The organism is Laspinema palackyanum D2c (assembly GCF_025370875.1).
GTDB classification, from domain to species: Bacteria; Cyanobacteriota; Cyanobacteriia; order Cyanobacteriales; family Laspinemataceae; genus Laspinema; species Laspinema palackyanum.
In genome coordinates this window covers 1-57,671 of the sequence record NZ_JAMXFD010000008.1, presented here as the reverse complement: position 1 = coordinate 57,671, position 57,671 = coordinate 1, and the positions used below count along the sequence as shown (strand labels likewise).

Annotated in this window: 48 protein-coding genes, 1 tRNA gene, 1 pseudogene and 1 riboswitch (1 of these 51 running past the window's edge); of the genes and pseudogenes, 37 read left to right on the top strand and 13 right to left on the bottom strand. The window is 47.6% G+C overall.

Annotation, left to right across the window (positions count from 1 at the left end):
- Window positions 1-83, top strand: the 3' portion of a protein-coding gene (locus tag NG795_RS12050; protein WP_367288911.1) for a Photosystem I reaction center subunit IX. The gene continues 43 nt to the left of window position 1, outside the view; the window shows 83 of its 126 coding nt (coding positions 44-126); its start codon lies off the left edge, out of view; the stop codon is at window positions 81-83.
- A 139-nt stretch (window positions 84-222) separates the two neighbouring features.
- On the opposite strand, the gene gmk is transcribed toward NG795_RS12050, so the two are convergent.
- Complete coding sequence (gene gmk, locus NG795_RS12045) at window positions 223-783, bottom strand: guanylate kinase (protein WP_367288910.1); 561 nt, start codon at window positions 781-783, stop codon at window positions 223-225.
- 122 nt (window positions 784-905) lie between these two features.
- Window positions 906-1,157 (bottom strand): extracellular matrix/biofilm regulator RemA, encoded by a 252-nt coding sequence (gene remA / locus NG795_RS12040; RefSeq protein WP_367288909.1) that lies wholly within the window; start codon window positions 1,155-1,157, stop codon window positions 906-908.
- A gap of 505 nt (window positions 1,158-1,662) precedes the next feature.
- On the opposite strand from remA, the gene NG795_RS12035 reads away from it, so the two are divergent.
- Window positions 1,663-3,414 (top strand): Rqc2 family fibronectin-binding protein, encoded by a 1,752-nt coding sequence (locus tag NG795_RS12035; protein WP_367288908.1) that lies wholly within the window; start codon window positions 1,663-1,665, stop codon window positions 3,412-3,414.
- Window positions 3,415-3,677: 263 nt separating this feature from the next.
- Here the strand turns inward: NG795_RS12035 and NG795_RS12030 are convergent, their stop codons facing one another.
- The gene (locus NG795_RS12030; protein ID WP_367288907.1) at window positions 3,678-3,863 is read right to left on the bottom strand and encodes a hypothetical protein; all 186 of its coding nucleotides are present in this window, start codon (window positions 3,861-3,863) and stop codon (window positions 3,678-3,680) included.
- A 79-nt stretch (window positions 3,864-3,942) separates the two neighbouring features.
- Here NG795_RS12030 and NG795_RS12025 point away from each other — a divergent pair, with 79 nt between their 5' ends.
- Window positions 3,943-5,694: an SUMF1/EgtB/PvdO family nonheme iron enzyme gene (locus tag NG795_RS12025; RefSeq protein WP_367288906.1), complete on the top strand. Its 1,752-nt coding sequence runs from the start codon at window positions 3,943-3,945 to the stop codon at window positions 5,692-5,694.
- 347 nt (window positions 5,695-6,041) lie between these two features.
- On the top strand, window positions 6,042-6,329 hold the full coding sequence (locus NG795_RS12020) for a hypothetical protein (protein ID WP_367288905.1): 288 nt from the start codon (window positions 6,042-6,044) through the stop codon (window positions 6,327-6,329).
- Window positions 6,330-6,455: 126 nt separating this feature from the next.
- Here NG795_RS12020 and NG795_RS12015 read toward each other — a convergent pair whose 3' ends face one another.
- Window positions 6,456-7,736, bottom strand: coding sequence for a glycosyltransferase family 4 protein (locus tag NG795_RS12015; RefSeq protein WP_367288904.1), 1,281 nt, complete (start codon window positions 7,734-7,736; stop codon window positions 6,456-6,458).
- Between the two features lie 141 nt (window positions 7,737-7,877).
- Window positions 7,878-8,012, bottom strand: a riboswitch (cyclic di-AMP (ydaO/yuaA leader).
- 481 nt (window positions 8,013-8,493) lie between these two features.
- Here NG795_RS12015 and NG795_RS12010 point away from each other — a divergent pair.
- The 9 genes from NG795_RS12010 to NG795_RS11970 all read left to right on the top strand — a co-directional run bounded on the left by NG795_RS12010 (window position 8,494) and on the right by NG795_RS11970 (window position 16,957).
- Window positions 8,494-9,090, top strand: a complete 597-nt coding sequence (locus NG795_RS12010) for a DedA family protein (protein ID WP_367288903.1) — start codon at window positions 8,494-8,496, stop codon at window positions 9,088-9,090.
- A gap of 307 nt (window positions 9,091-9,397) precedes the next feature.
- Entirely contained in the window at window positions 9,398-9,595 is a 198-nt protein-coding gene (rpmI, locus tag NG795_RS12005; protein ID WP_261198439.1) for a 50S ribosomal protein L35, read from the top strand.
- Window positions 9,596-9,758: 163 nt separating this feature from the next.
- Window positions 9,759-10,115, top strand: a complete 357-nt coding sequence (rplT, locus tag NG795_RS12000) for a 50S ribosomal protein L20 (RefSeq protein ID WP_261205022.1) — start codon at window positions 9,759-9,761, stop codon at window positions 10,113-10,115.
- A gap of 39 nt (window positions 10,116-10,154) precedes the next feature.
- The gene (locus tag NG795_RS11995; protein WP_367288902.1) at window positions 10,155-10,970 is read left to right on the top strand and encodes a transporter substrate-binding domain-containing protein; all 816 of its coding nucleotides are present in this window, start codon (window positions 10,155-10,157) and stop codon (window positions 10,968-10,970) included.
- Window positions 10,971-11,111: 141 nt separating this feature from the next.
- The gene (locus tag NG795_RS11990) at window positions 11,112-12,311 is read left to right on the top strand and encodes an RNA-guided endonuclease InsQ/TnpB family protein (RefSeq protein WP_367288901.1); all 1,200 of its coding nucleotides are present in this window, start codon (window positions 11,112-11,114) and stop codon (window positions 12,309-12,311) included.
- A 42-nt stretch (window positions 12,312-12,353) separates the two neighbouring features.
- Window positions 12,354-12,887, top strand: a complete 534-nt coding sequence (locus NG795_RS11985; protein ID WP_367288900.1) for a tetratricopeptide repeat protein — start codon at window positions 12,354-12,356, stop codon at window positions 12,885-12,887.
- A gap of 299 nt (window positions 12,888-13,186) precedes the next feature.
- Window positions 13,187-13,588, top strand: coding sequence for a late competence development ComFB family protein (locus NG795_RS11980; RefSeq protein WP_367288899.1), 402 nt, complete (start codon window positions 13,187-13,189; stop codon window positions 13,586-13,588).
- A 232-nt stretch (window positions 13,589-13,820) separates the two neighbouring features.
- Window positions 13,821-13,958: a hypothetical protein gene (locus NG795_RS11975; protein WP_367288898.1), complete on the top strand. Its 138-nt coding sequence runs from the start codon at window positions 13,821-13,823 to the stop codon at window positions 13,956-13,958.
- A 395-nt stretch (window positions 13,959-14,353) separates the two neighbouring features.
- Window positions 14,354-16,957 (top strand): CHASE domain-containing sensor histidine kinase, encoded by a 2,604-nt coding sequence (locus NG795_RS11970; protein ID WP_367288897.1) that lies wholly within the window; start codon window positions 14,354-14,356, stop codon window positions 16,955-16,957.
- On the opposite strand, the gene NG795_RS11965 is transcribed toward NG795_RS11970, so the two are convergent.
- The 3 genes from NG795_RS11965 to NG795_RS11955 form a co-directional block, all read right to left on the bottom strand.
- Window positions 16,954-18,183 carry a DUF445 domain-containing protein gene (locus NG795_RS11965; protein ID WP_367288896.1) on the bottom strand — a complete coding sequence of 410 codons (1,230 nt, stop codon included), beginning with the start codon at window positions 18,181-18,183 and terminating at the stop codon, window positions 16,954-16,956. The genes NG795_RS11970 and NG795_RS11965 overlap by 4 nt on opposite strands.
- Before the next feature lie 77 nt (window positions 18,184-18,260).
- Window positions 18,261-18,989 (bottom strand): bifunctional demethylmenaquinone methyltransferase/2-methoxy-6-polyprenyl-1,4-benzoquinol methylase UbiE, encoded by a 729-nt coding sequence (ubiE, locus tag NG795_RS11960; RefSeq protein ID WP_367288895.1) that lies wholly within the window; start codon window positions 18,987-18,989, stop codon window positions 18,261-18,263.
- Window positions 18,986-19,933, bottom strand: coding sequence for a response regulator (locus NG795_RS11955; protein WP_367288894.1), 948 nt, complete (start codon window positions 19,931-19,933; stop codon window positions 18,986-18,988). The genes ubiE and NG795_RS11955 overlap by 4 nt, the downstream gene beginning before the upstream one ends.
- Window positions 19,934-20,266: 333 nt before the next feature.
- Here NG795_RS11955 and NG795_RS11950 point away from each other — a divergent pair, with 333 nt between their 5' ends.
- The 13 genes and pseudogenes from NG795_RS11950 to NG795_RS11890 all read left to right on the top strand — a co-directional run bounded on the left by NG795_RS11950 (window position 20,267) and on the right by NG795_RS11890 (window position 34,359).
- A complete protein-coding gene (locus NG795_RS11950) occupies window positions 20,267-20,434 on the top strand; it encodes a single-stranded DNA-binding protein (RefSeq protein WP_436836049.1) in 168 nt (55 codons plus the stop codon).
- A 654-nt stretch (window positions 20,435-21,088) separates the two neighbouring features.
- A complete protein-coding gene (locus NG795_RS11945; protein ID WP_367288893.1) occupies window positions 21,089-21,697 on the top strand; it encodes a reverse transcriptase N-terminal domain-containing protein in 609 nt (202 codons plus the stop codon).
- A gap of 151 nt (window positions 21,698-21,848) precedes the next feature.
- Window positions 21,849-22,064: pseudogene (locus NG795_RS11940) on the top strand (single-stranded DNA-binding protein); the annotation flags it as partial.
- A 76-nt stretch (window positions 22,065-22,140) separates the two neighbouring features.
- Window positions 22,141-22,713 (top strand): Uma2 family endonuclease, encoded by a 573-nt coding sequence (locus NG795_RS11935; RefSeq protein WP_367288892.1) that lies wholly within the window; start codon window positions 22,141-22,143, stop codon window positions 22,711-22,713.
- Window positions 22,714-22,758: 45 nt separating this feature from the next.
- Window positions 22,759-23,331, top strand: coding sequence for a Uma2 family endonuclease (locus NG795_RS11930; protein ID WP_367288891.1), 573 nt, complete (start codon window positions 22,759-22,761; stop codon window positions 23,329-23,331).
- 51 nt (window positions 23,332-23,382) lie between these two features.
- On the top strand, window positions 23,383-23,988 hold the full coding sequence (locus tag NG795_RS11925; protein ID WP_367288890.1) for a Uma2 family endonuclease: 606 nt from the start codon (window positions 23,383-23,385) through the stop codon (window positions 23,986-23,988).
- Window positions 23,989-24,136: 148 nt separating this feature from the next.
- Window positions 24,137-25,714, top strand: a complete 1,578-nt coding sequence (locus tag NG795_RS11920) for a bifunctional metallophosphatase/5'-nucleotidase (RefSeq protein WP_367288889.1) — start codon at window positions 24,137-24,139, stop codon at window positions 25,712-25,714.
- Window positions 25,715-25,799: 85 nt separating this feature from the next.
- Window positions 25,800-28,472 carry a type I restriction endonuclease subunit R gene (locus NG795_RS11915; protein WP_367288888.1) on the top strand — a complete coding sequence of 891 codons (2,673 nt, stop codon included), beginning with the start codon at window positions 25,800-25,802 and terminating at the stop codon, window positions 28,470-28,472.
- Between the two features lie 40 nt (window positions 28,473-28,512).
- A complete protein-coding gene (locus NG795_RS11910) occupies window positions 28,513-29,925 on the top strand; it encodes a class I SAM-dependent DNA methyltransferase (protein WP_367288887.1) in 1,413 nt (470 codons plus the stop codon).
- A 91-nt stretch (window positions 29,926-30,016) separates the two neighbouring features.
- Window positions 30,017-30,271 (top strand): hypothetical protein, encoded by a 255-nt coding sequence (locus tag NG795_RS11905; RefSeq protein ID WP_367288886.1) that lies wholly within the window; start codon window positions 30,017-30,019, stop codon window positions 30,269-30,271.
- 98 nt (window positions 30,272-30,369) lie between these two features.
- A complete protein-coding gene (locus NG795_RS11900) occupies window positions 30,370-30,669 on the top strand; it encodes a PIN domain-containing protein (RefSeq protein WP_367288885.1) in 300 nt (99 codons plus the stop codon).
- Window positions 30,670-30,894: 225 nt separating this feature from the next.
- Complete coding sequence (locus NG795_RS11895; RefSeq protein WP_367288884.1) at window positions 30,895-32,562, top strand: restriction endonuclease subunit S; 1,668 nt, start codon at window positions 30,895-30,897, stop codon at window positions 32,560-32,562.
- Between the two features lie 1,161 nt (window positions 32,563-33,723).
- On the top strand, window positions 33,724-34,359 hold the full coding sequence (locus tag NG795_RS11890; RefSeq protein WP_367288883.1) for a class I SAM-dependent methyltransferase: 636 nt from the start codon (window positions 33,724-33,726) through the stop codon (window positions 34,357-34,359).
- 49 nt (window positions 34,360-34,408) lie between these two features.
- Here the strand turns inward: NG795_RS11890 and NG795_RS11885 are convergent, their stop codons facing one another.
- Both NG795_RS11885 and NG795_RS11880 read right to left on the bottom strand, forming a co-directional pair.
- Window positions 34,409-35,506: an iron-containing redox enzyme family protein gene (locus NG795_RS11885; RefSeq protein WP_367288882.1), complete on the bottom strand. Its 1,098-nt coding sequence runs from the start codon at window positions 35,504-35,506 to the stop codon at window positions 34,409-34,411.
- Window positions 35,507-36,049: 543 nt separating this feature from the next.
- Window positions 36,050-36,120, bottom strand: a tRNA-Gly gene (locus NG795_RS11880).
- 221 nt (window positions 36,121-36,341) lie between these two features.
- On the opposite strand from NG795_RS11880, the gene NG795_RS11875 reads away from it, so the two are divergent.
- From NG795_RS11875 to NG795_RS11845, 7 genes are all read left to right on the top strand, one after another.
- Window positions 36,342-37,013, top strand: a complete 672-nt coding sequence (locus NG795_RS11875) for an RDD family protein (protein WP_367288881.1) — start codon at window positions 36,342-36,344, stop codon at window positions 37,011-37,013.
- A 164-nt stretch (window positions 37,014-37,177) separates the two neighbouring features.
- Window positions 37,178-37,366, top strand: coding sequence for a 50S ribosomal protein L33 (rpmG, locus tag NG795_RS11870; protein WP_015147530.1), 189 nt, complete (start codon window positions 37,178-37,180; stop codon window positions 37,364-37,366).
- A gap of 110 nt (window positions 37,367-37,476) precedes the next feature.
- Window positions 37,477-37,692, top strand: coding sequence for a 30S ribosomal protein S18 (rpsR, locus tag NG795_RS11865; RefSeq protein ID WP_015147529.1), 216 nt, complete (start codon window positions 37,477-37,479; stop codon window positions 37,690-37,692).
- Window positions 37,693-37,773: 81 nt separating this feature from the next.
- Entirely contained in the window at window positions 37,774-39,789 is a 2,016-nt protein-coding gene (locus NG795_RS11860) for a ribonuclease catalytic domain-containing protein (protein ID WP_367288880.1), read from the top strand.
- A 335-nt stretch (window positions 39,790-40,124) separates the two neighbouring features.
- Complete coding sequence (locus tag NG795_RS11855; protein WP_367288879.1) at window positions 40,125-40,538, top strand: excisionase family DNA-binding protein; 414 nt, start codon at window positions 40,125-40,127, stop codon at window positions 40,536-40,538.
- A gap of 268 nt (window positions 40,539-40,806) precedes the next feature.
- Window positions 40,807-44,886 (top strand): hypothetical protein, encoded by a 4,080-nt coding sequence (locus tag NG795_RS11850; protein WP_367288878.1) that lies wholly within the window; start codon window positions 40,807-40,809, stop codon window positions 44,884-44,886.
- Window positions 44,887-45,109: 223 nt separating this feature from the next.
- On the top strand, window positions 45,110-46,492 hold the full coding sequence (locus NG795_RS11845; protein WP_367288877.1) for a 1-acyl-sn-glycerol-3-phosphate acyltransferase: 1,383 nt from the start codon (window positions 45,110-45,112) through the stop codon (window positions 46,490-46,492).
- A 290-nt stretch (window positions 46,493-46,782) separates the two neighbouring features.
- Here NG795_RS11845 and NG795_RS11840 read toward each other — a convergent pair whose 3' ends face one another.
- On the bottom strand, window positions 46,783-47,016 hold the full coding sequence (locus NG795_RS11840) for a Nif11-like leader peptide family natural product precursor (protein ID WP_367288876.1): 234 nt from the start codon (window positions 47,014-47,016) through the stop codon (window positions 46,783-46,785).
- Window positions 47,017-47,447: 431 nt separating this feature from the next.
- On the opposite strand from NG795_RS11840, the gene dxr reads away from it, so the two are divergent.
- The 4 genes from dxr to NG795_RS11820 all read left to right on the top strand — a co-directional run bounded on the left by dxr (window position 47,448) and on the right by NG795_RS11820 (window position 51,524).
- Window positions 47,448-48,683, top strand: coding sequence for a 1-deoxy-D-xylulose-5-phosphate reductoisomerase (dxr, locus tag NG795_RS11835; RefSeq protein WP_367288875.1), 1,236 nt, complete (start codon window positions 47,448-47,450; stop codon window positions 48,681-48,683).
- 129 nt (window positions 48,684-48,812) lie between these two features.
- On the top strand, window positions 48,813-49,499 hold the full coding sequence (locus tag NG795_RS11830) for a tetratricopeptide repeat protein (RefSeq protein WP_367288874.1): 687 nt from the start codon (window positions 48,813-48,815) through the stop codon (window positions 49,497-49,499).
- Window positions 49,500-49,519: 20 nt separating this feature from the next.
- The gene (locus NG795_RS11825; protein WP_367288873.1) at window positions 49,520-49,759 is read left to right on the top strand and encodes a hypothetical protein; all 240 of its coding nucleotides are present in this window, start codon (window positions 49,520-49,522) and stop codon (window positions 49,757-49,759) included.
- A 364-nt stretch (window positions 49,760-50,123) separates the two neighbouring features.
- On the top strand, window positions 50,124-51,524 hold the full coding sequence (locus NG795_RS11820) for a hypothetical protein (RefSeq protein WP_367288872.1): 1,401 nt from the start codon (window positions 50,124-50,126) through the stop codon (window positions 51,522-51,524).
- 34 nt (window positions 51,525-51,558) lie between these two features.
- Here the strand turns inward: NG795_RS11820 and NG795_RS11815 are convergent, their stop codons facing one another.
- The 3 genes from NG795_RS11815 to NG795_RS11805 all read right to left on the bottom strand — a co-directional run bounded on the left by NG795_RS11815 (window position 51,559) and on the right by NG795_RS11805 (window position 57,168).
- Window positions 51,559-53,268, bottom strand: coding sequence for a YcjF family protein (locus NG795_RS11815; protein ID WP_367288871.1), 1,710 nt, complete (start codon window positions 53,266-53,268; stop codon window positions 51,559-51,561).
- Window positions 53,269-53,485: 217 nt separating this feature from the next.
- Complete coding sequence (locus tag NG795_RS11810) at window positions 53,486-56,071, bottom strand: CHASE2 domain-containing protein (RefSeq protein WP_436836048.1); 2,586 nt, start codon at window positions 56,069-56,071, stop codon at window positions 53,486-53,488.
- Window positions 56,072-56,415: 344 nt separating this feature from the next.
- Window positions 56,416-57,168, bottom strand: coding sequence for a DUF928 domain-containing protein (locus NG795_RS11805; protein ID WP_367288869.1), 753 nt, complete (start codon window positions 57,166-57,168; stop codon window positions 56,416-56,418).
- Window positions 57,169-57,671: the final 503 nt, after the last annotated feature.

Below are 57,671 nucleotides of genomic sequence, written 5' to 3'. Positions count from 1 at the left end.
TAATCGTATGGCTGTCCTTAACCGCCACTGTCTTGATTGTCGCTAACAAAATCTATCCTGATGCCTTAGTTCCTCCGTTCTAAGGTTTGCTAAAGACGAATCAAGTCCGACTGGTTTGGATTGATGTTAAACAAAAAGCGATCGCCTCTATTTGATGAGATAGAAGCGATCGCTTTTTGTTTAAGGCAGATTGAGTGTAACGGATGTCGAAGTTAATCAGACTTAGGAAACTGGGGCAAATAAGGCCATCTCGATCGCCTCTAATGCCCGGTCAAAATCATCATTGACAATCACAATATCAAACTCATCTGCCGCAGCAATTTCCACTTGAGCCCGGTGCAGACGACGGGCGATCGCCTCCTCAGAATCCTGACCCCTCACCCGAATCCGCCGTTCCAACTCCTCCGGTGAGGGCGGTAAAATAAACAATTGCAACGCCCCGGGAAAGGTTTCGCGCACTTGCCTCGCCCCTTCTAACTCAATTTCCAAAACCACTAATTTCCCCTGGACGATCATCTCTTCCACCGGGGTTCGGGGAGTCCCATAACAATTTCCCGCAAATTCTGCCCATTCCAAGAGTTGACCCGTCGCAATTAACCCTTGAAATTGCTCCCGGTTTACAAAATAATAATGCCGCCCCTCAATTTCTCCCTCGCGAGGTGCACGAGTTGTTACCGAAATTGACAACTCCAGTTCTGGGTGACGTGCCAACAGCGATCGCAGCAACGTTCCCTTCCCTACCCCACTCGGACCCGTAAACACAATTAATTGACCCATCTGCATCACTTAGATAATCCCTTCCTAGACCCAAAATTGCCCCGTCTTCCCAAAAGAGGCCACCGGAACGCTAGATAACTTTAACGCCGACCCCTAGGAAAACCCAGTCAAGCTTTTCCTAGATTGGCTTAACTATCTTTACTGGAAACGAACCGATTCGCAACCGTCTCCGGCTGAATTGAGGAAAGAATCACATGACTCGAATCCATAATAATCACCGCCCTTGTCCGCCTGCCGTAAGTCGCATCAATCAGCCGATTTCCCTCCCGCGCCTCCGTGACAATGCGCTTGATAGGGGCAGATTCTGGACTGACAATGGCAATCACTCGATGAGCACAAATGATATTCCCAAACCCGATATTAATCAGTTGAATATCCATAACTAGGACCATCCTCGGGATGTAAAACTTGTTTTCTTCTCAAAGCTGTTTGAACCCTAAAAATGAGATCTCAGGAAAGTTCGGGTCCGGGAACCTCCTCCGGTCCCCCTGTTGTGGGGAGGATTTTTACTAAAAATGCTGGAAACCTCAGCAGGCAGGTTTTGCAGCTTCTGGGATAGAAGAGTTCTCCCCAAGAGGCAACAGAGGGGGCAGGAATTTAGGTGCAGGGAATGATACCCTGAATAGGGGCAGAATGAGTATTCCCTGCCGCCCTCCCTGGAAGTAGCCGAATTGCGATCGCCCCTTAGAATCGTGACCGATTTCAGACTCCTCCTGGATTGACCGCGATCGCGCTCTAATTTCCATAGTATCTACAAAATTTGGGTAAACTCGACAATCCGCTGCACTCCGCAAGGCAATTCAGGGAGTTTTGAGAGTTTTGGGGTACTTTTTAAGAATTTGATGACTGGGATTGTAAATTTACGGGTATTTTGGACCATTAGCGATGCAACCTGTTGACTTGACTACCCTGATCGCCTCCTATTGCGAGTTGCGAACCACCTGGTTACCGGCGCGACTCGAACAGGTTTATCAGCGCGATCGCCATACCATTTTTTTAGCCCTGCGAACCCTCACCGGGCGCGGATGGTTGGCGGTTTCTTGGCATCCCACCGCTGCAAGGTTGCATCTGAGTGACCCTCCCCCGCGTAAACCGGATACCTTTACTTTTAGTGACCAATTGCGCCATCAACTGGGGGGTTTGGCATTTGTGGCGATCGCCCCCGTCTCCCCCTGGGAACGCGCCCTGGACCTCCAATTTGCCAAACGTCCGGGGGACCCGGTGCTCTGGCATTTATATATCGAAATCATGGGCAAACGCAGTAACGCTATTCTCGCCAATGCGGACAATCAAATCGTGACTGCCGCCCACCAAGTCAGCGAAAAGCAGTCGAGTATCCGCCCCATCCTCACCGGCGCACCCTACGCCCTGCCTCCTTCCCTAACGGACCCGATCCCCAATCTGACGGAACCGCAATCTCGCTGGCAAGAACGAATTGCCCTGATTCCCGATGCCTTGGGACGGCAAATGCTCAAAAGTTATCAGGGTCTGAGTTCCCATCTGGTCAAAGCGGAGATCGCCTCTGCCAAACTCGATTTTGAACAATCCACCCACAGTCTGACTCCAGACGATTGGAACCGCCTATTTGCTTCCTGGCAACAGTGGCTAAACTTTATTCAAACCTGCCAAACCGGCGATTTATCCGCAATCTATCCCCATTGGACAGAAACCGGATATCAAGTCATCAACTGGAACCACAATCCAGAACCCCCGGATTTCAAGTCAGTCCAAGACTTATTAAATCGGTACTATACCGATGAACTGAATCGGTTTGACTTTAAGCAACTGCGCCATCAACTGAGTCAAAAACTCTCCAATCTCCTGAATAAATTGCGAGTCAAGGGACAGGGATTTGAAAACCGCTTGCAAGAATCTTCCGAAGCGGATGAATATCGAGCAAAAGCGGATTTATTGATGGCGAACCTCCATGAGTGGCAACCGGGGATGAAGGCGATCGCGCTTCCCGACTTTGAAACCGGCAAACCCGTCACCATTCCCCTGGATTTAGAAAAAAATGCCGTCCAAAATGCCCAATCCCTCTACAAACGCCACCAAAAACTCAAACGGGCAAGGGGTGCAGTCGAACCCTTACTCGCGGCAGTTCGCCAAGAAATCGACTACTTAGAACAGATCGAAGTCGCCATTTCCCAAATCGACGACTACCGCGAACCCGCAGATTTACAAGCATTGGCAGAAATTCGCGAAGAGTTCATCCAGCAGGGATATCTCAGCGACCCCGACTACAAGCGGCAAACCCAAGAATCTACCCCAGAGTTTTATCGCTTTGTCTCTCCCAGTGGGTTTGAACTGCTAATCGGGCGGAACAATCGCCAGAATGATGTGTTGAGTTTTCGGGTAGCGACGGATTATGACTTGTGGTTCCACACCCAGGAGATTGCTGGAAGTCATGGGTTGTTGCGCGTACCCCCGGGGGCCGTTGCTGATGAACCGGATTTACAATTTGCAGCGGATTTAACCGCTTACTATAGCCGCGCCCGTCAGAGTGAGCAAGTCCCGGTGGTGTACACGGAACCGAAAAATGTTTATAAACCCAAGGGGGCAAAACCCGGAATGGTCATCTATAAGCATGAGCGCATTCTCTGGGGCTGTCCTCAGCATTTTACCCCTCCGACTTAATGTTTGATTATTGAAGTCAGAAGCTTCAATAAAATTTACTGACTTATAGGGAAAAATACGGAAGGATGCGATCGTGTCTTCTGTTACAATACGCCTTGAGGAACAGATTTAACAATCAATCGCCTTCTGCAAGGTTGGGAACGCGCAGTTAGGATTTCCTCGAAAAGAAACGACAACGCAAAGGGTATTTTTTATGCCGACCAGCTAGAATTCTAGCTGGTCTTTTTTTCTTTCGAGGCACCAACCCAGTTTTTAGCTCCCTACTACAGTTCAGAAACCCGGTTTTTAGCCGCAATCCCTTCGCCAATTGAATAGTCACTGGCCCCAGAGGAATGTTGGTGAATACAACCCAGACTGGATAATCGTTTGAAAATCTGACTCCATAAAACAGGGTCTTCTTTGGGGTAATGTAGATGCCATTTGTAGTTGTGGTAAACAACAAGTGACATCTACATTAGCCCTCCCTTTTTGGCGAAGGTATTGGAATCAAGAAACCCGGTTTCTAATCTCTCTATGTTACTCTAGGCTATGTGGCAAAGCTTATCTAAAGAAGCCCGGTTTCTGACTCCCATGACCGAATACTGGCAACCCGTCATCTGGCAACCGAACCAGCAACTAGACAAAGGTAAATACACCATCACCGGCATCCTCGGTGGGGGTGGCTTCGGCAGCACCTACACTGCTAAAAAGAAAAGCGGCGAAATCGTCGCCATCAAAACCCTGAATACGCGACAGCAAACCAACAAAACCACCGCCGAATTTACTAGCCTCCAAGTTAAATTTGTTAACGAAGCATTGCGGCTGGCAAGTTGTCATCATCCTCATGTTGTCCAAGTTTACGAGGTTGTGGAATCTCTAGGACTCATGGGCATGGTCATGGAATATATCCAAGGGCAGAACTTAGCGGAACTCGTAGAAGACAATGGCCCCATGTCATGTGACCAAGCCATGAAAATTATGGAGCAAATTGGTTCCGCCCTGAGTTATGTGCATAGCCAGAATTTATTACACCGGGATATCAAACCCCACAATATAATGTTGCGCCGTAGTGATGGCAAGGCTGTGTTAATTGATTTTGGGTTAGCCAGACAGTTCGCATACGGTGAAACCGGCAGCATGACCAACTCCAGAACCGAGTGTTATGCTCCCATTGAGCAATATAAACGTCAAGGAGAATTCGGCCCCTATACTGATGTGTATGCTTTGGCAGCTACTCTATATAATTTGCGGACGGAAAAAAGCCCGATACCGGCTAATTTTCGGGATGAGTTGAAAATCCCCTTACCGGAACCGAAACAGCATAATCCGCAAATCGCTGACTGGGAAAATGCCGCCCTTCTCAAAGGGTTGGAATTAGAAGCGGCAAAACGCCCCCAGTCCGTCGCTGAGTGGTTAAAGTTATTAGGCATTGGCAAAACCCCACCCCAACCGGGCGTTACCTTTACCTTTGATATCGTCAAAGTCAACGCCGAGGGCAAAGAAATCAGCCGCATTCAAGGGCAAGCCCAACAAATCATCGAAGACCTGGGCAATGGCATCACCCTGGAAATGGTACTCATCCCAGGGGGCAGATTTACAATGACTTCGCATTTCTTTAAAGGAGACAATGATGAAAATCCGCAGCATCAATTCACCATTAAACCTTTCCTGATGGGCAAATATCCTGTGACCCAAGCCCAATGGCGACAGGTGGCCAGTTTTCCAAAGCTACAAAGGGACCTCCACCCCAATCCGTCATATTTTAAAGGAGAAAATCTTCCCGTTGAACAAGTTTCATGGTATGACTTGATCGAGTGGTGTGCCCGCCTCTCTAAAAGAATAAGCAAACCCTACCGATTGCCCAGTGAATCTGAATGGGAATATGCGGCACGCGCCGGAACTACCACAGCCTTTCACATCGGCGAAACCCTGACAACTGACCTGGCTAATTATGGCAGTAATAACGGACAAACTACCCCAGTGGGATATTTTAAACAGGCCAATGCTTTTGGCTTGTATGACATTCACGGGAATGTTTGGGAGTGGTGCGCTGACCCTTTGCATGATACCTATAACGGAGTGCCGACTGATGGCCGAGGTTGGGATATTAATGATATATCCAAACATATTGAACAATTAGTCACCTTATTAGACGCCAAAAAACGACATATCCTGCGGGGTGGTTGTTGGGATAAACACCGTGATTACCATCATTGCGGTAGTCTCAAATGGGTCGGCGCGAACCACCGGTCCTCCAGCAGCGGTTTTCGAGTCTCCTGCTTCCTCCCGGGGACTCCGTAGCTCTTTACTCTTTGCCCTCTTGCCCTGTTTTTTTTACCCTTTACCTATTTGCAGCGACTCAAGAAACCGCCCCAGGGACAAGAAACCGGGTTTCTGCGATAACTCCTGCCACCTAGCCAAAACTTAAATTAAGAAACCCGGTTTCTAACCTCTCCAAACAAGAAACCGGTCCAGAGCCAAGAAGCCGGGTTTCTGCGATAATTTATGTATCCTAAACGAGATTTTCGTCAATTACCCGGTTTCTCAATTCTCCAAGAGGCGATGATATGCAGTTGAGGTTTGAATGGCATGAAGAAAAAGCCGAAAAATAACCTCAAAAAACACGGAATTAGTTTTTAGGAAAATCTATGCACAATCCTAATTTTGACCAGCCAGATACCACGGATGATGAAATGCTTCCGGAATATGATTTTACCGGGGGCGATCGCGGCAAGCATTACGAGGCATATCGCCGAGGACATACGGTCACCATTCATCAAACCGATCGCCAGGATATTGTTCAATATTTTACCCTGGAAGATGGAGCAATTATGCTCGATCCAGATGTGCGGGAATATTTCCCTGATGCTGAAACGGTGAACAGGGCTTTACGCACTTTGATTAGTTTGTTTCCGAAAAATCATCAGGTCATTTGAAGTCAGCAGGAAAGAAAGCCAGTTTCTGGCCCCCCACGTAAAGTCAGAAACCGGGTTTCTATCCCAAATCTGTGGCAACCAAGCCAAAATCTAGGCAGAAACCCGGTTTCTTGTTCCTTGAGTTTTCTAAGCGGCGAGAACTGGGGAAGTCATCGGAACAACAGGTTCCGACAGGAGTTGGTTATAAACCAGCGCGAGTCGGTTGGCGACACTCTCCCAGCTAAAGGCTAATTCTACTCGCAGGCAACCGGAACCTCCGAGTTCATCGCGCCATTCGGGATTGCTGAGGATCCGGTCGATCGCCACTGCAAAGGCCCGTTCATCTTTGGGAGGGGCCAAGAGTCCGGTGATTTCCGGGACGACGGTGAATTTTAATCCACCCACATCGCTGGCAACCACGGGGGTCCGACTTGCCATTGCTTCGATCGCCACTAATCCAAAAGGTTCATAATGACTGGGGACGACGCAGACATCGGCGGCAGCATAGTACAGATGCAGATTCGTTTTGCCTAACTGTCCGGGGAAGGTGGTAATGTCATCAATTCCCAGGTCTTTGACGATGCCGTGAATGCGATCGCGTTCGATACCATCACTTTGTCCGGGACGATAACCGCCTCCGATAATCAGTTGCAATTTGTCACGATCGCTCTCTAATAAGCTAGACTGTCCCACGGCACGCACCAGAGTCTCGATTCCTTTACGGCGATCAAACCGACCCACATAAAGCACCACTTTCGCATCGGGTTTAATCCCTAATTCTGCTCTTGCTTCCGTCCGAGAGACACTGCCAAATCGGTTGATATCCGTCCCACAGGGAATCACTTCGATTTCACCCTTGGTTGAGACCAGTTTCCTCATGTGCTGTTGTTCTTGAGGACTGGTGGCAATGATGCGATCGGCTGTTTCCAAACAGGCTTTTTCCGTTGCCAGTCGGGTAGAGGCGATCGCCGGTTTATCCGTGACAGATTGATACTTAACCGCACCCAGGGAATGATAGGTATGCACCAGTCGCAGGGGTTGATGCTTGGATAGTTCCATTCCCACCCAGGAGGATAACCAGTAATGGCTATGAATCAGGGAATATTGAATACCTTCTCTGTCTTGAAATTCCTGGAACGCTTTCACAAACTCAGGCAGGTATCCAAATATTTTATCTCGACCAATAAACCTAGCGGGTCCTGCACTTAGGCGGATAGTTCGACAATCGGGATGGTGATTCACAATTGCCGCTTGTTCGGGATGGTTTCGGCGGGTAAACATATCCACCTTCCATCCGAGTTTGGCAAGGGCCAAGCCGACTTGGAGAACGTAAACGTTTTGGCCTCCGGCCTCTTCCTTACCGATTTCTGCGGCGGGGTCGCCAGTAACAGAAATTAAAGCAATCCGATTTTGGTTTAGGTTTAGCATAACTTTGATCTTCACCTCATGCCTTGTTAGCTTGCTGAATGGCTCGATGGGGTTAATCCCATGAGGTTCAGGCAAACCGAACAAATTACTCGTCTAAGGACACTAATGAGATCGCGCAAATGAATAAAGTTTACCGATCTTTCAGTCTCGTCTCAAGGCCGACGGGGTTAGCTGATGGGCAAGGATTGAGAGATATCCCTTTTCTCCCTTGAGAAAATAAGCCCCTGAGTGGGTTCCCCCGCTTCAGTTGTTGGATAGGATTAGCACAATTTATCCCACACATTACACGGGGTTATGCAAACCCCCAACTGAATTAGGCTGACTTATTGAACTACTCGTAATATAACCTACTCCTGCTGAAATGTTCCATACGTCGCAGGTTAGATTTGAGGTGGGTCATCAAACTGGCGGCTACATCTATCTACAGACATAATTTTGGGTATTTCTTTAGACATAAATAAGCAGTTAAAGGGGGAAATGGGTTGAAATCCGACTTGGGCTACTCTAAATGAGATCCTTGGAAAAACAAACCCCGTTTTTAGCCTATATTGGGTGTTCCACTCGGGCCAGGGCAAAACTTGAACCAGACCAGCGAGGCGATCGCTATAAACAGCCGCTACAATTAAATAAATCATGCCCTACCCCTGGCCTATAGTACCTCAAGGATTCCTTTGATTTGAGGTACAACATTAAGCATTGATGCTCTCTGGGGCAGAAATTTCGGGGGTACTGTTTTAAGTTTATTATTTTTTTGATTATGCTGGATTGGATTACGAACACAATTACCGCTTTTAACTATTGGGGCATCGCTTTGTTGATGTTCCTAGAGAATATTATTCCGCCAATTCCTTCGGAACTTATTATGCCCTTGGCTGGATTTACTGTTACCCAAGGTAAACTCGTCTTTTGGGGGGTAGTAGTTGCGGGAACGGTCGGCTCTCTTCTCGGGGCCTTACCTTGGTATTATGTGAGCAGAAAGCTGGGGGAGAATCGATTAAAACAATGGATAGACCAATATGGAAAATGGCTAAAATTGAACAGTGAAGATATTAATAAATCTCAAGAGTGGTTTAGAAAATATGGGTCATTAGTTGTTTTGTTTGGACGACTAATTCCGGGAATTCGTACCTTTATTTCGGTTCCAGCGGGTTTGCAAAAGATGCCTTTTATTGAATTTTTAGGGTACTCGTTAATTGGGTCACTCTGCTGGAATCTTTTGCTCACTTATGCGGGCTTTGTATTGGGGCAGAATTATGGGCTGGTTGAGAAGTTTTTAGGTCCAGTTGCGGCAGTTGTGCTGGTTGGATTGGCACTTTTCTTTATTATCTGGGTAGTCCAGCGGAAAAGGCAGTAGCCGGATAGGGGTTCCCACAGGTAGGAGCAGGACTTACGCAGATTTGGAGAATCTACAAATGTAAGGGCGAGCAAGCGAATCGCCTTTACATTTGGGCGGATTCTCAAAATGGGACGGGTGTTTGAGTTGATTAGGCTCAATCCAACGGACCAAGCATCTGGGTGAGGCAGAAATACGGTAGCAACAAGCCAAGGGTGAGCAGGGACCCTAGGGAAGTTTAACGGCCGATCGCCAGTTCCTGGTATTTCCTTGTCTAGAAGTCAGGGGTGTGATATATTAATTGATTGTGCCGAATTAATGGAAGTCCATGCCTAAACTGAAAACCAGAAAGGCTGCTGCCAAGCGCTTTAAAGCCACAGGCAGTGGTAAGATCAAGCGTCGGAAAGCCTACAAAAGCCACCTCCTCGAACACAAATCGGCTGCTCGCAGAAATCGTTTGTCCAAGAGCGCCCTTGTCAGTGAGCAGGATGAAAAAAACGTGCATTTAATGATGCCGTATTTGTAAAAAGCTAGAAGCTCGATTTGTGGCGACAGAAGTCAGATAGCTTCACACCCCTCGAAAGGTCGGATCATCTCTGGCTTCCTAGTCCGGTAGCGGGGGTAAAACCCCTCTCCAATCGAGGGAATGGATTGATTGTTCAGATTTGTACAAATAAAGGAAAGTAACCATGACACGGGTAAAACGCGGGAATGTTGCTCGCAACCGCCGCAAAAAGATACTGAAAATGGCCAAGGGATTTCGGGGTTCGCACTCGAAACTGTTCCGGACAGCCAATCAGCAGGTGATGAAAGCCCTGCGGAATTCCTATCGCGATCGCCGCAATCGCAAGCGTGATTTTCGCCGTCTGTGGATCGCCCGGATTAACGCCGCCTCTCGGATGCATGGCATGAGCTACAGTCAATTGATTGGCAATCTCAAGAAAGCCAATATTCAGCTCAACCGCAAGATGCTCTCTCAAATGGCAATTTTAGACCCCGCTAGTTTTGCCAAAGTTGTAGAACTGGCCGCTCAAGCCAAATCATAAATGATGATGCAGCCAGAGGGCAAAAGGATCAAGGGTTTTTTGCTTGTTGTTGCCTTTTGCCTTTGGCCCTGGGGCCAAGTTGGGAATGCGGCGGAATTCGCCGAAATTCAGCAACGGGGTCAACTGATTGTGGCGGTGAAGGATAATGTCCGCCCAATGGGATTTAAAGAGGGTAGCGGCAGTCTGCAAGGCTTTGAAATTGATATTGCGCGACGATTAGCCGAGGAGTTGCTGGGGAGTCCCGAGGCGGTGGAACTGGTCCCGGTGGAAAATCGCGATCGCCTTGCGGTGGTGATGTCCGGTGAAGTAGATCTGGCGATCGCCCGAGTGACGGCAACGCCATCGCGATCGCGGGTGGTTTATTTCAGCCCAGCCTACTACCTAGATGGGGCCCAAATTATCACCCGAGACCCCTCAATCCGTCAACTTTCGGACCTAGCGGGTCAAGCAGTCGCCGTCCTCAATGCCTCCAGTACCATTCCCCTGTTGGAATTTCGACTTCCCCAATCCCAGTTAGTCCCCGTAGACTCTTACCAAGAGGCACAACGGCTACTCGAATCGGGTTCCGCCCGTGCCTTCGCTGCGGATGCCAGTATTTTGACCGGATGGGTGCAGCAATATCCCCAATACAGACTGCTGCCATTCCAGTTGTCTACTCAACCCCTGGCGGTGGTGATGCCGAAAGGATTGCAATATGCCCAACTGCACTCCCGAGTCAATCAGGCGATCGCCCAGTGGCATCAAGAAGGCTGGTTACAAGAACGGGCAGAATACTGGGGTTTACCCGTGGTAGAAGTCACCCCTGCTCTCCCCTGGAGTGAGGGTCAATACCTCCTCCCTGAGCACTCAAGATAATCAACTAAACCAGCAGGAGTCCCGCGCTCTAATCTTTGATTGAGCGTCGGGAGGAATGCTGGGCAAATTGTGGGGTTCGATACCCCACAATCTGCAAATAGTATATAGTTATATACATTGATAAAGTTCACCCATTGAAAAATGAGTCAGGTACTTACGGTCTCTTGTAAATTGACGGTTACACCACAGCAGGTAGAAAAACTTGATGCGGTACTTGCTGCTTTTGCCAGTTGCTGTAAGTTCGTGAATGATAACACCCCTGAGAAACTGACCAATCAGAAGGCTGTCCAGTCTTTAATTTACAAGGAAGCTAGAGCGCATTCTGGTTTGTCTGCCCAGATGACCATTCACGCTATCCGGCGCGTTTGTGCGAATCGGAAGGTTGCAAAACAAAAAGGTAGACCCGTTAAAGGCTTTGCTCCAACTTCTGCTACCTACGACGTTCGCACCTTCACTTTTAAGGAAACGGATTGGATGGCTAGCTTGACCATGCTCAAAGGTCGGGAGAAATTCAATCTCCACATCGGTAATTACCAGAAGCGCTTACTAGAAGGGCAAACACCCAAATCGGCAACCCTGGTAAAGCGCAATGATGGCAGATTTTATCTAAACATTCAGCTAGAGTCTGAACCACCAGCTATCCCCGATACGGATGATGTGTTGGGAATCGATCTTGGCCGCACAGATCTGGTCTGCACATCCAAGGGAGAAAAATTCAGTGGCCAACAAATCACGCAGACTAGAGACAGATACAGCCGTGTAAGGGCTTCGTTGCAACACAAAGCGTCTAAAGGCACAAGGTCAACGCGGCGTCGATGCCGCCCGGTCTTGCAACGGTTAAGTGGACGTGAACGAAGATTCCAAACATGGCTGAACCATACCATCAGCTATCGACTCACCCGTACCGCTAAAGCCTCAAACCAGGCGATTGCACTTGAAGACTTGACGGGCATCAGAGAACGCACGAATGAATTGCCACGCTCTAAGACGGAGCGACGACGGTCTAATAGTTGGGCATTCTATCAGTTGCGTCAATTCTTGACCTACAAAGGGGTGAAATTTGGCGTAGATGTCCGGATAGTAGACCCTCGCTACACCTCGAAAACTTGTCATTGCTGCAAAGTAATTGGCAACCGACAAGGTAAGAAATTTGAGTGCCTAAACCTAAAGTGTGGATGGGTCGGCGATGCTGATGAGAATGGAGCGAATAATATCGCTACTTTGGGGGTTATTGTAAACAATCCCAGAGGCTCCGAGGTCATGTCTTGTTCTTTACAAGATGTTGTCTTGAGGGCTACCAAAAGCCCGCATCGTACCGCTATAGCGGTCGGTGTCGGGTAGTTTACAATTCTAGGGCAGTTGAATCAGTCAATTTAAAACGGCATGGATACCTCTCTTCCCCTTCTTTACCTCTCGATTTTGCTGGGATTACTCGGAGTTGCAGCTTGGGCAGTGGTGCGCCAAGTCCTCAGAACTCGCCAGATCGAACTGAACCTTTCTCGGTTGCAACAGACCCTTTCCAAAGACAAAGGAACCGCAGAACAATATTATGAACTCGGCAGTATTTACTTGGATAAGCAACTCTATACCCAAGCCCTTGTTCAGTTCCAAAAGGCTTTAAAATCTAAAGCCCCGATTGATGAGGAAAGTAAAGCGCTCATCTATAATGCGTTAGGCTATAGCTATGCGGCATTGGAGCAGTACGACTTAGGGATTCGGCAATATAAAGATGCCTTAAAGTTGAATCCTGAATATGTCACCGCCTGGAATAATCTCGCATTTGCTTTGGATCGCAAAGGATTAACCGCTCAGGCATTAGAAGCCTACGAAAAAGCCCAAGAACTCGACCCGAACAATAAAACCGCCAATAAACGAGTGGCTTCCCTTCGCAAGCGACTACCCACGGCGACCTCATAAACGCGGCTCAGTCTAAGGTTAGAAGGGAGAGGGTCAAAGATGCCTCTCTCCCCTGGGAGGGTGATTTTCGCAACCTCCTCTCCAGTTCTCCAGTGGTTCGGCGGATCACTGGGGGATGAGCCAGAGATCGGAGGGTTCACCGAGTCCAGGGCGGAAATATTTTTTTTTATTAAAAGAAACCATACTTTGGAAGGTCTCCTATAGAAAAAGGGTACGTTATGATCTCCACAAGTGCCGTGTAAATCAGTCCCCGTTAAGGGAAAAGATTATTTAACCTTGCTCGGTTTGGAGAATCATTCATGACCAACGTACCATCGAATCATAGCCCCCTGTACCGGAATGCCCTTGAACCCCTTGTGGTTGAAGAATCACAACGGCAGTTGCGACAACTCCCGCCGAAAATGCTAGGGTCTCTCAAGCCTGAGCGAGTTTTAGCTCAGGTTGTGGCTTATGCTCTGAATCGACTCCCGGCTTTGTATGCGACAAGCGATCGCGGCTGGCAATTTCAACAACATCAGGCCCAAAAATTAAGGCCCCAAATTGTCATGGCTGTCCGTCAAGGATTTGCTGCGGTTCAGCGGGATCCGCTGACCCCGGTTTGGAATGATGCTCCTGAACCGGAACCGGAAGCCTCTGATACTAATGAAAAGCGTGCACAAGCTAGACGCCGGATTGCCTCATACCGCTCTTTTAATGTTTAAAAACCCGAGCAATCGAAGGGAATAAGCGCGAGATTTTAACATCATAAATTCCTCCGGGAATTGGTAAAAAGGAAGAGTGTATTCAGCAAAAAATTAAAAAATTGGGGAAGTGGATTGAGTGGCGATCAGCCTACGGCATAGCTAAGCGCTTACCGCGCCTGGGGTCATCTATTAGGGGTAGATAAATAATTCACGATGATGACGAATTGAAGTGAGTTTTTATTCAGGTGAAATGACTATCTGCAACTCCGGATCAATTTTTGGTGCATCTGAATCCGGCGATCGCGCAGTTTCTCCCGCTCTACAACTGGCCCTACAACTGGCCCTACAACGCTTTCGGGATTATCCCCCCTTCATCTCAAACTCTTGATACTCTGGGCTGAAAACCCCAGTGGAGAGCCAACAGAATTTCTATCCAGGGATAGAGGAAAGCCTTAGCATCCTAACAATAGTTTTGTAGTATTATAACAGAAAAGGGGATCGGAACTTTCGCCAGAGATATGGACTAGATAAAAGTCTCTCAATTCTCAACCGGGGATAGGAGCGATCAAGCAGTAGATAAAAATCTAAAGTAGCTTTTAAAACTCCAGATTCGCAAAGAGTTTGCCTAAGCATAGCCTGAATCATCCCCTTACCCATCGAAACGGACCTCAAAAGTCAGTCAAAAAATGTCAGGCCAACCCATCATAAACAGATAAACTACTCATGAGATCGGACCTATCCTGGAAATCGGCAGGCTCGCGCCGGACATGGATCCCGTATTTCGTGTTAGTCGTAACATTGCTGCTGACTGCTCTGGCCTCTTATACGGTTGACCGAACGTCCCAATCTAAAGAGCGGTTGCGATTCCAGAATGCCATCGAGCGGACGACGGACAGCATAGAGAAGCGGCTTGACACTTACCTGGCCTTACTGCGTGCGGGGAGGGGATTATTTGCAGCGAATCAAACGGTTAGTCGCGAGCAATTCCATCAGTTTATTTATAATCTGGAACTGCCAGAACGGTATCCGGGAATCCAGGGGATTGGTTTTTCCCTGCGCGTCAATCCGGAAGAAACCGAGAGGATCCTAGCAGAAATTCAAACTTACAATCCAGGACGTTTGGCGATTACCCCAGAGTATGAGCGATCGGAATATCATGCGATTTTATATCTGGAACCGTTAGATGCCAGGAACCGAGGGGCGATCGGATACGATATGTTCACTGAACCCGTGCGTCGGGCGGCAATGGAACGGGCCCGGGATACCGGGGTGGCGGCAGCATCTGGGCCGGTGACGTTGGTCCAGGAGGTTGAGGACGAATACAAACAAGCCGGTTTTCTGATATATCTGCCGATTTATCGCACTGGCGGCATCCCTGAGAGTGTTGACGATCGCCGAGCGCAATTGTTGGGTTTTATCTACAGTCCCTTTCGCGTTGATAATCTCCTCATGGGAATTTTCGCCAAAGAAAAATATCCCACGGTGGATTTTGAAATTTATGACGGAACTGAGCTCAACCCCGAGTTTCTACTGCACTCCTCCCAGCAATATCAAGGGAGAAATAGCCACTCTCATCGCCCCCGATTTCGGGGAATGCGAACCTTGGATGTGGCGGGACGAACCTGGACGATCGCCTTTGTCTCCACCCCAGAATTCGACCAACTCTCCGGTAGAAACCTGGTTCCCTATATCTTTGTCAGTGGACTCATTATCGCCTCAATCTTATTTTTCCTAACGCGATCGCAAACCCAAGCTCGTTATGCAGCAGAACGAGTCGCCATGCAACTGCGCGCCTCCCAAACTGCTCTGAAGGAAAGCGAATTTCGACTACGCCGCCTCGTGGATGCCAATATTATCGGCATCATTATTCACGATACCCAAGGCAACATCGTCGAAGCTAATGATGCCTTTCTCAACCTTTTGAGATACTCCAATACCTCCGTCTCCGAAGTGAATTGGTGGGACATTACCCCCTTGGAATATCGCCAGGGCGATGAAGAAGCGATCGCTGAAATGAAAGCCACCGGGTCTCATCCTCCCTTCGAGAAAGAATATATCCGCCAAGATGGCACAAGAGTTCCCGTCCTCCAAGGCACCGCATATTTGGGCGGGACCGAGGAATTGGCGGTTAGTTTTGTCCTCGACTTGAGCGAAAATAAACAAGCCCAGCTTTCTCTAAAAAATTCTGAAACCCGTTTCCGGACCTTAATTGAGCAGTCTCCCTTAAGCACCCAAATTCTCTCCCCCGAGGGTCAGACACTCCAGGTAAACCGCGCCTGGGAACAACTCTGGGGAATCACCTTAGCAGAACTGGGAGATTACAATATTCTCCAGGATCAGCAACTCGTGGAAAAAGGCATCATGCCTTATATCAAAAAAGCTTTCGAGGGAGAAGGCGTCGCGATTCCAGCAGTCCGGTATGAACTCCATAAAACCTTACCCGAGACTGTTCCAGATCCCACGAAAGAGTTTTGGGTTCAAGCTTATATGTATCCCGTCAAGGATCGCGACGGCAATATTCGCCAACTGGTGATCGTTCATGAAGACATCACAGAACGCCAGAATTTAGAGGCACAATTGGCGGCGCGTGCCGAACAACTCGCCCAAGCCAATCGCATGAAAGACGAGTTCCTAGCTACCTTATCTCATGAATTGCGAACCCCTCTGAATTCTATGCTGGGGTGGAGTCAGTTGTTGCAAATGCGGAAATTAGATCTGACTACCACCGGACGAGCTTTAGAAAGCATCGAGCGCAATACTAAGGCGCTGACTCAATTAATTGAGGATTTATTGGATGTTTCGCGGATGATGACGGGTCAGTTTCGGATTCAAGTGCGTCCGGTGGACTTGACTGCACCGATTGAAAATGCGATCGCCTCGGTGCAACCGGCAGCGGATGCTAAAAAAATTTCCATTTGCGCGGCTTTTGCACCTGAAGTCACCCTAGTTTCAGGAGATCCAGCTCGCTTACAGCAGTTGGTGTGGAATCTGTTGTCCAATGCGATTAAGTTTACTCCCACGGGGGGACGGGTGGATGTGGTCTTACAAGGCGATCGCACCCAGGCGCAAATTATCATTCGGGACACGGGTTCAGGGATTGCGCCGGAGTTTTTACCCTATATATTTGAGCGATTTCGCCAAGCTGATAGCGCGATTACCCGATCGCATGGGGGTCTAGGCATGGGATTGGCGATCGTCCGTCATTTAGTCGAACTCCACGGGGGCACGATCGCCGCTGAAAGTCCCGGACTCGGACAGGGTGCAACCTTTATTGTCACCCTTCCCAAAGAGGCGATTCTCGTTCCGAGACGCTTGGCGAACGAGCTTTCCCCCGGTCAAGGAGAGGACCTGTCTGGGGAAAATTTTAGGACCTCGGAGGGTTTTTAACGCAACAGCAGAATCACCGTTTGCAACAACCCGATCGCCACCCCGAGGATGCCGCCTAAATTGACGATCGCCTGCAATTCACTTTTGACAATGCCTTGAATCGCGCCTTCGAGTTCTTCTGCTGAAGTATTCCGCACCCGTTCCACAATCACGCGATCGATATTCATAATCGGAATCGCTTTAGCAACCAGGGTTTCTAAATCTCGTTCCAAATACCGTTCTAAAATTAACGCTAATTCTTTACTGACCAATCCTAACGAGGCATTCACCACAGAAGAGGCTTGGAGACGCTTGAGAATTAAGTTTGCCACATTTTCCCAATTCACCGAATGAGTTAACCCCTGAATCAAGTCTCCCCCGCGTGTTTGGACATAAGTGCGGATACTTTCTTTGAGGGTTTTTCTCAGTTGGCGAACCGTAGAGACGGGTAAATTTTGCAGGGAAACATTATGCAACCATTCCTGCAAACGAGCGCGTATCCCCAAAGTCTTGATTAATTCCGCAATCCGAGCATTAGCATCTTCTTTCTCGTCTAGGCAAAAGGTCCGCAGACGGGTGAGGGTATTCCGCAACCCCAGTAAATTGGCAACCACCCAGTAGGTCCCGCTACTTTTCTCGCGAAACCCCTCATCAATGGCGGTAATATTGCGATCGGTCAGAAAATCAACCAAGGTTTGCCGCACCACATCCGGAGGCAGAACCGCCGTGAGTAACCAGTCAGAGAGTTGTTGGGCTTGATTTTCAGTCAGTTGAAACTCCAGCAGCACCAGGTCGAAAATTTGGTTAATCTGGGGTTCTAGGAAATCTTCAGATCGGGCTAGGACTCGAATCATCCGAGGGAAGGATTCTCCCAACAAATCCCGCAGGATACCGGAGAGGATTTTAGCGGTTTTCTGCTCCGTATCCAATTTGAGTTGAGTCAGGGCCAATTCCAGTAACCAGAGAATCGCTGCCTGGATTCGTTCGGTTTCCAGCAGTCGTTTCGCCAACTTTTGCAACTCGCTGGGGGTGAGCAGAGACCCCATAATTGTAGCAGCAATCCGTTCGGCTAATCGTTCCTGGTTGCGGGGAATCAAACCTGGGGTAAACGGAACGCGCCGTCCCTTGAAAGAATAGGCACGGTAGGGACGGAATAGCATTTTAATGGCTAAATCGTTGGTGAAATAACCAATAATTCCCCCGGCGATCGGGGGTAAAATGTAAGGCCAAAGAGACAAGAGATCCATTCGCAATTCAGCGTTTCCTCGTTAAGCATCGCGGGTTAACGGGTAACGGTGAATGGTTGACCCCTCCTCCTCAATACTCAACTGAGACGTTTAGTGACGACTAATACTCCCATGATGCCACCTGAAATGGGGTAATGTGTGGCTTGGGCGAATCCGGCTTGTTTTGCCAGACGGATTTGTTCGGGTCCTTGGGGGAATTTTTCTAGACTGGGGAGGATGTAGGCATATTCATCCTGGAGTCCATTGGCGGTGGCAACGGGGACAACGATGGTTTGAAGAATCCACTGCTGAACGGCGTTGAGGGTGGGATTGTTGGGGCGATGGAAGTCCAAAATGGCTGCGGTTGCACCGGGTTTGAGAACGCGATGGAGTTCCCGCAGACTGCGTGGGATATCGGTGACGTTCCGCAATCCATATCCCATTGTTGCCGCATCAAAAAAGTTGTCGGCAAAGGGGAGATGGAGGGCGTCTGCTTCTATCCATTGGATAGTTCGCGGGGGGTAGAGGCGAGCGCATCGCTGACGGGCGATTTCCAGTTGAGCACAGGAGAAATCCACGCCGAATACCTGTCCGGTTTTGCCGACTCGTTCCCCCAGCAATTGGGCGAGGTCCCCACTGCCACAGCACAAATCTAAGCAAGTATCACCGGCACTGGCTTGACTCCATTTGACGGTCATCAATTTCCAGATCCGGTGTTGTCCCAGACTTAACCAATCGTTGAGGCGATCGTAAACGGGGGCGATGCGGTTAAAGAGGGTTTGAATGCGATCGGCGTCTGTGGTTGTTTCAACAGCAGGAGGGGTCATGGATGATATCGAGTACAAGTTAGGGCTAGGGCCACCTGTTGGGCGGATAGATGCAACAATTCCAGTTCATCCTCGCGCAGGATAGAGGGTTCTTTCCATTGCAGGGATAAGACGGCGATTTGCTCGTTGCGGTAATCAATCGGGATGGCGAGATGGGCTTGGATCCCACAACTTTGGTAGTGGGGGACTGCGGCAAGATCGGGGTCTTTGGCAATATCCACGGCGATCTGAACATTCCCCGAGGCGATCGCCTGGGCAATCAACGGGTCATCCTGCAACCAGTTCTCTATGGTGCCATCTTTACTGTAGGAGCTTTGGGCCTCAGTTAAAGCATTTTTCTCCACCAACTGTAAAATACAGTAATCCGGAGAAAAGTTTTCCCCAAATGCTTGAGCCAAGGGAGGTAGACAAGCCTCTAAACTGTTAGCAGAGCGAGCAACGCCGACAATGGTCATCAGGAGATTGGTTTGCGCTTGAGCGCGTCGCAGTTCCTCTGTCCGTTGTTTGAGGAGTTCGTAGGTTTCTGCCGCCCGTTGAACCACGGTTTTGAGTTCATTGGGGTCCCACGGTTTAGTAATGTATTTATAGACTTGTCCGGAGTTGATGGCTTCAACGAGATCTTCAATATCGGTGAATCCAGTCAAGATAATCCGCACGGTATTGGGAAACTGGGGGACCGTTTTACTGAGAAACTCGGTTCCCTTCATTTCCGGCATCCGCTGATCAGAGATGATCACCGCCACTTCCCCTTCTTGAGAGAGGATTTCTAAAGCACTGGCCCCACTATCGGCTTTAAGGACCTGAAACTCTCGCCGGAAGGTGCGATAGAGCAAATCCAGGTTATCGGGTTCATCATCGACAACCAGCATTTTCGGTTTTTTTCTGCGCTCTCGACTTTTCAATTGACTCTTGATGTTATCTAGTTCAGGGATTGCGTTATCCATAACACTACAATAAACTCCTTTCGCCCCACCGTCTGAGTAACCACCCTCAATCAATAGTACCCAATCTGGGTAGGGGGGTTAGAACATTCCCGGGAAAAGTTGCGATCGCCCAGGGATGCAAGCCCCTTTTCCGGATGTCAACCCGGGATTTTGCCTGGGGTTACCCGTTTTACCTCGGGTTGCTTACGCCTGTGCCCACCCCTGATCGGGATCCCTGGACTGGATTCTCCTGGGAGGCAAGCAGAGGCAACGAGAGGCGATCGGCTAAAATCTTGAATCCTCACTTTCTCCACAGAACCGAATGCTAAACTAATAAATTGACCCTTACTCGTCATGCTTATGAGTTTAAATGTAGTCACCTTAGTTGGTCGAGCAGGCCAAGATCCAAATGTCAAATATTTCGAGTCGGGCGATGTTGTTTGTAATGTTACCCTAGCCGTCAATCGTCCTACTCGGAACAGTGACACCCCCGACTGGTTTAATTTAGGTGTGACCCGTTAGTTAGAAACCTTATTTTCCAAAAATAAGGGGGATTAACTACAAGGAAATTGGGGAAATTCCCAAACCCTTGATAACTGAATGTTCATGTTGGTGAGAGCAAATTATAATATCCCGTTGAAGAGAAAACAACATCCTTCAACCCCTCAAGTCCAACCCTCTCGGATGCAAGAGTGAAAGCATCCTCCTCACCCTTGAAACTAGCAGATTCAACGGTGGCAGCAAAGGAGGAAACGGAGGTCATTCGGACCCTTACCGAAAATCCCTTCTAGCAAGAGGTTATGGGTAGCTGAATGCAAAGGTATGCAACCGTCGTTAACCAGTCCCAGCGAAAGAGGTTGATACGCTGGCGTCAAAATGACCTAGGGTTAAATTGTCATCTTCAACCGAAGTTTGACAGATTGGAATTGCTCATCTAAATGGAGCAATTTGCATCCCCCACACCCTCGGCGGATAGTACCACCCTAACGCCTCAAATCAATGAACATTCGGAACGGGGAGTCGATGACATTTCTTAAAATCGGTCGATATTTTAAGTAGGTGCTAACCGGATAATGTCATCCGACGAGGATTGAGACCGAAGCCAAAGCCTAACTGTAATGGTTATGGATATGCTGATAGTCTCACGGTGATTTGGAGAAAAATTCATCAATTGCAATGCAAATGTCTAATACCAGTCAATCGACTCCGGTGGAATGGAACAACCTCAACTGGCGTAAGCTAGAACGAGCCGTGTTTAAGTTGCAAAACAGAATTTTAAGAGCCGCTCAACGTGGAGATGAAAAAGCCGTTTGCAAGCTGCAAAAAACCCTGGCACGCTCTTGGTCCGCAAAATGTCTGGCAATTAGAGAAAACCTGAAAAAAGTTCATCCCTACCCGGATAGAAATAGAGCCGGTTGTCAGGGGAACTGTAGGAAATCTCAACTCCAAGGGGTGGATAAAAAATTGGGGGAGAAAAAAGGCGATCGCTCGGTTCGGGCTGCCAAAAAAATTCGCAATTGTACCCAACAAATATCACGGCTATTCAAAGCCAATAAAACCGCTAAACTGGAAGATTTAATCCCCAAAATCCACACCATTATTCAAGATTGGCGCAACCAAAATCCGCATCCAGGCAGCACGAAACTCCTGAAGAGACTCCATCATGATTTGCACCAAATCGTCATGCATTGGGGACGCAGAAGGACCGGGAGTTATCACCGAGCATATCATCTCTACTGGGAGCAACTAAATGGCAGAGTCAAACGGGGAAAACAACCCAGTTAAGGGCATTCTTTAACCGGAAATTGACCCCAAAAAGAGGCTTTTTATATCAGCGCACCAAATCACTGAGGAGCCGTATGAGGGGAAACTCTCATGTGCGGTTTTGAATCAGAGGTTAGCGAGGTGACTGGCTAATCGACTGTAACAATTCAGGGGTAAAACAGCAGACGTTGCCGCTCAATATGTCCGAAAAGGGAGTTTAATCGGTGTCAGCGGAAGTTTAAAATTTGAATATTGGAATGACCGTTCCAGCGGCGTCCAACGTTCTAAACCCGTAATCAGAGTCGAACGCCTAGATTTGCTCGGTTCTAAACAGGATAACGAACAGGGTGGAGGAAATATGAAAGGGGGTTATTCCGATGAATTCTAAACCCTAAAAATCACAGGTAAGGACAGGGGATACCCTTGTCCTGCCTGAGTCCCTAAACAAGCATCCCGGAGGAAGAATGGCAGTCACATTGAATCTACAACCGGCGCTCAAACTGACTCCAGAACAGTTTGCCGAGTTAGCGCAAATTAATCAAGAATTACAACTAGAATTAACCGCAACTGGAGCGTTAATCATTATGCCACCCACTGGAGGAGAAACGGGAAATAAAAACTTTGAAATTTATATCGATTTAGGACTCTGGAACCGCAAAAAACGACTGGGTAAAGCCTTTGATTCCTCCACGGGGTTTCGGTTGCCAAATGGTGCCGTGCGATCGCCTGATGTCAGTTGGCTCAAACTAGAACGATGGGAAGCATTAACTCCAGAACAGCGTAAGAAATTTTTACCCTTATGTCCCGATTTCGCCGTGGAATTAGTCTCCGAAACCGATGAGATTCAAACCACCCGGTCCAAAATGCAAGAATACCTCACCAACGGATTGCGCTTAGGTTGGTTAATTGACCCCGAAACTAAAACCGTCGAGATTTATCGTAAAAATCGGCCAGTAGAAATTTTGCAATCTCCTCCAACCCTATCTGGGGAAGAAGTATTACCAAATTTTATCCTAAATTTACAACCAATTGGGTAACTGTTAATCTATAAAAAAACAAGAGAAAAAGGTTTAGGGGGAAGGATGGAAGTTACTTTAAATCTACAACCCGCGTTAAAAATGACTGTAGAACAGTTCGCAGAATTAGCGCAAATCAATCAAAACTTACAGTTAGAATTAACTGCAAATGGAGCGTTAATCATTATGCCACCCACTGGAGGTGAAACAGGCGATCGCAACTTTGAATTAAGCGGCCAATTGTGGGATTGGAACCGCCAAAACCGCCTGGGGAAAGCCTTTGATTCCTCTACTGGGTTTAGGTTGCCGAATGGTGCAGTGCGATCGCCTGATGTCAGTTGGCTCAAACTAGAACGATGGGAAGCATTAACCCCAGAACAACGGAAGAAATTTTTACCCTTATGTCCCGATTTCGCCGTGGAATTAGTCTCGGAAACCGATGAAATTCAAACCACCCGTTCCAAAATGCAAGAATACCTCACCAACGGATTGCGCTTAGGTTGGTTAATCGACCCCGAAACCAAAACCGTCGAGATTTATCGTAAAAATCGCCCAGTGGAAGTATTACAGTCTCCTTCCACCCTATCCGGAGAAGAAGTATTACCGGGTTTTATCCTAACGTTACAACCGATTTGGTAAACTGAAAGTCATAAAAAATTAAAATAAAGCATCAAAACTTAGGAGAATATCATGATTGCTAATCCCAACCACAATTATATGAGTCCAGAAGAATACTTAGAATGGGAGGAAAAACAACCCCTCAAATATGAATATATGAATGGCAAGGTTTTTGCTAAAAATGAAGAGATAAATAGTGAAAATCTGGCCCTAACTGGAAGAACAATTGCTCATAACGAAATAGCCGTTAATTTAACCACTGCACTCAAAAATCATCTGCGGGGAAAAGGATTTAAGGTGCTAATGGCCGATTCCAAACTCGGGGTTTCTGAATCTGGACCTTTCCATTATCCTGATGTCATGGTCACCTGCAATGAACAGGATAAACTTGCCAAAACGGTGATTAACTTCCCTTGTTTAATTGCCGAGGTTCTCTCTCCAGGAACCGAGGGATTTGACCGAGGCCAAAAATTTCAGAACTATCGGCAGATTTCTACCTTACGCGAGTATCTCCTAGTGAGCGCAAACCAAAAAATGGTGGAGTGTTTCCGATTGAATGAAAAAGGGTTATGGGAACTTTCTACTTATGGAGAAGGGGATGAAATAGAACTGACCAGTATAGAGTTTCGGGTTCCTATAGACTTGATTTATGAAGATGTCGTCTTCAGCGAAAAATAACCCGGGTTAACTCCCAATTTTAAAACATCGGCTTGGATAGAGTATTTATTTTAAAAAAATAACGACCTATTTCTAGTATCACTCCATTCAAGCCTTTTTAAATCACTCGAATTGCGTCTTTCCGGTCTTGATGATAACGAGGTGACTCATGAAACGCCTACAGATTTGGAAAACTTGCAGCCTCATTTTATCTGGATTCAGCATTCTGCTCGCCACTCCTGTTTTTGCTGAAATTGTTAACCTGAATTTGCTTCATCTCAATGACATCAATGAAATCACACCACCTCAGAATGAAAATGCTCGGGGGGGATTGGCGCGAGTCGCTACATTGAGACAGCAATTACTAAGGGAAAACCCCCATACTTTTACCCTGTTGGCGGGTGATTTGTTGAGTCCTTCTGGACTGGGAAATGCTCAAATCGAGGGACAGGCGATCGCCGGTCAGCAAATGGTCGCCGTGATGAATACCCTGGGACTCGACTATGCCACCTTTGGCAATCACGAATTTGACCTCAGAAAAGAACAATTTTATGCTCGCTTGCAAGAGTCTAATTTTCAATGGTTTTCCACAAACGTTTCCAATGAATTTGCAGAACCCTTTCAGCAAGTCCCTCGGTCTATCATCTTTGAAATAGCGGGCGAACAAGGTACAGTGGTTAGAGTCGGATTAATCGGGGTAACCCTGGATTTAAACCGGAGAAATTATGTAACCTATACTGACCCAATTGAATCAGCAAAAACTCAAATTCAGCAATTGCAAGGCCAAGTGGATATTCTGGTAGCCCTCACCCATCTCTCCTTTGAACAGGATAAACAATTAGCCGAATCTATCCCAGAAATTGACCTCATTCTCGGGGGTCATGAACATGAAAATATTCAGGTTTGGCGCGGTGCTAATCTCACCCCGATTTTTAAGTCCGATGCCAATGCGAAAACTGTATATGTTCACCGTTTAAGCTATGATACGACCACTCAACAGCTCAATATTATTTCAGAATTAGTCCCCATTACTCAATCCATCCCTGAAGATTTAACCGTGAGGCAAATCATCAATGAATGGCTAGAAAAAGGATATCAAGCCTTTCGAGATAATGGATTTAATCCTGATGAAGTGATTGCCACCCTCACCGAGTCCCTGGATGGGTTAGATAGCCGCATTCGCCATCAACCCACCAACTTGACCAGATTACTCACTCAATTTCTGTTAAATGAAGTAAAGAATGCTGATTTAGCAATTCTGAATAGTGGCGCAATTCGGATCGATGACGTGATTGAACCCGGTCCGATTACCCAATATGATATCCTCAGACTGTTGCCTTTTCCGGGTTTGGTGATGGCAGTTGAAATGAAAGGGAGTCTGCTAGAACAAGTTTTGAACCAAGGAATCGAGAATAAAGGGACTGGGGGTTATTTGCAAACGGCGAATGTCCAGCAGGATATCGATAATAATTGGATGATAGCCGATCGCCTCCTCAAACCCACTCAAACTTACACCGTTGTTCTCCCTCAATTTTTAGTAGAAGGCAGAGAACAAAACTTAGCTTTTTTAACCTGTGAACACCCGGATATTCACTGTGGCGAAGAACTCCGAGATATCCGATTAATTGTGATTAACCAATGGAAAAAACTGTCTCCAGTGACGTTTAATCCTCTGTCAAGGCGATCGCCTTTAGAAAAACTGACCGGAACATCACGCGATCGCGAAACCTGGGCGATCGCCCGTTGAGGGTTAAGCTGGGAGGGAGATTGTAACGAGTCGATTTGGGGTGGCATCCTACCTCTGAGACTTGCACTTCTGTAGCGACACCATCATGAGCAAAGAACCGGAATCCATTACCAGACGCGATCGCATTAACAAAAAGCTCCAGGCACTCAATCCCCCTTGGCAAATCATCCCCTATAGTGACAGATTGGATACCAGCCAACTGAAATGCCATGCCGTTGAGGAATATCCGACTGCCAGTGGTCCTGCGGATTATGCTTTATTCGTCCAGGGTCAGTTGCTGGGGTTCATTGAGGCGAAGCGAGTATCCTTGGGTGCTGAAGGGGTGTTAACGCAAGCAAAGCGGTATTCTAAAACAACGTTTCAGGGGGTGGGGAACTGGCGTGGGTATCGAGTGCCGTTTTTATTTTCCAGTAATGGAGAATTGATTTATTTTCTCGATGTGCGCCAGGAAAATAATCTGTCTCGTCAGATTACCACCTTTCATTCTGCCGATGCCTTAACTGAGTTGTTCAAGCGGGATGAGGAAAGCTGCGATCGCTGGTTTCTGGAGAATGCGATCGCCGAAAATACCCGATTGCGTCCCTATCAGGAAAAGGCGATCGCAGCAACGGAACAGGCGATATCCCGAGGGTTGCGACATTTATTGATTGCGATGGCAACCGGAACCGGGAAAACCTTCTGCACCGTGTCTCAAGTTTACCGTTTGCTGGCATCCAAAAAAGCTCGGCGGATTTTATTTTTAGTCGATCGCCGTGCTTTGGCAGCGCAAGCCGTCCGAGAATTTGCCTCATTTGATACCCCACGCGGCAACAAATTTAATAAAGAATACGAAGTTTACAGCCAGCAATTTCGGCGAGAAGATTTTGGGGAAGAAGAATCCTTTAACCCGGAAGTATTACCCAGTGCTTACTTAACGAATCCCAACGAAACCCATACCTTTGTCTATGTCTCCACCATTCAACGGATGACGATCAATCTGTTTGGGAAAGGGACAGGTGCCGAAGGGGAAACGGGGGATGTTGAAGAGGAAAGCGATGCCGAACAACTAGATATCCCCATTCATGCCTTTGATTTAATTATTGCCGATGAGTGCCATCGGGGATATACCTCTAGCGAGGTGGGTTCTTGGCGCAAAACCATTGACTATTTTGATGCGATTAAAATTGGCTTGACTGCTACCCCGGCAGCGCATACCGTCTCTCTATTTCGCGAAGTGGTGTATCGCTACACCACTCAACAGGCAATCCAAGATGGGTGGTTAGTGGATTATGAGCGCATCGATATTCATTCCGATATCCGCTTAAATGGCACGTTTGTCCGTGAAGGGGAAATGGTGGGCAGAATTGACCGGGAAACGGGTGAAGAGGTTTACGATGAATTAGAAGACGAGCGGGAATTTTCTACCACTGACATTGAGCGAAAAATTACTATTCCTGACAGCAATCGCAAGATTATTGAAGAGATTGCTAAATATGCGTCTCGCCATGAACAAGAAACCGGGCGGTTTCCCCGAATTTTGATATTTGCGGTGAATGATTTAGCCCATATTTCCCATGCAGACCAAGTGGTGAGAATTTGCAAGGAAGTCTTTGCCAGAGGGGATGAATTCGTACAGAAAATCACCGGAAAAGTGGATCGACCTTTGCAATGTATTCGGGAGTTTCGCAACCGTCCTCAGCCTAAAATTGCGGTTACTGTGGATATGCTCAGTACCGGGGTAGATATTCCGAGTTTAGAATTTATTGTCTTTATGCGCCCGGTGAAATCGCGAATTCTCTGGGAGCAAATGTTGGGACGGGGGACGCGCCTCTGTGGGGATATCAACAAAACTCATTTCACAATTTTCGATTGTTTTGGCGGGTCGTTAATCGAGTATTTTGCCGAGGTTAGCAATTTTAAAATCGAACCCCTGCGTCAGCAGAGTGTCTCGGTGAAACAGGTGATGGAAAATATCGTGCAGAATCGCGATCGCGAGTCTTCTCTCAAAGCATTTACGAAACGACTGCATCGCATCCATCGCAACATGAGTGAAGAGGCGAGACAGCAGTTTGCTAACTATATCCCGGATGGGGATATCGGGGGATTTGCCCGCAGTCTGCCGGAACGGATGGAAACCGACTTCGCCAATACCCTGAATTTGCTGCAAAATCCTGGGTTTCAGGATGTTTTGGAGAATTACCCCAAAGCCAAACAGACCTTTTTAGTGGGGTATGAGGGTGAGGATCAAGTCTCGTCTGAAGTCGTGATTCAAGGCAAAAAACCCGAAGATTACCTGGATAGCTTTTCTCGGTTTGTGCGGGAGAATAGTTCCCAGATTGAGGCGATGCGGATTTTACAGGAACGTCCCCAGGAATGGAATTCCCAGGTCCTGGAGGAACTGCGGCAGGTTTTGCAGAAAAATCAGTTTTCTGAACCGCAACTTCAACGCGCACACCAATTGGTGCATAATAAAGCCTTGGCTGACATCATCTCAATGGTGAAACACGCCACGCGCCCAGATGAACCGATTTACACCGCACAGGAACGGGTAAACCGGGCGTTAGCGCGGGTGATGGCAGGCAAGGAGTTTAATCCGGAACAGTTGCAGTGGTTGGGTTACATCGGCGAATATCTGGTGCAAAACTTGACAGTTGAGATAGATGATTTTGAATATGCCCCGATTTTCGAGCGTTATGGGGGATTGGGAAAAGCGCAAAAAGTGTTTCAGGGACAGTTAGAGGCATTGATTGCCCAAATTAATCGGGAAATTGCCCTTTAAAATCCCTTTTCCAGGGTTGTCAGCTCAATGGATATTAAGAATGGATGTCGTAAATAAACTCTGGGGATTTTGCAATACCCTCCGCCATGATGGGATTGACTATGGCGACTATATCGAACAGTTGACCTATCTGCTGTTTCTGAAAATGGCGGATGAGAAGGGGATTAAGATTCCCCAGGGGTGCGAGTGGGACAATCTTAAATCCTATTCCGGGACGGATTTAGCTGACTATTACTTGGATATCCTGCGGCAATTGCGGGAGGAACGGGGATTACTGGGGGATATTTTCACCCAGGCAATGCCGAGGTTTAACAATCCAGTGAACCTCAAACGCCTGATTGCCATGATTGATGAGGAAGAGTGGACCTCCCTAAATGTGGACGTGAAGGCGCAGGCGTTTGAGGGATTGCTGGAAAAGGCGGCAAGCGAAGGGAAAAAAGGCGCGGGACAGTATTTTACCCCTCGGGTACTGATTCAATCCATCGTCCGGTTAATGAAACCAGACCCTCGGGTGAGTCCCCATTTCAAGATTTGCGACCCTGCCTGTGGGACTGGGGGTTTTTTGGTGGTGGCGTATCAGTGGTTGATGGAACAGACGGGGGGCGTTTTTGACCGCAAGGACATTAAGCGAATCAAAACCCAAACCTATTACGGACAAGATTTGGTGCCCCGTCCCCGGCGTTTGGCGTTGATGAATCTATTTTTGCAGGGGTTGGAACCGACGATTTATCTCGGGGATGCGATTTACGAAGCCGATCGCGCAGAACGTTATGATTGCATTTTGACCAATCCGCCCTTTGGCACAAAAGGGGCGAATCAAGCGCCGGGACGGGATGACTTTACCATTGAGACGAGTAACAAACAGTTAAATTTTATCCAGCACGTTTTGACGACGCTCAAACCCGGGGGACGCGCGGCGATGGTGTTGCCGGATAATTGCTTGTTTGAGGATAAGGCGGGAGAAGTGTTTAAAATTGTGATGCAGGATTGCAACGTGCATACTGTATTGCGCTTGCCTCGGGGAACCTTTACGCCTTATTCTCAAGGGGTGAAAGCGAATGTGGTGTTTTTGCAGAAAGGTTTACCCACTGAGGCGGTGTGGATTTTTGATGCCCGTTCCAATGTGCCGGGGGTAACGAAGAAAGAGCGCCCTTTGACATCCCAGCATTTTGCGGAATTCGAGCGCTGTTATGGGGATGACCCGAATGGAAATAGCAAGCGGGAAGATTTGGGACTCGAAGGGCGGTTTCGACGGTTTTCCCTAGCGGAAGTTCAGGAACGGGATTACAAACTGGATTTGACTTGGCTCAGGGATGAGAGTTTAGAGGATGCGGATAATTTGCCGGAACCCCAAGACTTGGCGAGTGAAGCTATTACTGAGTTAGAAGCAGTAGTGGATGATTTGAAGGATATTTTGGCTTTGATGGAGTTGGATGGCAATGACTATTTATAAAACCTCAATGATGATGGCGGACTCCACACCGTTAGATAAAATTAAGCTATAATTTTTTCAACCTTTATAAATTGAACCTGCAAAATATAAAATGGAAATTCTAAAACTCAAAATCCGGGCTGATGGGGAAGGAAAAGTAGTTTTACAAGTGCCTCAAAATTTAGCGAATCAAGAGTTGGAAATAGCTATTATTTATCAAGCCACTTGTCCACCCCCCGTCACTCAACGCCCAGAGGAATTAGGCTGGCCTCCTGGTTTTTTTGAACAGACCGCAGGCTGTTTAGCAGATGAGCCCTTGGTCAGATATGATCAAGGGAAATATGAGGTTAGGGAGGTATTTGATTGATTTATTTGCTAGATACAAATGTCTGTATTCTGTATCTAAATCGTCGCAATTCTGGAATACAGAAACATTGAGAGCATTTATCTCCCCGGGATATTGCGGTGTGTTCTGTAGTTAAAGCAGAATTGTTTTATGGAGCGATGAGAATCTCAAACCCTGCTCGCACACGGGCGCTACAGGAGGTATTTTTAAATCAGTTTATTTCTTTACCGTTTGATGATGCCGCAGCGAGTATTTTTGGGAGGATTCGTGTTCAATTGGCCGCTTTAGGAATGCCCATCGGTCCCTATGACCTCCAAATTGCCGCGATCGCTTTAGTGAATAATCTGATTTTAGTAACCCATAATGTTCGGGAGTTTGAACGAGTGGAAGGGTTACGCCTAGAAGACTGGGAAGCCTAAAACTGAGATGCTATAGAATACAGAATAGATGATAAAATTTTTGACAAGTATTCTGAAAGGGATGCAAGGGAATGGGGATGTTTTCCAGAAGAGTTTACCTAATACGTTGGTGTAATCGCTTTTCTGGAACTGCAAGACTGGAGAGGCGATCGCAGAGTTAGAAGCGGTGGTGGATGATTTAAAGGATATTTTGGCATTGATGGAGTTGGATGGGGAGGATTAGGAATGGTTGACAGTAGGACAGATCGAAGTCGAGGTCTCCAAAATTTACCTGAACTTTCTCAGGGGTGGGTTTGGACTATTACCAGCGAGATTTGTGCTTCCGTCAGAGACGGGACACATGATACCCCAAAATATGTTGTTAATGGAGTTCCATTAGTTACTTCAAAAAATCTAAAAAATAATTGTATAGATTTTGTAAATACTAAAAAAATTAGCGATGAAGATCATCAACAAATAAGCCTACGTTCAGGAGTAGATAAAGGTGATATATTGATGGCAATGATTGGAACAATTGGGAATCCTGTAGTTGTTGAGACCGAGATAGAATTTAGTATTAAAAATGTAGCGCTTTTTAAAAAAAATGAATCTGCTATAAATTCCTTATATCTAAAACATTGGCTACAAAGCGAATTTTTAAAAAACTTTCTAGAAAATGAAGAATTTTTAAAGGGAAGTACACAAAAATTTATTCCTTTAAAATATCTACGAGTTCTGCCAGTCCCCTTACCACCCCTCAACGAACAACGGCGCATTGTTGCCAAGCTGAAAAAGCTGCTGGCAAAAGTGGACGCCTGCAAACAGCGATTAGAGAAAATCCCCACCATCCTGACTCGCTTTCGTCAATCGGTCTTAGCTGCGGCTTGTTCCGGTCGCCTCACAGCCGATTGGCGCAAACAAAATCCCGATGTTGAACCCGCATCAGAACTATTAAAGCGGATTCAGGAGGAAAGTCAACAGCGTTATGAGGAGGAGTGTGCCAAGGCTAAAGCAGAGGGAAGGAGAAAACCGAAAACTCCTTTCAATCAAGATTCTTCTGTAGATTTTGAACTGGATATCAATTTACCCTGTTCTTGGTGTGTCACCTCTCTAGGTTCTATTACGGAAACTCAGGGAGGAATTCAAAAAACACCCAAAAGAAAACCTAAAAATAATCCTTATCCTTATCTGCGAGTTGCCAACGTTTACCGAGGCTATCTAAATCTTGATAATATTGAGTATTTTGAAATATTCAATTCCAGAGAATTAAATACATGGAAATTACAAGCAGGCGATTTACTTATTGTCGAAGGCAATGGTAGCTCCAAAGAAATTGGGAGATGCGCTATTTGGAATGGGGATATAGAAAACTGTGTTCATCAAAATCACATTATTAGAAGCAGGCCATTATCTATAGTTCAGCCAAGCTTCTTGCTAACTTATCTAAATTCCCCTCAAGCAATCGTGGTGATGATGCAACTATCTAGTTCTACAAGTGGTTTGCATACACTTAGTGTTAGTAAAATTAATAATATTGTTATTCCGCTTGCTCCCCTCCCCGAACAACAAGAAATTGTCCGGCGAGTGGAAGCACTATTCCAAAAAGCCGATCGCATCGAACAACGCTACGAAAAAGCCAAAGCGCATATTGACCAACTCACCCAATCCATTCTCGCCAAAGCCTTTCGAGGTGAACTCGTCCCCCAAGACCCCAACGACGAACCCGCCTCGGTACTCCTCGATCGCATTCGCGAGGAACGCGCCAACCCACCCCAAGCCAAAACCGCTAAAAAATCCACGGAGAAAACCCCCAAAGGAACAGGAAAGCGGGGAAGGAAGAAAGCACAACCGCCTGAACCCCCCGAATCGGACAACTCAGAACCGATTCAGTTAACGCTACCGGGAATCGAGTAGGGTGGCAATTTTCCACTGGAAAGGCGATTTTTATGGATCGTTGAGGGCGTCACCGATTATCATAAAAAATGGCTCATCAGACGCAAACTGATGAGCCATTAGCAATTAATGGACAGCAGCCAGGAACTGCTTATCCACCTTTGTGTTTGGTTTTATCCACTAACTTGTAATATAGGTTAGGCTCGGGTGTAGGGGGCAGGGGGTTTCCTTTAATCGACGTAATTTCCGGCCCCTTACTGCCGCCGCGCGGCCCCGTCAACTCGTATTGACCACTCACAGGCGTTATATTCCCTGGTTTGTAAAGTGGCTTCATATCTCCTCCTTATTGTTTAACAATACTCCTATATTATAATTTTATCTTATAAGTTTTGTAAAAAAGTATTATTACATTTTATAAATATAAGCTTAAGGATGGATAATTGTCGGTTGCCACATTACTTGTCGTCTTGCCAAATTAATGTCGCTGAAATTGATAGACTGAATCCCTCTGTGCATAAAGGTTCAGGCTATTTTTACACGATCACGCGACCCCAAACTGGGTTTGACAAATTAAATGTCGTCTTGTGGAATTTTGACAAATTAGATGTCGTTTCTTGTCAAAGGTAGTGGCAGGCGATTGTAAGTAGGCTCTTCTGCACTGTGCGGCAACTGTTTAATCATTAATCAGATTGTCGCCACCGTGGGAGAAGCACCGACAACCTGATTGATTGCTGGGCGATATTAATTTGTCAACACCCTTTCAACGACATTAATCTGTCAAAACGACAAATAATGTGGCAACCGATAAGCGGAACTAAATAATTAGAAAAGGTCATATCTGACACTCTTTAAATTTACAATTAGTTGCTTAGGTACTATCTCAACAGCAATCGCTCTAATTGCAATCTGTCCATCGGATTAATCTAGTTAAATTTATTATATGTCTGAAGTAAGAGTTACTAGATGACAGCCTGTAAAACAGGAATAGAGATTTCCCAATTTGATAAAATAGCTCTGGGGATAGATGGCGGCAATATTAATGATTAGATACTTTTAAAATAGTCAACTTTTAAAATAGTCAACTTTGGTCCAGAATTTATGCTCAGTTTATCTTCTCCCCTTAAACAGGTATTCCACTGCCCGGAAGAATCGGATTTTTACGCGCACTGCTTGGAAAGTTTAGTGTTAAATGCCAGCGATAATTCTCGACTTATTGTAGAGTTTGGTTCAGGAGAGGGAAGTCCAGTTATTAAGTCTTTGCTGAGAACGGATTTTGACGGGACAATACAGGGATTTGAGCTAAATCAAGTAGCGTGGAAAATTGCTCAGTCTCAAATTAAGGAATATGAACTGAGCGAACAATACAGCGTCAACAATTGCTCTTTTTTTGATTCGCCTTTATACGAGTCAGCGGATTGTATCATCTCAAATCCGCCTTACTTGCCAGCGGTGGATGATAAGATTTACCAGCCGCTGTTGCACGGGGGGAGTGATGGTTGTACAATTGCTAAAAAACTTTTATCTCTCGGCTGCGACGAAGTTTTGCTGATGGTTTCTAGCTATTCTAATCCGGTGGGTTTGCTCGATTATGCCTTGAAGCGAGGCTACTCGGTTGCGAATTTTGAGATTGCACCTTTAAATTTTGGCTATTATAGCTCGGAACCCAAAGTGAAAAGAGCGATCGCCACTCTCCGAGAACAGGGAAGGGCTTTTTATTCGGAAAATATCTATCTGCTGGCTGGAGTTTTGTTTAAGAAGCAGCAAAAAGCGCAAAGAGATTTGTCGATGGAGCTAATTAAGTTAATAACAGCATTTTAAGCTATATCCTAGGGTGCGTCAGTCTCTGACCCACCCTAGGATATAGCTGTTAATTCTGTTCTGTGGCTTGGATCGATCGCACTACAGCAGCCGCAGCCCGATCGCCGATCGACTTCTCCTGATCGTACCCCAACACCAGCTCCCACGCCTCCTGCGGGTATCTATCAACCAGCGGGATCGCCACTTCATCCAACATCCAGCGACCGTGACGCTCATCTTCTTTGATATGTAGTTCCCAATACCCCATCGCAGCTTGCGAGAGGCCCAGACGCTGGGCGGCGGCTAGATAATTGCGGTAAGCGACAGGCCCTGCCACCTCAAAATAAGTGAGTCCGCCGTTGTAGCGCAGAAAATGGCGCTTGCGTTCGGTAAGCAGGAAGTTGTGATTAATGCCGCAGAGCACTTGCCAAGGCACTAAATCGAAGTACGCTTCCGGTTCCGTACTCATATCGAATTCAGCCAGCATTTGAGCAAAAAAGGTCGAGTGCTTGCGGGGGAGGCGACCGCCGCCGTATTCTTCGATCAGCACTCGGGTAAGGGTGCATTGAATTTCGTTGCCAGCACCGCCGAGGATGCGAGAAAGGCGGCTGGCTTCAACTAAACCGTCGAAAGAGGCGATCGCCAGCAGGTGTCTGTATCCGTCTGCTGTCATCTGTTCCCGCAAATAGCGATCGCTCTCGTTCAAAGGAGGATCGACATCAGCGGCGGCGCGATCGCGCAGCGCTTGTTTGATATCCGGCAATTTTTGCAGCGCTGCAACGTCGATTTGCGCGATTTCCCACTGCTGCCAAGGTTCCTCAATCCGATCGCGCACAGAACGCAAATAGTGCGATCGTTCGTTGTTGTAGCGGCTTAAATCGTCGTACCAAAACAAGTTGAGGCGGTTGATGCGGTAAAGCACACGCTGCAAGAAGCGGTGAGCGGCTTCATCCCCCGGTTCCTGTTGGTAAGCCGATTGAATTGCATCGGCGATCGCGCTTTCAAAATCGCTGACCAGTAACGGTTTTGTCGCCAGCGTCTTGTCTAAGTCCTCGACTTCTAGCAAATTGACAAATTGCCGCTCGGCTGCTTCATAATTTAGTAGGGATTGCTTTTTGGAAAGACTCGGCGAGTGTGAAGAAGGAAGTATCTCTATCGTGTTTGGCATGGAATCAAGTTATGCTAAATCTAATTATTGTGCTGCCTACCCAAACAGCCAACCTGTTCCAGATTGCTGAGGATGATGGCTACTTCATTTCACGATAACGAACCAGTCAGCCGCATACACCTTTCCATTGATAGAGATTTGATCGCTACCGTCTCATACCCTTTTTATCGGTTGCCACATTAATTCTCGTCTTGACAGATTAATGTCGTTGAAAGGGTGTTGACAAATTAATATCGCCTAGCAATCAATCAGGTTGTCGGTGCTTCTCCCACGGTGGCGACAATCTGATTAATGATTAAACAGTTGCCGCACAGGGCAGAAGAGCCTACTTACAATCCCCTGCCACTACCTTTGACAAGAAACGATATCTAATTTGTCAAAATTCCAAAAGACGACATTTAATTTGTCAACCCCAGTTTGGGGTCGCGTGATCGTGTAAAAATAGCCTGAACCTTTATGCCTAGAGGGATTCAGTCTATCAATTTCAGTCACATTAATTGGGCAAGACGACCCATCATGTGGTAACCGACAACATATCTAAAAAGCGGGCAGCGAGAATCGAACTCGCATCAATAGCTTGGAAGGCTATGGTTTTACCACTAAACTATGCCCGCAGTTGGCAGCGTTAGCTACATGATCCAATATAGCATGACTTTTCTAAATTGCAAGATGTTTTTTTAACAAAGGCTGAAATTCTGTCGGGGAGAGGGTTTCGGTTGTGGCGATCGCGGGGATAGCGCTCTTAAACCCGGACTCGATTCGGCGGGGTTACTCCCCAGGGGAGTGAGGCGCGTGTCACTATAGAGGGGTAAGCATTCAGGATTATTCCAGGATCATGGATACGGATCCTTTTTATAAGCGCTTTCCTAAAGTTGAGATCCCCCGACGGGGGGCGGCTTTTATTATCGATTATTGGGTTGTGTTGCTGTTGAGTTCCCTGGGAGGCGATCGCACGGTTGAGGGGATGTCATGGAGTCAAGTCTTCTGGTTCCTTCTCCTGTGGTTGGTAATGCGGGTGTTCCTTCCCGGGCGCAATCACGGTCAAAGTTTAGGGCGCTGGGCGCTGGATATTACCCTAGTCGAGTTGCGATCTGGGCGGACTCCCTTATTGCTGAATTTATTTAAGCGGGAGGCAATCGCCGGTGTCGGTGCAGTGTTGGTGGCGATCGGGTTGAGCCACCTGAACCCCGGGCATGGTGTGGGGATGCTGTTACTCGTTCCCTTGGCGATCGACTGTAGCGCAGTTTCCTCGGACCCCTTTCGCCGACAAGCGTTTCACGATCGCATTGCCAACACGATGATTATCGGGACCCTCCGAGGATTTTCCCTGGATATCAAGTTAAAACGGGCGTATCGCAAACTTCGCCGCGCCTATCAAGAATTTAAGCAAAATCGCAGCAGTCGCTCGTTTGAGGACACTCGGCAATATCGAGGCGATCGCGATGAGGTTCAAGACACTCGCCCATATCGAGGCGATCGCAATGACTTTGACGACTTCGAGGATTAAACTTGGGGGAGTCGGGAGAGCAAATCCGCGTGGGTTAACGATTGTTAACCGGAAGTCGGACTAATAAGAAAACTTAATCTAGTGAAAATGGGCGAAATAGACAATTCTATGAGATAATCATAAATCGTGTCTAAATCTGTCCTTATTGGGAGCGGGGAGACCTAATGGCTAAAGGTGTCCGAATCATTATTACCTTGGAATGTACCGAGTGCCGGACTAATCCGGACAAGCGCTCCGCTGGAGTGTCTCGGTACACGACTCAGAAAAACCGTCGAAATACTACCGCACGCTTAGAACTTAAAAAATTCTGCCGGTACTGTAACAAACCGACGGTTCATAAAGAAATCAAATAGATGAGACGTTTATCCTCAAGGCAACAACTGGGGCTTTGAGGGGGCGTCTCCCAATTTGTTAAGAGTCTGTGACTTGTCCATTCAAAAAACTGTACAGAGATTGAACTGCTATGGCATACTACCGTCGGCGTGTTTCGCCAATTAAACCGGATGAACCCATCGACTACAAAAATGTAGAACTGCTGCAAAAATTCATCACCGAGCGCGGAAAGATTCTGCCTCGGCGGATTACAGGCTTAACCGCCAAGCAGCAACGGGAACTCACCCAAGCAATTAAGCGCGCCAGAATTGTCGCCTTGTTGCCATTTGTGAACCAAGAAGGATAAAAATAGTGGCACTGAAGGCTTTTAGATTTTAGGTGCGATCTGATATCTAAAGTCTAAAACCTAAACGCTGGGGTATCGATCGTGGAAAAGGGAACGCTGCTCGAATATCGGCTGAACGGGGACCGACGTCTAGCCGTAGCCGACCGTCCGGATGGCAAGAAAAACTGGGTTGTGGTGGATGAAAACGGTCAAGCCAATAGCATTCCACCCAGACAAATCGCCTACGAAATCGGTGGAGGTTCCTATAAACCCTCCGATATCCCGAACTTCCGCAAGGAAGTAGAGAAATATCTCGACCCGGATAGTTTAGAGGTGGCGTGGGAAATCTTGGTCGAGGAAAACCGGGGGGTTGACCCCGGGGAAATGGCGATGTTGCTCTTTTCAGAAAATGAGCCGCCTAATCGCTATGCCTCTTACTTGTTGCTGTCTGAGGATAAGCTCTATTTCAAGCAAAAAGGGGACCGCTATGAGCCGCGATCGGCCACGCAGGTTGCGGAACTCAAGCACCAACAGGAAGTAGAAACCCAACGACAGCAAGAGTGGGGCAATTTTGTGGCCCGGGTGCAGCAACGACTCGCTGGGGATCTGGTGGAGTGGGAAAGTAGCGATCGCATCCGCATTGAAGCCCTAGAAAAATATGCGGCCCTGGCAGAAGAAGCGCGAGAACGCAATCAAGCCAAGGAAACTCTCTCATCTCTAGGCCGGACCGATACGCCCCAAGCTGCCTTTAAGCTTTTGGTAGAGTTAAAGGTGTGGTCTGAACACGAAAATTTAGTTTTACGGCGAACTCAGATCCCAACTCATTTTTCTATCAAGGTACTGGAAGTGGCCCAACGGTGTTTGAATTTTCCGCCTCCTGATCTGGATGCAAACAACCGCCTAGATTTGACCCATCTCAAGGTCTATACCATCGATGATGAAAGCACCCTAGAAATCGATGATGGGGTGAGTTTGGAATACCTGGAAGATGGCCGTCAACGGCTGTGGATTCATATCGCAGACCCGACGCGCTTGCTGTCTCCGGGGGATGAATTAGATTTAGAAGCCCGTCGGCGCAGCACTACGGTTTATCTGCCGACGGGGATGGTGCCCATGTTTCCCCATGAACTGGCAACGGGTCCCATGAGTTTGGTGCAGTCGCAACTTTGCGCGGCCCTAAGTTTTTCGGTGATTTTAGAGGAGAGTGGCGCGGTAGCGGAATATAGCATCCATGTGTCTACGATTAAGCCGACTTATCGGCTGACTTACGATGATGTGGATGAGATGTTGCAACTCGGGTTACAAGCGGAACCGGAAATTAGCGCGATCGCCGCTTGGTCAAAACGTCGCCATGCGTGGCGGGTGGCTCAAGGGGCCATTACTATTTCCATGCCGGATTCCTCCATCAAGGTAGATGAGAATGAGGAAATCACGGTCCAACTCTTGGAAGATTGTCCGTCTCGGCAATTGGTGGCGGAAATGATGATTTTGGCTGGGGAACTGGGTGCACGCTATGCCCAAACCCACAATATTCCGGTTCCTTTTCGGGGCCAACCTCAGCCGGAATTGCCTCCGGAAGAGGAATTGCTGATTTTACCGGCGGGTCCGGTGCGATCGAGTGCGATCCGGCGCTGTATGCCAAAAAGCGAGATGGCAACAACTCCCTCCCGTCATGCCAGTTTGGGGTTGGATGCTTATATCCAGGTGACTTCTCCAATTCGCCGCTATAGCGATTTATTGGCCCATTTCCAGATTAAAGCGCACCTGCGGGGGGACCCGTTACCCTTGGGGGTGTTAGAGGTGCAGGAAATTGTCCAGAGTATCGGGATGGCGGTGCGAGAGGCATCTTTGGTGGAACGCCAAACCAATCGGTATTGGATTTTGGAATATCTGCGCCGTCATTCCGGGGAAGTGTGGCAGGCGGTGGTGTTGCGCTGGTTGCGTGAGGATGAAAATCTCGGGTTGATTCTGTTGGAAGATATTGGCATCGAGTTGGCATGGCGTTTCCCTCGGGCGGTTTCCTTGGGCGATCGGCTAGATCTGCAAGTCGCTTATGCGGATCCCCGAGAGGATCAGATCCATTTCCAAGAGATGGTGTATCAAACCGCTCAATTGTAAGGGCTTTTTGCCTGAACCCACACTTAATAGACCTCTTGCAAAATACTGTAGAGATCCCCCCAACCCCCCTTTTTAAGGGGGGCTTTTTAGAATTTTGCAACAATTCTAGGGGGTTTTAGGTTAAGGTTGTTTCTTGTTAACTAATGATTTTAAGACAAGCTAAAGCCTTTAAGACGCTGCCTTTTGAGATGGGTTTTTAGAGGCTTTATATTTAGAGAAAGGGGATAAGAAACCGGGTTTCTGGCGATAATTGTGGGCTTTCTTGGCCGAGATTTTGTCAAAAAGCTCGCTTGTCTTCCTGCTGCTGTACTGAAGCCATACGAGAGGTTATGATGATGAACGGTTCTAATTTTACATCTGTGTATCCTTTACCTCCGACAGAGGAAGAGGCTAAATTAGCGAAGGAAATTAGCCAGATTTTGGCACTTTACACCGAGGGAAAGAAACCCGAAATTATAATCAAGACTGATGAAATGAAAACTCAGGCGATCGCAATCCCTGAGTCGGCTTTTCTGATGTTGGTTGACATTTTAGAACAGATGGCTCAGGGGAGAGCCGTTAGCCTTGTTTCCTTCCCCGCAGAACTCACGACTCAAGAAGCGGCCAATATTTTAGAGGTGTCCCATCCGTATTTGGTGGAATTACTGGACTCGGGAGAAATACCCTCCCAAACAGTGGAGACAACGCGATCGGTGCGGTATGAAGATGTGCTGGACTACAAGAAACAGATTGATGAAAAACGGGGGTAAAGGTTGGATGAGTTAGTTTGTGGACGTTTGAACCTTAAACAGGGGATATGAGTGAATTGGGGCAATTTTTCAGATTCTTTAACGGTTATTAATCTGGGGAATGTTTGCAGTTGTGACACCGACGGGGGGATAACGACTGAAGTCGTTACTACGAACTTTTAGGGGGCTGGGGTTGGGGCTTGTGACAGTTTATGAATTTGGCTCTGGCCGATCGCCCAATTGAGAAAAGATAGCGCATAATCTGGTTAAGCGCTATGAGGGCCTTCCCATGTCTTCTGACACTGAGCTACCGATTGAACTTGAAGTAAAACTCCGACTCCGTGAACCCGGTCTCTTGGCAAAGCTTGATACTTTAGTGAGTCTGGGGTTACTCTCGGATGCACAGGTAAAAGTTCTGTGCCGAACCTATCTGAGTGAACCGTTACCGGAACCCCAGGTGATTGTATCACCGATCGCTCAGAAGGTGGAGGAGGAGGAGTGGGCGGATGAGCCTGTACTCCTTCCCGTTTCATCTCCTGTCGCCGCGACTAAAACAACGACTCCGCGTCAACCGCCTAAACCTCAATGGATACAGTCTCTGATGGCGGAACTGAGTGTTCGCTGGTTACTGTTTCTGGGGGTGTTTATGGTGGTGCTCTCTTCTGGGGTCCTGGCGGCCACCCAGTGGGAGCGATTTCCCCCAGCCGGTCAGTATTTGGTCTTATTTGCCTATACTCTTATTTTCTGGGGAGTGAGTGTTTGGGCGCAGCGACAGGCTCAATTACGGCTGACGGCTCAAACCTTGCAATGGGTGAGTCTGTTGCTGCTGCCGGTGAATTTTTGGACAATGGATGGGTTTGGCTTGTGGCAGTCGCCTTTGGGATGGGGGGCGATCGCCGTTGCTACCCCTGTCCTAAGTTTCATCGCTTGGCAGGTTCTTCCCTTGCTTTTGGGCGATCATCGCCAATCCCGACGGACTCTGTTTCCCTTGGCGGTTTACCCCGTCCTGTGTTATCTCCATTGGGGATGGTCATTCCCGGGATTGGCCACGATCGCCGTTTATCTGGGAACGATCGCAACAGCTTTGGCTACGGTGTCTCCTCAGAAGAAAAAATCAGTTGTTAACTCCGAATCCCCCTTACCTTCTAACCTTCAACCTTTTAAGATTCTCCTCTTCTCCTACGCTTTAGCGATTCTCTGCGGACGGGCAATTTTTGGAGTCGGGGTGCCGATCGCTCAGTTAGGATTGGCGATCGCTATTGGCGGTTGGATCATCTTGGAATCGGACCTCACAAAAGACCCTACCCCCGTTAGAGAGCCTATACCCCCTCTCACTGGAGTGGCAATTCTCCCCACTCCAGTGAGAGCTAATCCTCCTCAACTCTTCGGTTATTTAGGGGGATGGTTGATGTTTGCCGGTTGGTTAGTTTCCGTGGGAGAGCAACCCTGGCAGGCGATCGCGATTAGTGCTTTAGCTTTATGGTGGCTGGGTCGTCGCCTCCCTCGATTTTTCCACTTGTTTGATACGATTGCAATTTTTACAATCACCTTACAAGCCTATTGGTTAATTCGCGATATTATTCCCCCAACCGTTCGCACCAGTGCGATCGCCACGGGGACACAACTGGCTCAGGCACAACAGAGTCCTTGGGCATTGCTGGGCTTAACCTTCTTTCCCTATCTACTCTTTGTCGTCTGGCTAACCGACTGGTTGTATCGTCGCCCACCGGCTCAATTAGAGCAGGGGGCGAAAGTTTCAGCCAAAGCCGGGGATATTTGGGCCTTGGGATTTGGAGTGATTCTCACCCTGTTGAGTATCCCCGCCTCTTCCATGCGATCGCTGAATTTATTGGCTTCTACTCTCACTCTAGCCGTGGTGACCGATCGCCGGTTAAAGTGGCGAACTCACAGCCCCACTCCTGCTCGTCCCATCCGTCCAGGAGAGTTTGGGCCTTTTGACTTTTTGGTTTACCTAAGTCATGTGAGCGGACTGCTGGCCCTGTTGTCCTTTGTTCATTGGGGATTTCCCCGGTTATCCATCTTCCTTTGGGGGCTAATTTTATTAGCTCTGGCAATCGCAGAATGGGCAGTTTCTCTCACTTTAGAATTCAAGCCTGATTTGGCGTTGAATCTGCGGATTTCAGCTTGGATTGAAAGTTGTTGGCCCATTGGTTTAGGACTGGCGAGTGTCAGTTATATCTTCTGGGTGGGCAATTATGAGGGGTTATTCTATGTTGATGCCGCACATTGGGGAATCCCGTGGTTGGCGACTCCCTTGGCATTGACTGCGATCGCACATTTTTCCCCCGATCGCCGCCCGGTGGCAACGGGCTTGAGTATTGCAACGTTAATTCTGGCCCAGCCTTTAGTGTCCTTGACCGCACCCACCTCGTTATTGGGATGGGGAATCGCCACAGTGTTGATGCTGGTGAATACCCGGTTATGGCAACGGACCGTTGTAGCGGCGATCGCCATTGGCTTTGGATTATGTTTTGTATCCCTGTTATTAAACATGGAGGTATTTGGACTACCGCCCATTTCCGCAGAGGGGTGGTTTGTCGTGAGTGCGATCGCCGTCGCTGCCTTGTGCGTCAGTTATGCCTTGACGAGACAGCGGTCCAGTTCTCTGGCTCAAATTTATGCAAAAGCCTATCAAGGATGGGCGATCGGGTTGGGAGGTTTAGCATTAACGGCCATTTCTACTCATTCCTCTAATCTGTATTTCGGGGGATTTGCGGAATCCTCGGTGCCGATTTTAATCGCCACCATTTTGATAGCTGGAACCCTCACCTATCGGATGTGGTTATCTCCGGCGGTTTGGACCTTTTATGCCTTGGGTTGGGCGGTTGAATTAATCGCCGCAGAAACCTTGATATTTTTCGGGCGATCGCTGATGAGTTTGGCGATCGCTAACCTAGTCCTGGGATTGGTTGCCGCCTTAGCCGGTGAATGGTGGATTCGTCGCACCGGCAGACCCCTACGCACCAGTTGGAAGGTGATTCCGTTAATTTATGGGGTGTTGGGACAGGCATTAAGGTGGGGCACTCTCACCAGTTGGAGTGGATTAACCACCTTGACATTAGTGGTGATTGCCTTGACTATTGGACGCCGCAGCCGGGAAATGAAACCCTTGGTTTATTTAGCCCTAATTGGCATTTCTGTTTCCGCTTATGAGTTTCTCTATTATCAAATTTCTGGGTTACCTGATGCGGCTCAATTCATTGCCATTGCCACCTTGGGTGCAGGGATTGTTTATAACTATCGATGGCTGGAACCTTGGTTAACAGATTACCTGAATTTGACCAAAAAGGAAGTCGAATTTTTTGCTCACACTCACTGGGGTTTGAGTAGTTTTGTCTGGTTGAGTGCCATTATCCTGTTCTCCGAAAGTGTGACAGAAGCCAGTTCCCTGGGGTCGATTGACCTGATTGGAGTGGGAACTGGGGTGTTTTTAACCAATTATGCCCTCTTGCAGGGTCGGTTCCCCGAATTCAAAGCGGGTGAATCTGATCCGCGCGATCGCCCCGAAGCGGTTCAATCTGCTGAAACTTGGGTGTATATCAGTATGGCTGAATCCGCAGCAGTGGGCTTTTATGTATTTGGATATCTTCCTGGCAATTTACAGGAAATGTTCATCGCCTGGGGGGGTGCGATCGCCTGTGTTGCCGCTTATTTCTTAGATGTTTTCCCCTGGGACCGTTGGGGATGGCCCCTCAAACCTTGGCGGTTGATGGCGCGACTCCTCCCCGCATTGGCGATTATCACCACGGGACTCGGGTTTTTCGGGGACACCAATCAAGTTTGGTCAGTTTCTGCGCTGATCGTCGCTGCTTTTTATGTGTTCCTGAGTTATTTCCATCGTCAAATTCGGTTGACTTATTGGAGTGCTATCCTACTCAATTGGGTGATTCTGCGGGGGCTTTTGGAGCAATTCGTCACTGATCCGATCGCCTATATTATTCCCATTGCTGCCGGTATTTTATACTTTGCCCAGGTTGAACCCACCCTCCAACCCCCCGATCGCAAAGAACTCCGTCACGGGATCAGGGTATTGGCGATCGGCAGTATTAGCTTTACCTGTTTACTCACAACTCACTGGCTAATTTCAGGCATCGTCAGTTTATTGATTGGCGTGGCTGGGTTAACCTTGAGAATCCGCGCCTTTCTCTATGTGGCAACCGTCACATTTTTACTCAATGCCATCTATCAACTGATCATTCTCAACTCCCTTTATCCCTTTTTGCGATGGGTGATTGGGTTATTCGTGGGGATTGGCTGTATTTGGATTGCCGCAACGGTGGAAACTCGTCGAGAACAATTGGTCACACTTCTCCAAAATTGGCGGGTAGAGTTAGACTCTTGGGATTAATATCAAATCCGGTACTCTTCGGATTTAACCCGCACCCTGTTCGCGCAGCGTTCCGCTAGGAAATGGGGGGTCTATACGGACAAAGCCCGATAAGCGCGGGCTAATCTCATAGAGCAATTGTAGAGTGGGAAAAAGCCTATTTACTCCGAAGAGATGGGAAAAATCCCACCCTCCAATTGCTAGACAACTTTGTTTTTAATGATTGTTGATTGCTTCTAAACCTATGATTAAATCCATTGATGGCGCTCATCCGCCTTTAGAATTTATTCCCCCGAATTTTAATCCCTTGGTGTTACAGGTAGCAAAATTGGTGATGCCTTTATGGAGAAAATTTCGGACTCCGATTACGCAGATCTCAACGGAAAATGTCGAGCAGTTGGTGGAACTGTATCAGCAGTTTAAAGGGGAGAAAGTGCGCTTTTTGATGGCTTTTCGCCATCCGAGTACCTACGACCCATTTCCGATTGCTCACTTAATTTGGCAGGAAGTTCCCCAAATGGCGCGGTCGAAAAATATCGCCCTCGCTTCTCCGGTGCATTTTCATTTTATGTACGATCGCGGCATTCCGTTATGGGCGGGAAAATGGTTGGAATCTCTCTTACCTAAACTGGGTGGTACTCCCATTGTGCGAGGGAAAATAGACCGCCAGGGGTTGCGATCGGCCCGTGAATTGTTTGCGAAAGGTCAATTTCCTCTGGCGGCTTCTCCGGAAGGGGGGACCAATGGACATAATGAAATTATTAGTCCGTTGGAACCGGGGATTGCTCAGTTGGCATTCTGGTGTATGGAGGATTTACAGAAGGAAAATCGAGGCGATCGCGTGGCAATTCTCCCCATCGGGATTCGCTACAAATATGAAAAAGAAGAATGGGATGCTGTAGCAGCGTTACTCACTCAAATGGAGTTAGATTGCGGTTTATCTTCTCTCCCCATTCCTGGAGAACCTCAACATGAGGCTTTCACCCCTTCTCTGGCTTCCCTTTACCCGCGTTTAATTCGATTGGGACAACATTTATTATCGTTAATGGAAGATTTCTATCGCCGATTTTATCATCGTACTTTACCCGATACGGCAGGAGACCCAAATGATTTAACCACTCGACTTCCTGCACTGCTGGATATGGCACTACAGGTGGCAGAAGACTATTTTAAACTGCCATCTAAGGGGACAGTCATTGACCGATGTAGACGGTTAGAACAAGCGGGATGGGATCGGATTTATCGAGAGGATCTTGAGAATATTGAGGCATTGTCTCCCTTGGAACGAGGACTCGCCGATCGCGTGGCAGAAGAAGCCAATTTGCGAATGTGGCACATGAGATTGGTGGAATGTTTTGTGGCAGTTACGGGACAATATGTGCGGGAAAAACCCACCTTTGAGCGGTTTGCAGAGACGACCCTCTTAGTGTGGGATACTATTGCTCGGATTAAGGGAGAACGTCCCGCTTCTCGTCCAGAATTAGGCAAGCAGTCGGTTCAGTTGACGATCGGGGAACCCATTTGGGTGAGCGATCGCTGGGATTCTTACAAAAACAGTCGGCGATCGGCGATCGCTGACTTAACCCAAGATTTGCGATCGGCTTTAGAACAAACCATTGTGGGTTGAGTGGCAACAACCGGCGGGGGATAAATCCCTTAAGGCGGTTAAAACTGACATCTTGCACCATTCTCAACAACCGGCGGGGGATAAATCCCCCGCCTAATAGCTAAAGTCGTCTAAAGACGACTAAAAAAACCACCGGATAAGATGAGCAGTCGGTTTTAACCGACTTAAGCTATTAGGCGGGGGATTTATCCCCCGCCGTAGAGGCGCTTTATAGAAGCGCCTCTACAGGCTAAAGGGTTTTAACCCCAAGCGAGTGTCCCAATGGGTGCAATGGGAATCACGGTGAAACCTTACCGGCGAATCAGGTGTTCCCGAGGGGCAATGCCCGGATTGATCATGCGGGATAACTCTTCGTCCGATAATTGGCTAATTTCATGATTCAATTCTTCATCGGTGAAACTATAGCCTCGTTCTTTAGCCAATTTTCTGATAGCTGCTGGATTTTTAGCCGCTTGCATTTGTTGTTGAAGTGCTAAATCCTCTTTAACTGCTTTGAAAAGGGCTGCTGCGTTTTTCTGAGTCATAAATTTAAACTCCAGGTCAATCAAATTTTAAAAAGTTGCCGCCCAGGGGAGCATCTATTCCCACCAATCAGGGTGGGTAAAAGAGGGTCGAAAACACCCATTTTCTTCAGATAGGTATCTTTACCCTCTTGACTTAAGATGTCGGCTGAACGACTGATGTAGTGACAGCATAAACGATTTAAACCCAAAATTCATGATTCCTTGACAAAAATTAAAGATTTTTGAGAGAATTTTACATAACTTAAATATTGGCTGTGATAAGATGCAAAACTTTTTGAACCCCCTCTGCAGATTCTGACTCAACCTGAGCAAAACTGCTCATTGACTCCCGGGACCCACCGGCCCTGAACGGGAAAAGCGGGATCACCCCTGTTAAGAGGGAGACCAAAGAATTTATAGTGGAGGGGCAGAAAATCATAAAAATTAAGATTGTGAAAGCGATTACACTCCTCGGATCCACTGGTTCAATCGGGACTCAGACTTTAGATATTGTGGAACACCACCCCGATCGGTTTCGGATTGTGGGGTTAGCAGCTAGGGGGAATGTGGAACTGTTGGCGCAGCAAATTCGCCAGTTTCGCCCCGAAATCGTTGCTATCTGCCAGGAAGACAAGCTGCCGGAACTGCTCGCGGCGATCGCAGATTTGGACCCGCAGCCGATTATCCTGGCAGGAGAACAGGGGGTGGTGGAAGTGGCGCGTTACGGGGATGCGGAAGCGGTTGTCACAGGAATTGTCGGTTGTGCGGGATTACTTCCCACGATCGCCGCGATCGAAGCGGGTAAAGATATCGCCTTGGCAAACAAGGAAACCTTGATTGCTGGGGGACCTGTGGTTAATCCCCTGATTGAGAAGCATGGGGTCAAGTTACTCCCGGCAGACTCGGAACATTCGGCCATCTTTCAATGTTTGCAAGGGGTCCCGCCTGGAGGGTTACGTCGGATTATTTTAACCGCTTCCGGAGGGGCCTTCCGAGATTGGCCGGTGGAGAAATTAGCCACCGTAAAAGTGGCGGATGCACTGAAGCATCCTAACTGGTCAATGGGTCGTAAAATTACCGTTGATTCTGCCACTTTGATGAATAAAGGATTAGAAGTCATTGAGGCGCATTACTTATTTGGAATGGATTATGATGATATTGATATTGTGATTCATCCTCAGAGTATTATTCACTCTTTAATTGAGTTACAGGATACCTCAGTTCTAGCCCAATTGGGTTGGCCGGATATGCGGTTGCCGTTGCTTTATGCCTTGTCTTGGCCGGAGCGAATTAATACGGATTGGGAACGGTTAGATTTAGTAAAAGCGGGAGATTTGACCTTCCGATCGCCGGATCATCAGAAGTATCCCTGCATGAAATTGGCTTATGCTGCCGGTCGGGCCGGGGGGTCTATGCCTGCGGTTTTAAATGCAGCCAATGAGCAGGCAGTGGAGTTATTTTTAGAGGAGAAAATTGGGTTTTTAGAGATTCCTCGGGTGATTGAACGGGTCTGCGATCGCCATCAGGCAGATAACTGTGCCGAACCCGGTTTAGAGGAGATTCTCGCGGCCGATCGCTGGGCGAGACAAGCAGTTTTAGAAGCAAGTGCTACCCTAAAATCTGAGCCTAAATCCTTTACCCCTGGGGTCAAGCCTTTGGAAAGTGTGACTCCGGCAACCGCTGGATAGTCCCATCTCCACCGGAAAAAGCCCCACCCGTTCCGGGTGAGGGCTGGATTTTCAATCCGGTAAAGGATAAAAGAGCGAGTAAACTTATAACTTATGCCTAGCCATTTTTTTCTGGAATCCAAATAAGCCATGAAGAACCTTTATCCGAACATTGCTCTGTTAGGACTCCTCGCGGTTTTAGGGGGAATTTCTCCGGTTTTGGGGACAACGGTATCCCCAGGAGCAATTGCCCAAAATAATGCTCAAAATTGGCTGACTTCGGCACAGCAAAAAGCCAGTCAGGGGGATTTGCAGGGGGCGCTTCAGGATTATGCTCAGGCGATCGCCCAGAATCCCAATAGTCCAGAAGCCTATATTAGTCGGGGGAATTTGCTGTCACGCACGGGAAATCAAGCAGGCGCGATCGCCGATTATACTCAAGTGTTACGGTTAAATGGGAATAACATTGATGCCTATATTGGACGCGCCAGCGCCCATTCCATGATGCAAAATTATGATGCAGCCCTGGAGGATTATAATGCTGCATTAAGGTTAAATCCCAATTATGGTGAGGCTTATATTGGTCGCGGTGGGGTCTATGCCTTCAAGGAAGAGTATAAAAAGGCGATGGATGATTTTAATCAAGCCTTGCGCCTGAATCCTGCTGAAGCGGCAGCCTATTATAATCGCGGTGGGGTTCAGTTGTTGCAGGAAAAAAACCAAGAGGCGATCGCTGATTTTCAACAGGCGGCAGAACTGTTCCGCGCTCAAGGTAATATGGCTTTAGCCCAACGCTCAGAAGCCATTGCTCGGGAAATTCAACAAGGTAATAATTAATCTCTCCCAGTTTTCAGTTCATGTCCATTGATCTACTGATTCTTATTGCGGCGATCGTTGTTTCCTGGCTGATTTTTACTTGGCTGGTCACCGTCCTCAAAGCTACGGTCAAAACTGCTATTTTGATGGCCCTATTAGTGTTAGGATTGCAGCTCATTTTTGGCATTGGCATGACTGAATTATGGGGTCCAGTGCAAGGCTTTTTATCTCAAACCTGGGAGAAAGGTGAAAAACTGTTAGCCCCATTTTTGAGAAAATAAAATCTAGGGGGTTTACACCCTCACCCGTTTCTCCAGTTCAGAGGGATAATTAGGGTGCGGTAGGGATGACCACTACGGCAGTTTAGTGATTCCCTCGGACGCTTATTTCTACTCAGGGTTTTTTCCGGATTGGCCACTGGACTCCTTTATTGAGTACAATCCAGAAACAGACAAGAGTCATTCCGGTCAAAGCCTCGGTTCCCCTTGCAATTTGAAGATGATCCGGTTCCACTCTCACGGTGAGGGTAACATCATTTAACTCCCTTCGTCGGTCCATTTTATCTCATTACAGGGCAAGCATCTACAGGTTATCCTGTCCGACTCATTCTGGGTTTATGCTCCACTATTGACGCCTTTAACGGTTATGATTAATTTAGTTTGTCCTACCCTCGCTCTATTTGTTTATCATCTCCCGGAAGGATGGGTTAAGGATGCAAATCACCCCCAATGTTGTAGTGCAAATAGTTTAGAACAATTGGCCCAGGCCCTGGCGGTTTATGGTGGCGATCGCAGCAGTCCATCAGTCCCCAAACCTCTCGATTTCCTCGAAGTCACCCCCGTGGATCAATCCCTGGTTAAATTTGAAGGAAAGTTCAACCACCAACACCCACTTCAGGGTTCATTCCGTCATTTTACCCTAGATGAAAATTATGGATTAGCTTGGAATGCATCGGTTCAGGGTAAGTTTACCGGGGATGAATTAGTCCAATGCCTGGATGTCCTGTTGACCTTGATGCCAAAAGTTGGTCATCTTCCCGGTCACTTGGGACAAACTTTGATAGTATCCGGTTGGGTGGAAAATCCCGATAAGGACGATCGCGAAATTCTCGCTAATAATATTTACAAATCTTTAATCAACGAAGAATGGCAATATCAAGAAAAAGGGCAATTTTTAGGGGGTTCTGTCTTTGAATTTTGGCGTTCTTCCCCCCAACGCTGGGAAAAAATGGAAGCCGAGAGTCATTTGGTTCTGATTTTATATCCCAACCCAAAAGCAATGGAAACTGGGGCGGAATTTTATGAAGATTGGAAATCGCTATTTTGCTACCGCAACAAAATTCTCGGGGCTTACGGGGAAAGTCGAGAACTCAAGGAGAAAATGGTGGAGGAGTTTAATGAAATTTCCGCTTCAATTAAGGGCTTATATGATTTAGAGTTTTCAGAATTAAAGTTAGCATTATACCAGAACTCTGTCGCTTTATCAAACTTTGTTAAAAATATTAATCAAATTGAAGTCCGACAGCATGAGATTGACCTAAATTTACATCAATATGAAAAATCCGTTCAATCCATTGCTAACAAAGCAGGGAACGTTTTTCAGGTCAGTAACGATTTCAAGTTTTTACAAGAGTTTAGCGCCATTGTTAGGGCGAAGTATCAAAAGCAAATTGAACAAGATTATGCCAGTTTACGTCCTTATTTGAATATTTTAGAACATCTGCGGGGGACGATTACCTCGATTGTGGAGATTTCCCAAGCGCAAAGCGATCGCGATTTTCACACTTTTGCTTGTCTTGTAGGGACGGGAATCGGGACCGCTGCCGTAGTCGCTTCCGCTTCTCCCGCTTGGGTGACTCCCCTCAAAGAATCCCCCCCGATCGCCACGACTCTGAATCACTTAAAAGTCCCCGAACCCTGGACCAATTTTAGCCTCGCTTTGTCTTTAAGTGCGATCGCCGGGTTGCTGGGATGTCTCGTTGCATCGGTTTGTATCCCTTGGTTTTGTCCAAAACGCCTCACGATTAAACGAGATCGCCTGCGGTGAGTCTAGCTGATTCCTGTCATCGGCAAACCCCCATTTACCAATCATCCCGTCGGCGGCGATCAACTTGCCAATCATCCTCCGGTTCATCTCCTAAATAACGAACCAGCGGGGCTCGTTCTGGATAGTCTTCCCGATCGCGCATGACGGGTATTTTATCATAATCTCGGTCATAATCTCGGTCATAATCTGGTTCATACCCTCCTGCATCCTCATCATCCTCCGACTCAAATGCCTCTTTTAAAGGATCAACCACCCGGGCGATCGCATCTTTAACAAAAACCTTGACAAACTCCTCCTTTTTCGTCAATTGAAATTGTCGCTGCACCACTTCCGTAATTCCCCCATCCCCCCAATCTTGGTCATGGCGGAAATATTCAATAAAACTTTTTCCGGCAATTCGGGTTAAATAAGCCGCCGTTACCCCTTGAATAGCCTTCCCCACCACAAATGTCCCTAAATTTAACTGCAAGGCTGCGGTTACTAACTTAATCGCCCCTTCCACAATCCCTAAACTCGCCAGGGTTTTACCCAAAGATAAAGCTAATTCCCGTCCGCGATCGAGATTAATTTCACAGCCATAAATTTTGCCAATTTCTACCACCATTTGGGCATTAACAGCGGCAGTGGCGAGAACATCAATCACCGGGACCGGAGTACAAGCAATTACCCCAGCGCCAATCCATTGAAAGCGATCAACCACCTTTTCTGCTTGGCGGCGACGCTGGGAATCAATTAACCGGCGCGCTTCTTCCCCGAGGCGTTGAGATTGTAATAAAATATTATCTGCCACTAAATCCTCCCCTTCTGCCCGCAAAATGGCTGCCATCCGACGAATTAAGGGCATGATATCCGGGTCTGCTTGGAAAAGACCACCATTATCTAAAGGAACGGCTTTGGGATTAGCAGCGATCGCCACCACATCCATTGCTGAGATAAATCCTGTCACTCGTTCTCGGAGTTTTGCTAAAATATATTCTCGTTCTTCGTCGGGATAGAGGTCAATTTTATTTAAAACCACAATGGACCGTTTGCCAATTTGGGCTAAAACTTCCAAGGGTTGATGTTCCGATCTCGTTAAATCATTATCAACCACAAATAATAATAAATCCGCTTCCGTTGCCAGCGATCGGGCTAATTTTTCCCGTTCCGTTCCGGCGACTCCTGCCTCTAAAATTCCGGGAGTATCTGTAATCACAATTTCCCGTTCCAGTCCTTGCAGTTGCAACCGATAGGTTTCTCCCACCTCCGTTGTCCCCATTGGTGCATCCACTCGTCCCACCATTCGTCCTAACAAGGCATTAATTAGAGAGGTTTTCCCCGAGGACCCGGTGCCGAAAATCACTACCTGAATGTTTCCTCGGGAGAGATTTTGTTCTAATTCCCGCGATCGCTGCAATAAGGCTTTTTTGGTGACTTCATCTTGGATGCGATCGACCTGTTGACGGACCACCTGTAGGGTTTGTCCTGCCGCATCTGACTTTCGTTCCGGGATTTTGACCCGACGTTTCCCCCGACCCCGACGCGATCGTGTCGAACCCCCGGCAAACAGTTGCAGATAGTAAATAAACGCCCCAATCAGGACGATTAGCAGGGCGATCACCAGCAACAGCAGTAAGGTTGCCAGCATCGGGGCGGTAAAGCTAATCTGCACATAAAGCTGGTAAATAGAGCTCACCAACCATAGGACCATCCCCAAAATGAGGAGGATTCCGCCGAATAGGGTTAACAGACGAGTTAAACGCATGGGAGTTTGTGATGGGATGGAGTCTGCTTTGATCTTAATGCGTGGCTTGGTGGATGTGGCGGCAAGGGGAGATCCGAGAGGGCGATCGACCCTGGGGCATCGGGACCCTACCCCAGAACCAGAAACCGGGTTTCTCTTCCAAAAGGCTTGCTGGGCAGAATCTTTGGCCAGAAACCCGGTTTCTCACCGTTACAATCCGGGGGTATTGAGGGAAGGATTAGGAGTGATTCTCCGAGTGTTCAGGGTTATCCAGGAGACTTTCGGCCTCTTTTTGCTGACAGCGATCGAGGTAAATTTGGGCGACGGTATCTCCGGGGTGGATACTCAGACAGTGTTCAAACAGAACTTGTGCTTCCTTAAAATTATTCAAATAAAATAATAAAATCCCTTGTTCAAAGTCGGGTCTGGTTTTTAATTTTCCTTCGCGAACCTCTGGCAAGTCGGCATCAAAGACTTCATAGACGGTGACTTCTTGGGATTTGCCTTTGACCGTGACCCGATCAATCAGGCGGATGTGATAATGATTGGGATTTTCTAAGTTTACAAAGGTTTCTTGGGTAATTAATAAGGAAACGCCATAAGATTTCGTGAGGGTTTCAATGCGGGAGGCTAAATTCACCGCATCCCCAATCACCGTTCCATCAATTCGGTTCTGGCCGCCAACGGTTCCTAGCATTAAGGAACCCGTATTGATGCCAATGCCAATTTTAATTTGAGGTCGTCCCGGTCTACCTCGGGTGGTGTTATATTCGACTAATTTTTCTAACATGGCAATCCCGGCTTTGACGGCATTATCCGGTTCTCCGCCAAATAGAGCCATGATGGCATCGCCAATATATTTATCAATAAAGCCATTGTTTTCAATAATGGCGGGTTCGAGGCGGGAAAGGACGCCATTGATAAATTTAAAGTTTTCATCCGGGGTCATGCTCTCGGAGAGGGTGGTAAAGTTGCGAATATCGGAAAATAATACTGACATTTCTTGTTCTACGGCATCGCCCACTTTGACTTCTACAAGGCTTTCATAGCCTAAGAAGGAGAGGAATTGATTGGGGACAAAGCGTTCGGCGACTTCGGTTAAGCGTTCTTCTGCGTCTAAGGAGCGTTCTAAATCTTCATTGAGCTCACAGAGTTTTTGAACAAAGGCTTGCCGTTCAGATTCGGCTTGTTTGCGATCGCTAATATTTTGAAAGGCCACAATTGCAAAAGCGACATTGCCTTCTTCATCATAAATCGGGGTTCCCCAAGCTTCAATGGGAATGATTTTATCCCCTTGACGGATTTCGATATCATTCGCTGTGGCATACTCTCCTTTTAAGGCGCGACTCACGGGCAAATTCGCGAGGGGATAGAGGTGATCCGTCCCGGCTAGATAGTTGTGATAAAGGGGTTTTTTACCATTCTTTTGCTCCGAGGGCAGCACTCCTGGCCCTAGGATTTCCGTGGCTTTATGATTGATAAAATAGGAGTTGCCTCGGGCATCAACGATGGAAATACCCACGGGGACGGCTTCTAAAAATTCGGTGAGTTTGCGATCGCGATCGCGCAGCAATTTCCGACTCTGATAATCTGTCACCACAATGGCAGACCCGACCAAGGCGACGAGGGGAGTAACAACGGGAATCCACCAACTGTGCAAAAAGGCCCCGAATCCAATAGCGATGGTGCTCAATCCCCCAAAAAAAACATTGATGAGCAGGAGGGGGGACCAGATTCTTTTTTGTTCAGTGACACTACTCGATCGCCACCGCCATGCGATCGCGGCCCCGATGCCGGACCACACCATAATCCATACAACCTCAGCCCCATTGGACCACACCTGTAAAAAGGGTCGTCCTTCTAAGGCTCCCCTGATCATCTGAGAGATGGTGTTAGCATGGATGACAATTCCCGAGGTCCGTTCGGAGTTGATTAACAGATTGCGATCGCGGTGAAACTCACTGATATAAGGAGTAAAGAAAAAATCATTCAGACTGGGTGCCGTGGCCCCAATCAGCACAATGCGATCGCGCATCAGATCCGGGGGAATCTGGTTTTCTAACACCTCCTTCATGGAAATCTGTCCGAACTTTTCCAGGGGGCCTCGGTAATTCAGCAACATCTGATACCCTCCGGCATTGGCGCGAACATACCCCCCATCATTGCGACTAAAGGGGACAAATAGGGCTTTTCCCAATCTCAGATGCTTCTGCTCAGGATCGACCATTTCTAAGTGGATGTCTTGTTTTTCCAAATAGAGCAAGCTCAAGAGCGCGGGAAAACTTAGCTGGGTTTCGTCCTTTGTATTTTTGTGAGACAATAAAGTTCGGCGGATTTTGCCATCGTCATCTAAGACCACATCCGCAATCCCCACCTGGTCTAAGCTCTTTAAGGTCGGTTGCGCGGCGACCGGGGCCCCAATGACTTTCTCTACGCCGATCAGATTATCCGTGGACTTGAGCACCTGCACCAGTTCTTGATGTCCTGGTTCCACCGGAAGATCTCGATACAGATCCAACCCAATGGCAGCAGGTTCTTGTGCTTTGATGGTTTGTATTAATTGGGCTAAGTCGCGATCGGGCATGGGCCATTGTCCCACATGGCGGATGTCCGACTCATCAATGGTGACGATGACAATACGTTCCTCTGATGCTTCTTTCGGACGCCAGCGAAAAAAGCGATCGAGCATTCCCAACTCCTGAGTCTCAAGCCATCCCAGGGAGTTGATTGCGATCGCAATCCCGGCTACCACAGGTGCAGTAATCAATGGAGCACGCCATTGCCATACTTTTCGGTTGAAGCTCACTCTGAGCTTGTGGCACATAGATTTCGCTGAACCCAGAATTGATTTCGATCGCCAAAAGAAAATTAGGTCATGAGATCTAAATAGGATCCCCCAGTTTTTCCCCCACTTTACATTCTAAGGATAACCCAAGGTTTTCACTGTCCTGATCTGTCTCTATCTTCTAGTATCTTTCCCGGTTCCCCGAATTGCGGCATTCCTGGAGATAAAATCGGTTCAGGAATCAATCGCCGGTCGGTGAAATTCTCTGGTCCTATCTCAACTCTCGGAAGGGATTGAAAAACCCGGTTTTTTCCAAAACCGGGTCTCTGTGGAACTTGTTGTTACCCTAAGGGGCTTGAGGGATTTGTGTCCCCTCCAGAGTCTTAGGGTTCCAAAATCGGCTCGTTAGCGATGTTTTCGAGTCCTACTGAGCTTAAAAAGTCTACCCACTCTTGATTGTAGGTTTGGGGCTGTGATTGCCGCAGATGAGCTAAGGTGGTCACCGCATCATACCAAATCCCCGCAGCGCCGTAGGAAGTAGCCGCTTCAATCGAGTCCACTCCCCGGTAATTATTCAGATTAGCCGTAGGTTCCACTCGCTGTAACCACCCCTCCACCCGGGGACTATCCGCTCGCGCCGGAAGTTCGCAGGCGACAACAAAGGACCACTGGTAGGTTGTCCCAATTTCTAGGGCCGGAGCACTTTCCGGAAGGGTGAGGCGGACGATCCCTCCTTCCTGGGGAATGCTGACTTGGGTTTGGTAATAATAATCTTCCGTTTGGTCTTTGAGGATAAAATAACCTTGCTCTGCCTTAGTTTGGGGAACGTACACGAACAACGTTGGGCGCTCGGATATCGTTAACCCTTCCTTACTATCGGGCAGAATGGGCATCAACGAAGGACCTTCCACCATCCCATCTTGGGGGCAGAATCCTCCTTGCCGAGAGGCACCTCCGGCTGAATCACTCAGCCGTTCATTGCTGGGTGGCTCAAAGGTCACTCGGGCGAGGGTTTGAGGACCGGGCAAGGGGGACGAAACCTGTGCTCGACTCGGTAAAGCGGCCACCCAAGCTAAGTTGAAAGATAGGGCGATAGAACAGAGTGCCCAGGAACCCTGGTAATTTTTACGGGTCATGATTTTGCTACCTTTTAATGATTCGATGGGGGGGACTCAGGGTTAACGCCTCTCTAAGGTTTCTGAATTTTAGGGATCAAGGTTGCTTTTCACAGCAACGAACCGATCTCTAAAATAATTTGGCTTAATCGGCAAGTCATCTTCTCACCGGAGTGAGAAATTCTGCTGATTGATTGACTCGATTGGCTTGCCCTGGCTAGTAATTTACAAATAACTACCCTCAAGTGGCTGAATGAATCCCAATGGATTCTACTCCCAGATCTAGCACCCAATAGACTTCGTTATACACTTACTATAACAAGGTAAATTCGCTCTGTCTATAGGCGATCGCCCCCTTTGCCAAAAGTTTGATTAGACTCCCGGTCAAAACGTTACTACACGGGTCCTGGGCAATCCTAATCAACCCCTTGAAGGCCACAGCTTACGCCCTGGTTGACTGACAAAACTTAGTCAGGCGGATACTTGTAAGTATGTATTTTGAACTCAATACGGTAGGTACGGTC

Coding starts and splice junctions, on each gene's coding strand:
- NG795_RS11950 (WP_436836049.1), top strand. CDS start 20,267: ATGCTTATGAGTTTAAATGTAGTCACCTTAGTTGGTCGAGCAGGCCAA.
- NG795_RS11935 (WP_367288892.1), top strand. CDS start 22,141: ATGGCAGTCACATTGAATCTACAACCGGCGCTCAAACTGACTCCAGAA.
- NG795_RS11805 (WP_367288869.1), bottom strand. CDS start 57,168: ATGACCCGTAAAAATTACCAGGGTTCCTGGGCACTCTGTTCTATCGCC.
- NG795_RS12010 (WP_367288903.1), top strand. CDS start 8,494: ATGCTGGATTGGATTACGAACACAATTACCGCTTTTAACTATTGGGGC.
- NG795_RS11845 (WP_367288877.1), top strand. CDS start 45,110: ATGATTAAATCCATTGATGGCGCTCATCCGCCTTTAGAATTTATTCCC.
- NG795_RS11875 (WP_367288881.1), top strand. CDS start 36,342: ATGGATACGGATCCTTTTTATAAGCGCTTTCCTAAAGTTGAGATCCCC.
- NG795_RS11990 (WP_367288901.1), top strand. CDS start 11,112: ATGAGTCAGGTACTTACGGTCTCTTGTAAATTGACGGTTACACCACAG.
- NG795_RS12030 (WP_367288907.1), bottom strand. CDS start 3,863: ATGTCACTTGTTGTTTACCACAACTACAAATGGCATCTACATTACCCC.
- NG795_RS11815 (WP_367288871.1), bottom strand. CDS start 53,268: ATGCGTTTAACTCGTCTGTTAACCCTATTCGGCGGAATCCTCCTCATT.
- NG795_RS11810 (WP_436836048.1), bottom strand. CDS start 56,071: ATGTGCCACAAGCTCAGAGTGAGCTTCAACCGAAAAGTATGGCAATGG.
- rpsR (WP_015147529.1), top strand. CDS start 37,477: ATGGCATACTACCGTCGGCGTGTTTCGCCAATTAAACCGGATGAACCC.
- NG795_RS11855 (WP_367288879.1), top strand. CDS start 40,125: ATGAACGGTTCTAATTTTACATCTGTGTATCCTTTACCTCCGACAGAG.
- NG795_RS11895 (WP_367288884.1), top strand. CDS start 30,895: ATGGTTGACAGTAGGACAGATCGAAGTCGAGGTCTCCAAAATTTACCT.
- NG795_RS11965 (WP_367288896.1), bottom strand. CDS start 18,183: ATGGATCTCTTGTCTCTTTGGCCTTACATTTTACCCCCGATCGCCGGG.
- NG795_RS12025 (WP_367288906.1), top strand. CDS start 3,943: ATGTGGCAAAGCTTATCTAAAGAAGCCCGGTTTCTGACTCCCATGACC.
- NG795_RS11955 (WP_367288894.1), bottom strand. CDS start 19,933: ATGGATAACGCAATCCCTGAACTAGATAACATCAAGAGTCAATTGAAA.
- NG795_RS11945 (WP_367288893.1), top strand. CDS start 21,089: ATGCAAATGTCTAATACCAGTCAATCGACTCCGGTGGAATGGAACAAC.
- NG795_RS11910 (WP_367288887.1), top strand. CDS start 28,513: ATGGATGTCGTAAATAAACTCTGGGGATTTTGCAATACCCTCCGCCAT.
- rplT (WP_261205022.1), top strand. CDS start 9,759: ATGACACGGGTAAAACGCGGGAATGTTGCTCGCAACCGCCGCAAAAAG.
- NG795_RS12015 (WP_367288904.1), bottom strand. CDS start 7,736: ATGCTAAACCTAAACCAAAATCGGATTGCTTTAATTTCTGTTACTGGC.
- NG795_RS12020 (WP_367288905.1), top strand. CDS start 6,042: ATGCACAATCCTAATTTTGACCAGCCAGATACCACGGATGATGAAATG.
- NG795_RS11850 (WP_367288878.1), top strand. CDS start 40,807: ATGTCTTCTGACACTGAGCTACCGATTGAACTTGAAGTAAAACTCCGA.
- NG795_RS11830 (WP_367288874.1), top strand. CDS start 48,813: ATGAAGAACCTTTATCCGAACATTGCTCTGTTAGGACTCCTCGCGGTT.
- NG795_RS11905 (WP_367288886.1), top strand. CDS start 30,017: ATGGAAATTCTAAAACTCAAAATCCGGGCTGATGGGGAAGGAAAAGTA.
- NG795_RS12035 (WP_367288908.1), top strand. CDS start 1,663: ATGCAACCTGTTGACTTGACTACCCTGATCGCCTCCTATTGCGAGTTG.
- rpmI (WP_261198439.1), top strand. CDS start 9,398: ATGCCTAAACTGAAAACCAGAAAGGCTGCTGCCAAGCGCTTTAAAGCC.
- NG795_RS11840 (WP_367288876.1), bottom strand. CDS start 47,016: ATGACTCAGAAAAACGCAGCAGCCCTTTTCAAAGCAGTTAAAGAGGAT.
- NG795_RS11975 (WP_367288898.1), top strand. CDS start 13,821: ATGACTATCTGCAACTCCGGATCAATTTTTGGTGCATCTGAATCCGGC.
- NG795_RS11985 (WP_367288900.1), top strand. CDS start 12,354: ATGGATACCTCTCTTCCCCTTCTTTACCTCTCGATTTTGCTGGGATTA.
- rpmG (WP_015147530.1), top strand. CDS start 37,178: ATGGCTAAAGGTGTCCGAATCATTATTACCTTGGAATGTACCGAGTGC.
- gmk (WP_367288910.1), bottom strand. CDS start 783: ATGCAGATGGGTCAATTAATTGTGTTTACGGGTCCGAGTGGGGTAGGG.
- NG795_RS11980 (WP_367288899.1), top strand. CDS start 13,187: ATGACCAACGTACCATCGAATCATAGCCCCCTGTACCGGAATGCCCTT.
- NG795_RS11820 (WP_367288872.1), top strand. CDS start 50,124: ATGATTAATTTAGTTTGTCCTACCCTCGCTCTATTTGTTTATCATCTC.
- NG795_RS11930 (WP_367288891.1), top strand. CDS start 22,759: ATGGAAGTTACTTTAAATCTACAACCCGCGTTAAAAATGACTGTAGAA.
- NG795_RS11925 (WP_367288890.1), top strand. CDS start 23,383: ATGATTGCTAATCCCAACCACAATTATATGAGTCCAGAAGAATACTTA.
- ubiE (WP_367288895.1), bottom strand. CDS start 18,989: ATGACCCCTCCTGCTGTTGAAACAACCACAGACGCCGATCGCATTCAA.
- NG795_RS11920 (WP_367288889.1), top strand. CDS start 24,137: ATGAAACGCCTACAGATTTGGAAAACTTGCAGCCTCATTTTATCTGGA.
- NG795_RS11885 (WP_367288882.1), bottom strand. CDS start 35,506: ATGCCAAACACGATAGAGATACTTCCTTCTTCACACTCGCCGAGTCTT.
- NG795_RS11915 (WP_367288888.1), top strand. CDS start 25,800: ATGAGCAAAGAACCGGAATCCATTACCAGACGCGATCGCATTAACAAA.
- NG795_RS11825 (WP_367288873.1), top strand. CDS start 49,520: ATGTCCATTGATCTACTGATTCTTATTGCGGCGATCGTTGTTTCCTGG.
- remA (WP_367288909.1), bottom strand. CDS start 1,157: ATGGATATTCAACTGATTAATATCGGGTTTGGGAATATCATTTGTGCT.